The organism is Micromonospora sp. H61 (assembly GCF_018070325.1).
In the GTDB taxonomy this organism is placed as follows: domain Bacteria; phylum Actinomycetota; class Actinomycetes; order Mycobacteriales; family Micromonosporaceae; genus Micromonospora; species Micromonospora salmantinae.
The window spans coordinates 57672-113697 of sequence record NZ_JAGPXY010000006.1; the positions used below are offsets into that span (position 1 = coordinate 57672).

Genomic DNA, 56026 nt, shown 5'->3' on the forward strand with positions numbered 1-56026 from the left:
CGCCATGATGCCGGTGCGCGACGCGCCGCCCAGCAGTTGGTAGAGCGGCATGCCGGCGGCCTTGGCCAAGATGTCCCAGAGCGCGACGTCCACCGCGGCGATGGCCGCCATGGTGACCGGGCCCCGCCGCCAGTACGCCGAGCGGTACAGGAACTGCCAGGTGTCCTCGATCCGGTGCGGGTCCCGTCCCATCAGCAGCGGGGCGACGTGGTCGCGCAGGTACGAGGCGACGGAGAGCTCGCGGCCGTTGAGCGTGGCGTCGCCCAGACCGGTGATGCCCTCATCAGTGGTGATCTTGAGGGTGACGAAGTTCCGGTCGGGGCTGGTCACGATGATGTCTGCTGCGACGATCTTCACGGGGTGCCTTTCGTTCTCGCCGGTCGGGGTCTCACCACTCCGCGTAGGAGCCGTCGGGGTGCCGCCAGGTCGGGCTGCGCCAGGCGTGCCCACGCTTGTCAGCGGTCCGCACTGCGTGTTCGTCGATCTCGATGCCGAGACCGGGCGCTGTCAACCGCTGCACGTACCCGTCGACAAAGGTCAGCGGGGTCTGGTCGAGGCAGTAGTCGAGCACCTCGGCGCCCTGGTTGTAGTGGATGCCGATGCTCTGCTCCTGGATCAGGAAGTTGGGTGTGGCGAAGCCGACCTGGAGGCAGGCGGCGAGGGCGATCGGCCCGAGCGGGCAGTGCGGGGCGAGCTGCACGTCGTACACCTCGGCCAACGTCGCGATCTTGCGAACCTCGGTGATGCCGCCGGCGTGCGCGAGATCCGGCTGGGCCACGGCGATGCCGGCCTGCAACACGGGCAGGAACTCCTGCCGGCTGTAGAGCCGCTCCCCCGTCGAGACCGGGGTGGTGGTGCAGCGGACGACCTCACCGATCAGGTGAGAGTTCTCCGGCACCACCGGTTCTTCCAGGAAGAACGGCCGGTACGGCTCCAGCAGCGGGGCGACCCTCCGGACGTTGGCGAGGGTGAACCGACCGTGGAAGTCGACAGCGACGTCGCGATCGTCGCCGAGGACCTCACGGGCGACTGCCACCCGCTGCACCACCGCGTCGAGGTCGGCGACCGAGGCGAGCGCGCCCATCGGCCCGGACGCGTTCATCTTCACAGCGGTCAGGCCCGCCTCGATCCGGGCGCTGATCTGGTCGCGGATCTCGGCGGGCTCGTCACCACCGATCCAGCCGTAGACCCGGATCCGGTCCCGGACCGGCCCACCGAGGAGCTGGTGCACGGGGGCGCCGTAGTGCTTGCCGGCGATGTCCCAGAGCGCCTGGTCCAGACCGGACACCGCGCTGGCCAGGATCGGGCCGCCCCGGTAGAAGGAACCCTTGGTCAGCACCTGCCAGTGGTCCTCGATACGCAGCGCGTCCCGGCCGGTGAGCAGCTCGCTGAGTTGGTGGACGGCCGTGCGCACGGTCTCGGACCGGCCCTCGCAGGTCGCCTCGCCCCAGCCGACGATGCCGGACTCCGTCTCGATCCGGACGAACAGCCAGCGCGGTGCGACCAGGAACGTCTCCACCTTCGCGATCGTCGTCATGTGCCGGTCAGCCCTTCGTGGCACCGGCGGTGAGGCCGGAGACGACGTACTTCTGCACGAACAGGGCGATCAGCATGATCGGCAGGGTGACCACTGTCGCCGCGGCCATCAGGCCGCCCCAGTCGATGCTGGCGTAGCCGACGAAGTCGAAGATCGCGACCGGGAGCGTCTTGGTGTCGGATCCGGAGAGCACCAGGGCGAACATGAAGTTGTTCCAGGAGAAGATGAAGGAGAGGATGCCGGCGGTCGCGACGCCGGGCACCGACAGCGGCAGGGTGATCCGCCGGAACGCGCCGATGTGGGTCAGCCCGTCGACCAGCGCGGCCTCTTCCAACTCGGTCGGCAGGCCGTCGAAGTAACCCATCATGATGTAGACGATCAGCGGCAGCGACACGAACATGTGGCTCAGGATCAGCACTGTGAAGCCGCCGACCAGCTTCAGGTTCGAGAAGACGTAGTACCAGGGCACCAGGAGCGAGACGCCGGGGATGACCCGGGCCATGAGCACGACGAGCGCGGACTTCTTCATGCTGAACCGGCTCATCGAGTACGCGGCGGGCACCCCGAGCAGGAGCGAGAGCGTGGTGGCCGCGAACGCCACCCAGAGGCTGTTGCCGATGAACTCGAGGTAGTTCGCCTGCTGGAGAACGGTCTCGTAGTTCTTCAGGCTGGGCGAGAAGACGAACGCCTTGGCCGTGTCGTAGATGTCCACGTTGGTCTTGAAAGACGCGGCGATCATCCAGAGCAGCGGCGCCATCAGCGCGAACACCACGACGACGAGAGCCGAGTTGCGGAACACCCGGTACGGCTTGCTTGGCTTCATCGGCCCAGCCCCTTCTTGCGATAGGTGAGGGCCCACATCACCCCGATGATGATCAGGAAGAAGATGATGAGGACTGTCGACGAGACGCCGTAGTCGTTGTAGTCGAAGCTGAGCCCGTACGCGTACACGTTGAGGGTCTCGACCTCGTGGAAGGAACCGCCGCCGCGCCCCTTGGTGGCGTAGAGGATGTCGAACGTCTTCAGCGCGTCGATGCCGCGCAGCAGGATGGCGACGATCACCGTGGGCATCAGCAGCGGGAGGGTCACGTGCCGGAACCGCTGCCAGCTGCTGGCGCCGTCGATCCGAGCCGCCTCCTGGGGTTCGTCGGAGAGCGAGGTCAGCCCGGCGAGCAGGATCAGCACGACCATCGGCGTCCACTGCCAGATGTCGATGAACATCGTCGTCGGCAGGGCCGAGTTCTGGCCGGCCAGCCAGGGCTGTGGGCCGATGCCGATCCAGCCGAGCAGCTGGTTCGCCATCCCGATGTTGGGGTCGAAGATGAGGCGCCACATCATGCCGACCGCCACCGGAGTGGCCACCAGCGGCAGGAGGATCGCGACGCGGACCCACTTCTCACCGCGGAAGGGCCGCCACAGCAGCAGGGCGATCGCCATGCCGAGAATGACCTCGAAGAACAGCACGACGCCGGTGAAGAGGACCGTGCGCCAGACCGCCGGCCAGAACCGGTCGGTGTCGGTGAGCACGTCGAGGTAGTTCTGGAAGCCGATGAACTCGGACTCGGCGCGTACCGAACCCTCGGCGTCGGTCAGGCTCAGGTACCCGGTCCACGCCACCGGAAAGATGATGAGTACGGCGACGAACGCCATGGCGGGTGCCGCGAAGAGCCACTTGCGGTGTTCGTTGGCCCAACGCGACCAGGCCGACGTCGTGTCCACTGACGCCGCGGGGACCTCGGGCGAATCGGTACGGGGGGTGAGAACGGCTGACATTGAGATCTCCGGGTTGGAGGGGTCAGGTCCCGGCGAGACGGCGGAGCCGGTCGGCCCCGCCGCCCGGCGCGTGGGTTACTTCGCCTCGTCGTCGAGGAACTTCTGGAACGCCGCGTTCGCCGCGTCCGCCGAACTGGCGGCGTCCTTGCCGGTGATCGCGTCCACGATCGGCTGGCCGACGATCTCCCGCGCCTGGGCCACCTTGACCACCAGCGGACGGTCGTGCCCGACGCCGTTGGCGGTGCTGACCGTGTTGGCCTCGGCCAGGTCCTTCGGCAGGGTCGCGGTGCTCGCGGGGTTCGCCCAGACCGAGGTACGGGCACCGGGTACGCCGGCCGTCTGCTGCGCCAGCGCCTGCTCCTTGCCGGCGGCCCACTGGATGAACTTCCAGGCGTTGTCCTTGTTCTCCGAGCTGTCGTTCACGCCCAGCGCCCAGGACGGGATGTTGTACGGCTTCGATCCGGCCGGGCCGGCCGGGAAGGGTGCGAAGCCGACGGAGTCGACGACCTTGGACTTGGTCGGGTCGGTGGCGTTCTTGTAGAGCGAGTTGGCCTCGGTGTAGAAGGCGGCCTTGCCCTGCGTGAAGATCGCCATCGCCTCCGACCAGCTCATGTCGGTGCTGATGTTCTCCGGGCCGTGGTCCCTGAGCAGTCCGCCGTAGTAGGCGTACGCCTGCTTGGCCTGCTCGGTGTTGACGGTGGCCTTCCCGCTGGCGTCCACGAAGTCGCCGCCGAAGCTGAAGAGGAAGCTGGAGAACTGGGTGACCGCGGCGGCCTTGCCGGTACGAGCGACGAAGCCGGCGACGCCCGGGTTGTCGGCCTCGATCTTCGCGGCCTGCGCCTTGAGCTCGTCGAGGGTCTTGGGCGGCGCTGTGAAGCCGGACTTCGTCAGCAGGTCCTTGCGGTAGTAGAGGACCTCCTGCTCGGTGATGATCGGCAACCCGACGACCTTGCCCTCATAGGTCGTCGCCTGCACGGGCCCGGCCTGGAAGTCAGCGAACTCGAAGGCGCTGTCGGACTTGACCTTCTCGCTCAGGTCGGCGAGGTACTTGTTCTTGCCGAACAGCTTTCCCTCCTGAAGGGGCCGGTACATCATCACGTCGAGGTCGTCGGACCCGGCGTTCAGCTTGACGTTGTACTGGTCGGAGAGCTGGTCCTCACCGAGCTGGGTGACTTCGACAGTGAGGCCGGACTGCTTCTCGAACTCCGGCAGGACCTTCTTGATGTTCTCTGTCCACACGTGGTTGACCAGTGTCACGCGAACGGTCTTCGAGCCCTCGCCGCCGTCGTCGCCGCCGCAGGCGGTCAGGCTCATGGCGGCGACCACAGCCAGAGAAGTGCCGATTATCGATCGACGTCGCACGCTTGTCTCTCCTTCTGTCGTGGCCGCCGCCCCCGAGAGAGCCGCTACCTCGGCGTTACATCCGCTTAACATCCGGATGCTAGGCCGAAAAAGCTGATTACCTCAAGAGGTAGATCCAAATGATATGATCTTTGAGTGGAACCGTCCTCACCAGAGGTTGCAGCCGCTCCGGCCCGCCCCGCCGACTCCGGGCTGCACGCGCGCGTCCTCGAACACCTCGGCACGGCCATCTGTGGCGGCGAGCTGGCACCCGGATCGGTCCTCAACATCGACGAGCTGGTCGACCGGTACGCCGTGTCCCGCTCGGTCGTCCGCGAGGTGCTACGGGTGCTGGCCTCGATCGGATTCATCGAGGCGCGCCGACGGGTAGGGGTGATGATCCGACCCGCGAGCGCGTGGAACGTCTTCGACCCGCAGGTGATCCGTTGGCGTCTCGCCTCGGCCGGCCGGATCGCCCAGCTCCGCTCGATCACCGAGCTGCGCACCGCCGTCGAGCCGCACGCGGCCTACCTGGCCGCCAGCCGGATCGGCCGTGACGAGGCGAGCGACCTCGTCGGGCTGGCGGCGAAGATGTGGGCCGCCGGCGAGGCCGGCGACGAGGAGCGGTTCCTGCACCTCGACATCGAGTTTCACCGGCGCGTCCTGCTCGCCTCCGGCAACGAGATGTTCGTCCGGCTCCAGGAGCTGGTCGCGGAGGTGCTCACCGGCCGGCACAAGCACCACCTCATGCCGCACCACCCGCACGAGCAGGCTCTCCAGATGCACGCCGACGTCGCCCAGGCGATCCAGCGGCGCGACGGGGAACGGGCCCGGCAGGCGATGGTGCAGCTGATGGAGCAGGCCTTCGACGAGATGAAGTCGCTGTGGGAGCAGACCGCTCTACCCGACCGAAGCACGGATGGCGGTCCGACGACCAGCCGATGAGCGGGCCATGGATCACGTAGCCACAGGAGGGCCGGCTCATGGGGACCGCCGCGGCGACGAGGTGCAGCCCGAGGAGGGCGGTTAGGTGGCCGCGTTAGACGCCAGCGGCCCGTGCCAGTGCGGCGGCGAGGGTGGTGCTCATCACCGCCGCGAGCGTGGCTACCAAGCCGGTACCGGCGAGCCCGCCGAACCGGTGGTTGTGGCTGGGTCGGTCCGATGCCGGGCCGGCGACGATCTCGATGTCCTTCGTGCTGGTCATGTCGTCTCCCTCATCTGGAGCCTGGCGTACGGGATGTGTCGACTGGCGTGTGACGGCACCGGGCGTGAAGACACGCACTCTCGCCGTACGACGGCCGGGGTTGCGCAGCGCGCGGACGCCGGTGCCGCGCAACCAGAACCCGGCATCGCGTCCGAGGACCGGCCCGGGCTCTCCGTCGCGCAGCTCCAGCTGGACCCGCCCACTGGTGACGACACCGAACGCGTCGTACCACTCCGCCGTGACCACCGCAGCACGCGCGCCACCGCGCAGCGTGATCGTCCACACCGGACTACTCCGTGCCGTCCGCCGGCAGGCGCTCCGGCAGCCCGAGCCGCGGGAACTGGTCGTCGTGGAAGGTGAATATCTCGGTGATTCTGCCGCCGGTGACGCGCAGGACGTCGATCGTCAGCGGCAGGTACGCGCCCTCCTGCTTCCGCCAGTGGTAGAAGGCGACGGCGGGCTGACGGTTCACCGAGGTGGGAACCCCGCGCAGGCCCGTCATGCCGTCGAAGCCATCCTCGACCCAACTGTTCACCACCGCGTCTCGGCCGACGTGCAGGCCCGGCGTGGGCGGCATCGAGCAGCGGACGTCGTCGCGCAGCATGCCAGCGAGCACGTCGACGTTCGTGGCCACACTGGCGTCGGTGAAGCGGCGCACCAGCTCGCGCGTGCCGGCGTCCTCCTCGCCGCCGGTCCAGTCCTGCCGCTCGGCGGGCAGGTGCTCCCGCATGCCGGCGCGAGCCCGCTGCAAGGCACTGTTGACCGAGTTGACCGAGTCGCCGAGCAGGTCCGCGACGTCCTTCGCCGGCCAGCCGAGCACGTCCCGCAGGATCAGCACGGCCCGCGGACGCGGCGCGAGATGCTGGACCGCGACCAGGTACGCCAGCTCGATCGTCTCCCGCGCCACGGCGACGGTCTCCGGCTCGTCCGCGTCGCCCGCGGGCAGCTCGTCGAGCAGCCGGTCCGGGTAGGGCTGCAACCACAGCACCTCGCCGCCGGTCGCCGGCTGCGGGCGGCGCTTGGCGAGCAGGTCGAGGCAGGCGTTGGTGGCGATCCGGTACAGCCAGGCCCGGAACGTCGACCGCCCCTCGAACGTCTCCCGCCGCCGCCAGGCACGCAGGAACGTCTCCTGCACGGTGTCCTCGGCGTCCTCGAACGATCCGAGCATCCGGTAGCAGTGCACGTGCAGTTCCCGCCGGTGCCGCTGCGCCAGCCCCGAGAACGCCGGCTCGTCGACCTCGCTCAGACCGCTCACGCCCAGCTCCTCCAGCCGCGTGTCCGCACTCATCGCGTCATCCTTCCGCCTCGTCATGTCCTGTCCTAGGTATGACGGGCGCGGACGCGACAACTCATCACTCGGGTCTGATCGAGGTGGTGAGTGGTGCTGGAATCAGGCTCAGCGGAGCGAGGGGTCCTACTGGGCGGTGCCGCCACCCCGTCGGCCCGCGCCGGCGGAGGGCCGGTGCGCGATGCGGGGCGCCCGCACGGCGGAGGCGTTGCCGGCGCCGGGGCGGTAGTCCCGTGCCGCGCTTGCCACCATCTCGTCGGCATCGCGGCTGAGCGCCTGCCGGATGTGCGGCGGAACGAACTCGGACGTCGCCATCGCCAGTCGGACCTGCACCGCGCGGTCGTCGACCAGGCGGGCCAGGTCCGCCTCGTCCAGTTCGACGGCCCGCACCAGCGCGGCACGGACGTCGACCACCGGGTCCGCTGCGAGCGCGCTGCGCTGCTTGGCGGTGGTCCGCGGGTTGCGGGCAACCCCCTTGCGTACGCGTGCGGTGCGATCGGCCAGCAAGGCGGTGATCACGTCGGGGTCGTGGGTGTGCGTGGCGAGTCGTTCCCGTACCTCGGGTGACACGTCGTCGATCAGCTTGGCGGCCAGTTCCGGCTCCAGCTCACGGCTCTCCGCGAGGAGACCGCGAAGCTCCTTGTCCGAGGTTTCCACCATGACCCGGCGGATGGACTCGTCACAGGCCGGATTGCCGGCGACCGCCCAGCGGACCCACCGATCGGCGTCCTTCACCAGGCGCATGAGGTTGGCGATCGAGGTGGAGGGGTTCCGCGCCACGGCCTCCCGGACCTGACGATCATGGTCGCGGGTGAGCGGTCGCAGGGCCTGCGCTGGTGCGTCGGCCCGGGAGGCGACCGCCTTGCGGACCAGCTCCGATGGGTCGGACGCCAGGTCGATAAGGGTCATTTGTGGCGTTGTGGGGTCTTGGGCGAGGGCGAGCCGAGCGTCAGCGCTGCCACCGATCGGACGGTGGGCGGTGGTGCCGGACCCGCTGTGACTGTCGGCCTCGCCGACGTCCTGCTGTTTCCCCATGGCGCAATCATGTCACGCGCCCCGTTCGGCGGTACCGGCCGCGGGCGGGACCGGGGCGGGCAGGCGCAGGCCGGACATACCGCCGTCCACCGGCAGCGTCGAACCCGTCACCGACCCGGTCGCGGGCGAGGCGAGGTAGACGACGGCGGCGGCCACCTCGTCGGCTGTCACCAGGCGGCCGGTCGGCTGCCGGGACGCCAGCTGCCGCTTCTCGGCCGTCGGGTCGGCCGCGCCGGCGAGCAGGCGGGCCACCCAGGGCGTGTCGACGGTGCCGGGGGCGACACAGTTGACCCGCACGCCCTCAGTCACCAGGTCGGCGGCCATGGCGAGGGTGAGGGCGTGCACGGCACCCTTCGACGCCGAGTACAGGGCGCGTCGGGGCAGGCCGACGGTCGCCGCGATCGAGGAGATGTTGACGATCGCCGCTGACGACGACCGGCGCAGGTACGGCAGGGCGACGGCGCTGGTTCGGGCCACGCCGGAGACGTTGACGTCGAGTACCCGGCTCCACTGCTCGTCGTCGTCCTCCTCCACCGTGCCCACTGCCGAGATGCCGGCGTTGTTCACCAGGATGTCGATGCCGCCGAACGCCTCCGCGACCGAGGCGACGGCCGCGCTGAGGGAGGACCGGTCGGCCACGTCCGCCCGGACGCCGAGTACGCCAGGATCCTCCGGCAGCCCGGCCAGGTCCAGGTCCAGGACACCCACGCGGGCGCCGGCGGCGGCGAACGCCCGCACGCAGGCAAGGCCGATCCCCGATCCACCTCCGGTCACCACCGCCACGAGACCGTCACACCGCATCAGGCGTCCCGGAGCGTGTTGCGCTGCCGACCGAGGCCGTCGATCTCGACCTCCATCACATCGCCGACGGACAGGTACGGGAATCGGCCGGAGAGCGCCACCCCCTGCGGGGTGCCCGTGTTGATGACGTCGCCCGGGTCCAAAACGGTGTACTGGGACAGGTGCCAGACCAGGTACGCCACGTCGAAGATCATGTCCTTGGTGCTGGAGTCCTGGCGGGGCTCGCCGTTGACCCAGGAGCGCAGCCGCAGCGCCTGCGGGTCGCCGATCTCGTCGGCGGTGACCAGCCACGGGCCGAGCGGTTGGAACGTCTCGCAGGACTTGCCCTTCGACCACTGGCCGCCGGAGACCGCGAGTTGGAAGTCCCGCTCGGAGACGTCGTTGGAGAGCACGTACCCGGCGATGTGCCCGAGGGCGTCGGCCGGCGAGGCGAGGTAGCGGGCCGTCCGGCCGATCACCACCGCCAACTCCACCTCCCAGTCGGTCTTCGTCGATCCGCGCGGGATCAGGACCTCGTCGTACGGGCCGACGACGGTGTTGGGCGCCTTGTAGAAGATGATCGGGTCGGTCGGCGGCGCGGCACCCGACTCGGCGGCGTGCGCGGCGTAGTTCTGCCCCACGCAGAGCACCACCCCGGGTCGGGCGATCGGTGCGCCGACCCGCTGACCGGTGACGTCGATCTCGGGCAGGTCGGTGGCCTCGCGGACCCGCCGGATGCCGTCACCGGCGAGGAACTCGCCGTCGATGTCGGCGGTGAGCGACGAGAGGTCGAAGTGCCGCCCATCGACGTACAGCACGGGACGTTCCCGCCCCACGGGCCCGACGCGAATGAGTCTCACGAACCAACCTCCAGCGATGGGTCGCCAAACGCCCAATTTCCTATAGGATGTTGCTTCGCTCGTGTGTACTCGCTCACACCGGCACAGTCAAGGGGTCGCTGAGGAGACGAGATGGCCCAGCAGGAACCTCGCGAGGGTCGACTCCGTCCCGCCCGTCGACTCACCCTCACCGAGGACGTCTACGAGTCGATAAAGACGCTGGTCATGGACCACATCCTTCCGCCCGGCGAGCGCGTCAACATCGACGCGCTGGCCCGGGAGCTGGACGTCTCCCCCACCCCGGTCCGCGAGGCCCTCGCCCGGCTGGAGGCCGACGGCCTGGTCCGTAAACGCCCGCTCTCCGGCTACACCACCACGCCGCTGCTGAGCCGCGCCGAGTTCGACGACCTGTTCGACGTCCGCCAACTGCTGGAGGGCGCCACCGCCGGACGGGCCGCCACGCACGCCTCCGCCGAGGCCCGCCAACGGATCAGCGCCGAGGCGGCGGCAAGCATCGACGTGGAGGCCGGCGACGGCTATCGCCGACACGCCGCCTTCACCGCGCTGGACGCGAAGTTCCACGACCTGATCGCCGAGGTCTCCGGCAGCCCTCTGCTGCGGGACACCGTCACCCGGCTGCACTCACACCTGCACCTGCACCGGCTGTACTTCCCGATCGCCGGGGCACCGGACACCAACACCGAACACCAGCGCATCGCCGCCGCCATCGTCGCCGGCGACGCGGCAGCCGCTACCGAGGCGATGCGCGCCCACCTCAGCGCCGCCCGGGAACGTCACCTGCCCGCCTTCGACCAGCTCCCCACCCCCGGAACACCGCGCGACTCGGCGTGACCCACCCCCACACCTCCGAGGAGCCGCCATGCGCATCGCCCTCTTCATCACCTGCGTCAACGACCTCGCGTTCCCGGCCACCGGCATCGCGGTCACCCGCATCCTGCGGCGACTCGGCCACACCGTCGACTTCCCCGCCGACCAGACCTGCTGCGGGCAGATGCACGCCAACACGGGTTACCGGGCCGAAGCCCTGCCGATGGTGCGCAACTACGTCGACGTCTTCGACTCCTACGACGCCATCGTCGCGCCGTCCGGGTCGTGCACCGCGATGATCCGCGACCAGTACCCGCACCTGCACCCACCCGCCACCTCGGTGGCCGCCCGCACGTACGAGCTGTCCGAGTTGCTCGTCGACGTTCTCGGCGTCACCGACGTCGGCGCCGAGTTCCCGGAGACGGTCACCTACCACCCGACCTGCCACGGCCTGCGCATGTTGCGCCTCGGCGACCGGCCGCTGGCCCTGCTGCGCCAGGTGCGCGGGATCAAGCTGGTCGAGCTGGGCGACGCCGAGGAGTGCTGCGGTTTCGGCGGCACGTTCGCCCTGAAGAACCCGGACGTCTCCACCGCGATGCTCACCGACAAGTGCGCCCGGGTCCGTGACACCGGCGCGCGGGTGCTCGCCGCGGCCGACAACTCCTGCCTGGCGCACATCGGCGGTGGCCTCGACCGCCACCGCTCGGGCGTACGGGCCGTGCACTACGCCGAGATTCTCGCCGAGACGGGAGCCACCTCATGAACCCACCGGTAGCACCCGCCACCGGGACCGGGCGGATCCGCACGCCGCTGCCGTTCCCCACCGCCGCCAAGCCGGCCGTCGCCGACACGCAACTCCGGGCCAACCTGCACCGGGCCACCCGCACCATCCGGGCCAAGCGAGCCCGGGTCGTCGGCGAGGTACCCGACTGGGAGGCCCTGCGCGACGCCGGCTCGGCGATCAAGGCGGATGTCCAACGTCGCCTGCCGGAGCTGCTGGAGCAGTTCGAGGCGTCCGCCACCGCTGCCGGCGCCACAGTGCACTGGGCCCGCGACGCGGCCGAGGCATGCCGGATCGTTGTCGCGTTGACCCGGGCCACCGGGGCCGACGAGGTCGTGAAGGTCAAGTCGATGGCAACCCAGGAGATCGAGCTCAACGAGGCGCTGGAGGCCGCCGGGATCGCCGCGTACGAGACCGACCTGGCGGAACTGATCGTGCAGCTCGGCGACGACACCCCCTCGCACATCCTGGTGCCGGCGATCCACTACAACCGGGCCCAGATCCGGGAGATCTTCCAGCGTCGCATGGCCGACGCGCCGGCCGACCTGAGCGACGAACCCGCCGCGCTGGCCGAGGCGGCCCGCGCCCACCTGCGGCGGCGTTTCCTCTCGGCCCGGGTCGCCGTCTCCGGCGCCAACTTCGCCGTCGCCGACACCGGCACGCTCGTGGTGGTGGAGTCCGAGGGCAACGGCCGCATGTGCCTCACCCTCCCCGAGACGCTGATCAGCGTCGTCGGCGTCGAGAAGCTGCTGCCGACCTTCACCGACCTGGAAGTCTTCCTGCAGCTGCTGCCGCGATCCTCGACCGGCGAGCGGATGAACCCGTACACCTCGATGTGGACCGGGGTCACCCCCGGCGACGGCCCGCAGGACGTGCACGTCGTGCTCGTCGACAATGGCCGGTCCGCGGTGCTCGCCGACCCGGTCGGGCGGCCGGCGTTGTCGTGCATCCGCTGCTCCGCGTGTCTCAACGTCTGCCCGGTGTACGAGCGGGCCGGCGGGCACGCGTACGGCTCGGTGTACCCGGGGCCGATCGGGGCGATCCTGTCGCCGCAGCTGACCGGCGTGGCCGACAACGCCTCGCTGCCGTACGCGTCGACCCTCTGCGGCGCCTGCTACGACGTCTGCCCCGTGAAGATCAACATTCCGGAGATCCTGGTCCACCTCCGCCAGCAGGCACCGCACCCGCCCGTCGAACGGGCCACCATGCGCGTCCTGTCCTGGGTGATGCGCAGCCCTCGACGGTGGGCCGCCGCCCTGCGCCTGGCCCGGGCCGGCGCGGGGCCACTCGGGGCGTACCGTGAGCGGCGCACCGGCGCTCGGACGCTGCGGCGACTGCCCTGGCCCGCCTCGGCGTGGACCCGGTCGCGCGATCTGCCGCTGCCCGCGCCGCAGACCTTCCGGGAATGGTGGGGTAAGCAGTGAGCGCACGTGACGAGATCCTGGCGCGGCTCCGAACGGCCCTGGCCGACAACCCGCCGCCGGTGCAGGTGCCCCGCGGGTACCGCCGGGTCGACGACCGCTCCGACGTGATCGAGACCCTGGTCGATCGCCTGGAGGACTACCGGGCGGTCGTCCACCGTGGCATCGACGCCCTACCCCGGCTGCTCAGCGACGTCGACCGGCTCGCCGTCCCCACCGACGTCCCCGCCGCCTGGCTGGCCGGCTACGCCGGGGAGCTGCACCGCGACGCGCCCCCGCTGTCACCGGCCGCGCTCGACGACCTGGACGCGGTCCTGACCGGCTGCGCCGTCGTGGTCGCCGACACGGGCACCATCATCCTCGACGCCGGCCCGGCGCAGGGTCGACGCGCTCTCACCCTGGTGCCCGACCGGCACATCTGCGTCGTCCGCACCGACCAGGTGGTCGGTCTGCTGCCGGAGGCGCTCACCCGACTGGACCCGCGCGCCCCGCTGACCTGGATCTCCGGCCCGTCCGCCACCAGCGACATCGAGCTCAACCGTGTCGAGGGAGTGCACGGCCCGCGCCGACTGGAGGTCGTCCTGATCGGCCCAGACGACGAAGTCGTCCCAGTCAGCCCAGACGACGAAGTCGTCCCAGTCAGCCCAGACGACGAAGTCGTCCCAGTCAGCCCGGCGGGCGGCTCAGGAGCCTGACGACACCACCTGCTCGTCGCTGCGGGTCTCGCCCGCCGTCGCGCGCAGCGGAACGCCGCGCACGTTGAGCAGCATGACGATGCCCACGCCGACCACCAGGGCGATGTCGGCGACGTTGCCGACGAAGAACCCGGCGTAGTCGATGAAGTCCACCACGTGCCCGCGAGCGAACCCCGGCTCCCGGAAGAGGCGGTCCAGCAGGTGCGTCGTCGCGCCGCCGAGCACCAGGCCCAACGCCACCGCCCAGGCGCGCGAGGTGACCCGCCACGCGACGACCGTCACCGCGACCACCGCCGCCGCCGCGAACACCGCGAACATCCAGGTGTACGCGGAGCCGATCGAGAAGGCGGCGCCCGGGTTGTACAGGAGTCGCAGTTGCAGCAGGTCACCGACAACGGTGATGGTCTGCCCGCCGGAGAGCGCGGACTCGGCCCAGTACTTGGTGAGCTGATCCGCGGCGAGCACCACAGCAGCGATCAACACGACGGCGCGGAACATCCCGGAACCCTAGCCGGTCACTGGTGACCGTCACCACCGACGGACGACTCCTGATCAACCACATGATGCATAACTCTGGTAATTGCAAATGACTGGCAACTGTGCCACCGTGATGATCAACGGTTGCGGCGCCGCGCCCACCCGACAAACGATCCTCCCCACACCACAGGAGCCTTCTGTGACCCGGATGCGTCCGACCTTCCGACGCCTCGTGGCGTCGACCGCGGCGGCGGGGATGCTCGTCCTCGTCGGATGCTCGGCCCCAGCCGATCCCGACGGCTCATCCGGCGGCGCGACGCTTGTCGTCGCCACCTCCGACGAGCCGGACGCGTTGAACCCGGTGCTCAACTACGGCGTCGACGGCGCCTCGCTGATCTTCGACGGCCTCGTCAGCCGGGACGACGACAACCGCCTCGTCGCCGGTCTGGCCACGGCGTTGCCGGAGCTGTCCCCCGATGGACGCACGGTGACCGCGAAGCTCCGCGACGGCGTGCAGTTCCACGACGGCACCGCGCTGACCGCCCAGGACGTCGTCTTCACGTACCAGGCCGTGCTGGATCCGACTGTCGACTCGACGCTCCGCTCCGACCTGGACATGGTGGAGTCGGTGACCGCACCCGACGCGGCCACTGTGGTGTTCCGGCTGCGCTACCCGTACGCGCCGTTCGTGCAGCGGCTCACCCTCGGCATCGTGCCGGCCAAACTGCTCAGCGGGCAGGACATCAACACCGCCGGGTTCAACCGCAAGCCGATCGGGACCGGGCCGTACCGGATCGACTCCTGGACGCCGGGCGACCGCCTGGTGCTCACCGCCAACGAGCGCTACTTCGGTGGGCGGCCGAAGAACAACCGGGTAGTGGTCGCGTTCGTCGCCGACGACAACGTCCGCGCCCAGCGGATGCGCGCCGGCGAGTTCGACGCCGCCGAGTTGCCGCCGAAGCTGGCCTCCGGTTTCGACGCCGACACCACGTTCCGGGTGCAGCGGGTGCCGACCGCCGACTACCGGGGCGTGATGCTGCCGACGGGCAACCCGGTCCTCGCCGACCCGGCGGTCCGCCGGGCGCTCAACCTGGCCGTCGACCGGGCCGCGATGGTGACCGGGCTCCTCGGTGGCGCCGGCGAACCGGCGTTCGGCCCGATTCCGCCGACCTCCGAGTTCGCCGACCCGTCGATCATCGGCAAGCCGACCGCCGACCCGAGAGCGGCCGAAGGGCTGCTCGACGCGGCCGGCTGGACCCAGGGTCCCGGCGGGGTACGCGTCAAGGACGGCCGACCGGCCCGGTTCACGCTGATGTACCCGGCGAGCGACACGCTGCGCAAGGACCTGGCCCTCGCCGTCACCGCCGACGCGAAGAAGGTCGGCATCGAGGTCACTCCGGCGGGGCTGACCTGGGACGCCATCGACCCGCGGATGAAGTCCGACGCCCTGCTGATGGGCTACGGCACCCCGTACGACCCGGACTTCGTCTCGTACAAGCTGTTCGGCTCGCGGTTCGCGGGGCAGGGCTACTTCAACCCCGGCTCGTACCGCTCCGAGGTGACCGACCGGGCCCTGCAGGAGGGCCGCGACCAGATCGACCCCGCCCTCCGCAAGGCCGCGTACGCGCAGTTCCAGAAGCAGTTGGCCGCCGACGTACCGTGGTTGTTCCTCACCTACCTGCGGCACACCTACGTGCTGAAGTCCTCGGTTCAGGGCGTGGTGCCGCGGGTCGAGGCGCACGAGCACGGCGTGGCGAACAGCCTCTGGTGGAACATCGACACCTGGACGCGGTCGTGACCCGCTCCGGTCGACTGGCCGGGGCCGGTGCGGTGGTCCGGCGGCGGCTCCTCGTCGCCGTGCCGGTGCTCGCCGCTACCAGCGTCGGAATGTTCGCCCTCGGTGCCGCCTCGCCGGTCGACCCCGCGAAGCAGTACGCGGGTGCGGCGGCCTTCACCGCCAGCGAAGAGAACCTGGCCCAACTGCGCGCCAACTGGGGCGTCGACGACCCCCTGCCGGTGCAGTACCTGCGCTGGATCAGCAACCTGGTCCAGGGCGACCTGGGTTGGTCGACCAGCCGCCACGAGCCGGTCGCCTCGGTGCTCGCCGCCCGGGCCGGTTGGACGCTGCTCCTGATCGGTGTGTCCCTCGCCCTGGTCCTGGTCGCGAGCCTCCTGCTGGGCGCGCTGGCGGCGTACCGGCGGGGTGGGTTGTTCGACCGCGCGTTGCGGGCGGCCGCGTACGCGGTGCAGTCGATGCCGGTCTTCTGGCTGGGCCTGGCCGCGATCGCCGTGTTCGCGCTGGCCCTGGGCTGGTTGCCGGCGGGCGGGCTCACCGACGTCACAGCGACCAGCACGTCCTGGCCCGATGTGGCGCACCACCTGATCCTGCCGGTCGCGGTGTTGGCCGTGTCGCAGGCGCCGTGGTTCGTGCTGTTCGTCCGGGACGCGGTAGCGGAGAGCATGCGCGACGACCACGTGCTCGCGGCGCGGGCACGCGGGTTGCCCGGTCGGACGGTGCTGTTCGGGCACGCGCTGCGGACCGCGCTGCTGCCGTTCCTCACCCTGGTCGGCACCCACCTGCCCGAGCTGGTCGGCGGGGCGGTGCTGGTCGAGACGGTCTTCTCGCTGCCGGGCCTCGGCGCCGTCACTGTCGCCGCCGCACTGGGCAGCGACTTCCCGCTGCTGGCGGCCATCACTCTGGTCACCACAGCTGTGGTGCTGGCCGCGAACCTCGCGACCGACCTCGCCTACGCCGCCGCCGACCCGAGGGTACGACTCGATGGCTGACCTCGCTGCCCGACCGCCGCTGCTCCAGGTCGCCCGGTCGCGGCTGCGGCTGCGGCCCGGTCGGGCCGGTGCCGTCACGGCCGGCCTGGTCCTGCTCGTGGCCATCGCCGGCTCGCTGCTCGCTCCGCTGGTCTGGCCGCTGGACCAGAGCGCTGTCGCGCTGGACCAGACCCGGTTGGCACCGTCCTGGAGCCACCTCGCCGGCACCGACGACCTGGGCCGCGACGTGGCGCACCGCGCCGTCTACGGGCTGCGGGTCTCGCTGCTCGTGGGCGCTGTCGCCGCGCTCGTCGCCACCGTCCTCGGCGGCGTGGTCGGTGGGATCGCCGGCACGCTCGGCGGCCGGGTGGACCGGATCCTGATGCGGATCGTGGACACCATCGCCGCGATGCCGCACCTGCTGCTGGGCATCTTCATCGTCGCCATGCTGCGTCCCAGCCTCGGTGCCGTGATCGCCTCCGTCGGGCTCACCCACTGGCTCTCCACCGCCCGCATCGTCCGATCCGAGCTGTTGAGCCTTCGGACCCGACCGTTCATCGACGCCGCCATCAGCGGCGGAGCCGGCCGGCTCCGGGTCCTCACCCGGCACCTGCTGCCGCACGTCCTGCCCCGGCTGGCTTTGGCGACCACCCTGATGATCCCGCACGCGGTGTGGCACGAGACCGCCCTGTCGTTCCTCGGTCTGGGTCTGCCGCCGCACCTCGCCTCGCTGGGCAACATGATCAACGACGGGCAGGGGTCGCTGTTGACCGGCGCCTGGTGGGCCAGCCTGGCACCGGGCGGGGTCATCGTCGTCGTCACCCTCGCCATCGCGGTCCTCGCCGCCCGCTGGCGCGACCGCCTCGATCCCCGGGTCCGAGCGGAGCTGCACCTGTGACCACCACCGAATCCGTTTCCGCTTCGGTGCCTTCCCGCACCGTGGTGACTCGGCCGCTGCTCGCCGTGGACGGCCTCGGCGTCGAGTTCCGGCTCCGCGACGCGCGCGTGCGTGCCGTCAGCGAACTCAGCCTCACCGTCCGGGCCGGCGAACTGCTGGCCGTCGTGGGCGAGTCCGGCTGCGGCAAGTCCGTCCTGGCCCACGCCCTGCTCGGCCTCCTGCCGGGCAACGCCACGACCACCGGTCACGCCGTGCTGCACCACCCCGGCGCCGACCCGGTCGACCTGGTCACCTGCGGCCAACGCCAGCTGGCCCGCAGGGTACGCGGGCGCCGCGTCGGGTTGGTCCCGCAGAGCCCGGCCACCGCCCTGAACCCGGTCCGCACCGGACGGCGACTGCTCGCCGAGACGCTGCGGGCGCACGGCCGCGACCGCGCCGACGCCGACCAACTCGCTGTCGATGTCGGGCTCGACCCGGCGGACCTGGACCGTTACCCGCACGAGCTGTCCGGTGGCATGGCACAGCGTCTGGTCACCGCGCTCGCGCTGGCGCCCGACCCGTCGCTGCTCATCGCCGACGAGCCCACCACCGGCCTGGACCGGCCGCTGGTGGACCACACCCTCGACCTGCTGCGCCGTCGCTGCGAGAACGGCGCGGCCGTCGTGCTCATCACGCATGACCTGGCCGCCGCACGCCGGGTCGCCGACACCGTCGCCGTGATGTACGCCAGTCGCATCGTGGAACACCGCGACACCGACCAGCTCTTCACCGCGCCGGCCCACCCGTACGCCTCGGCGCTGCTCGACGCCCTGCCGGACCGGGCCTTCCGGCCGGTGCCGGGCGACCCGCCCATGCTCACCGCGCTGCCCCCCGGGTGCGCATTCGCGCCCCGCTGCCCACGCCGCACCGACACCTGCGCGGACCGACCACTGTCGACCCCGCTCACCGGTGGCGGCACTGTGGCCTGCCACCACCCGATCCCCACCGGAGCCACCACGTGACCAGCGCGCAACACCTGCTCGCCGACGAGGTGAGCGTCGGGTACGGCCGCCAGGTCGTCCTCGACGGCGTCACACTGCGGATCGGCCGCGGAGAGACGGTCGGGCTGCGCGGGCCGTCCGGCTGCGGAAAGTCGACACTGGTCCGGGTCCTGGCCCTGCTGCACCGCCCCGATCAGGGCCGGGTCAGCATCGACGGCACCGCTGTCGACGCCGTCCGGTATGCCGTTCCGGTCGCCCTGCGGACCCGCGTCGCCGCCCTCTTCCAGAGCCCGCGCGCCGCCGCCGATTCTCGACTGAGCCTCATCGATCTGATCGCCGAACCGCTACGCGCCACCCGGACGCCCGAGTCGGCGGTCCGGGAACGGGTGGCCGAACTCGCCGACCTCGTCGGCCTCACCGCGGATCTGCGCAGCCGGCGCCCCCACGCGGTGTCCGACGGGCAACTGCAACGCGCCTGCCTGGCCCGGGCCCTCGTACACCGCCCCGACTACCTGCTCTGCGACGAGGCCACCGCGATGCTCGACGCCTCGACCCAGGCGCACGTCGCCGCCGTCATCCGCGACTACCAGCGGACCCAGCGCGCCGGTGTCCTGGTCATCACCCACGACCAGACCCTGCTGGACCGCTGGAGCGACCGGATCGTCGACCTGGCCGCCACAGCGGGGGCACGCGCCTGACCCTCGGGCGCTCCTCGACCGCAGTGTCCCTCTCCTGGACAGTGACCGGATCTCCGCGCAGTCGCGGCAGGAACTAACCTCTATCGTCTACAGCCTGCGGGCGGACGGACTCACCGGCACAGGGACGGGCAGATGACCGACGACCACGACGCCGCCGGAGCGATGAACTTCATCTTCGAAGCCGGCGTCCTCAAACGCGCCGCCCGCACCGGCTGGTGGTTCGCCGGCGTCAAGCAACCCGAATCCATCGCCGAGCACTCCTTCCGAACAGCGCTCATCGGAATGATGCTCGCCGCCATGGAGGGCGCCGACCCAGCCCGAGTGTCAATGCTCTGCGCCCTGCACGACACCCAGGAAACCCGAATCACCGACATCCCACACATCGCCAAGCGCTACCTCACCGCCGTACCCAACACCGCCGTCACCGCCGACCAGGTCGCCGACTGTCCCCCAGCCGTCGCCGACGTCATCACCGCCGCAGTCGCCGAGTACGAAGCTGGCGAGACACTCGAAGCTGTCGTCGCCCGTGACGCCGACAAACTGGAGTGCCTCGTCCAAGCCGTCGAGTACCGCCACCAGGGCATCGACAACGTGCAGCGCTGGATCGACAGCTCACGAGCGGCTCTGAAGACCGCCAGCGCCCACCGCCTTGCCGACGCCGCCCTCAGCGGACAACCCCTGGCCTGGCTCACTCCCCCGCCGCAGGAGTAAGCGTCATCACTTGGCGTTGTATTGATCTCGGCGATGGGCGTAGTCGATCAAACTGGAGGAGACGCCCTGTGACCTGGGCTTGAAGAGGTCATAGACGGTCATCGGTGGTCACTGCTAGTTCACCTCAGACAGCCTGGAGACGGCCTGATCTTGACGCCATCTCCAAGGGCTCCGCTCTCCGCCGAGGGATGCAGAGGCGAGCTGCCGGCTCTTGCCACCTCGATGCCTGACGTGTCGCTCACAAGTCCTGCACGTTATCCGGTTGCTCAAGCGCGTTACCGTGTCCCGTGATCGTATGGCTCAACGGCACCCACGGCGTGGGCAAGACGACGACCAGCGCGCTCGTGCAGCATCTGATACCGGATTCACGGGTGTTCGACGCCGAGAAGGTCGGCGAGACACTCATGGACATCACACCCGGGCTACCCGCCACGGACAACTTCCAGCACTGGCCGCCATGGCGGCAACTCGTCGTCGAGACCGCCCGCCGCGTGCTCGACTACACCGGCGGCACTCTGGTGATGCCCATGACCGTCCTGGTCGAGCAGTACTGGCGCGAAATCAGCACAGGCCTTGCCCAACATGCCATCCCGGTAAGGCACTTCGTTCTCCACGCTGACGAAGACACCCTCCGCGGGCGTATCGAGGGGGAACACCCCGTCCACTCCCCGTTCCGCCTCAAGTACCTCAAGCCCTACGCCGAGGCGGCCCGCACGTGGCTACATGCCGAGGCCGAGGTCGTCGACACTACGAACCTGACTCCCGCCCAGGCCGCCGTGCAGATCGTCCGAGCTACCACGGAAGGCTCAGATGTCTAACCTGAGGAATGCGGTTGAGTCAGGGCGGACGAGCTTAGCGCCTGCTGGCGGTGGAGCGGCAGACGACCGAGTCAAATGGCGGGGCGGGCCACTGCTGGCCGATGTTGACCGCCGCATCGGGCGCGGATCGGGCACGCGCTCGTGAGTCGGAGGCTTGAACCCCTAATGAATGCCTTGCTCTCCCGCCTGAGACCTACCAGCCGTGGGTCCAACGCGAGATGTACGGCCAGGGCTGGAGCGTCTACGGACTCGTTGCCTTCGGGGAGCGGATCGAGGAGGCGCTCGAGGCATGCCCGAACACTGCCTCCGCGCTGACGAAGGTCCCTCACCTGACGACCGCTGGGTTCTCTCGGATGACTCCTGGCACCCAAATCAAGCCCCATCAGGGATGGGTCACCACCGTTTACGCGCGCATCTCGGACTCGTCGTGCCGCAGGACTGCGCGCTGCGAGTGGGCGACGAGACTCGACAGTGGCGCGAGGGCGAAACCCTCGTCTTCGACGACACCGTCACGCATGAGGCGTGGAACTACGGCACCCTTGACCGCGTTGTGCTCCTGGTCGACTTCGTCCGTCCCGGCTGCGAGGACAGGCCGCAGGATGAACTGCCGGCCTCAGTGGCCGGCTTCGTACGACGCGGCGGATGAGCCAGACCACACAAGAGCACTCCAAGGCCCGTCTCATCCTCCCGTCCCGAGAACCCCGCCAACCGCCGGCAGCGCCCCGAGGCATCACGCTCAATGCAGCGCGGTACGTGGCAAGTCCGGATGTCGGATCATGACGGTGCCAGGCATCATCATCGTGTGAACGCCCGCCGAACCGTCGTCTTGGTGGATGACCTACGTTCGTTTGTGGATGGCCGTATCGCCGAGGTGGCCCGCACCAGCGACGCCGGAGTTGAACTCCTCGGTCGGTACCGAGGCCGGCGCTTGGATGAACTGTGGCTGGACCATGACCTCGGCGGGGATGACACGATCTGGCCGGTCGTGGAGGTCCTGGAACGGGCGGCCTTCGACAAACGCCCCTTTGACGTCGGCGTCATCAACATCCACTCCGCCAATCCGGCCGGCGCCGCGAAGGTCGCCCTGGTCCTAAGACGCTGGGGGTATTACGTCCGTGTCGCGTCGTGCTCAACCGAGGTCGGCTATCTCGACGGCCACGCAGTGAACTGACCGGCTCAAAACGCGCCGCCAGCTGGTTGCCGCACTCGGACGGCGGCAGAAGAGGAAGCCGACGGCGCATCGATCCCATCAAAATTGGCCGTCCTCCGACTTTGCCTGACGGCGTGCGCGAGGCGGTAGGGACCAGCAGCCGCCGTCGGGCCGGTGACCAACAGTTGGCATGATGGGCTGGTGACCGAGCCGGTGTTTCGATACCATCCTGATCCCTTGGCCACGGGCTCGGCGGTGCCGATTCAGCACGAATGCAGCGTCTGCGGTCAACTTCGGCAAATTCGCTACCGGGGACCGGTCTACGGCAGACAACCCGAGAGTCTTTGCCTGCACTGTATCTACTCCGGAGCGGCTTCCAGCGCACTCGGCGTCGTCGCCGCCACGGATGGCAGCGACATCCTGGAGATGCCCGCTAACCTTAGCGACGCCGTCGACGTACCTGACGACGTGCCGCATCACGTCATCGAGGAGATCACTCGCCGGACCCCCGGCTTCACCGGTTGGCAGCAACAGTCATGGCTCTACCACTGCGGCGATGGCGCGGCCTTTCTCGGCCCAGTTGGCTACCGCGATCTCGAACCTCATCCGGACGCCCTGAACATGCTTCGCGCGGGCCACCGGCAACGCGGCTGGTCACCCGAGGAGACCGAAGAGTTCCTGCACCGGCTCGACCGTAACGGTGAGCCCACCGCGTATCTGTTCCAATGCCTGCATTGCGGAACTCACCTCTCGTCCTGGGACATCGGTTAACCGCGCCTTCACGCCGAGACGCAGACGCACTCCTCGGCAGATCCGGTCGCCACGCCGTCACGCCAGGATGGCAAGCCTGGCGAGCAGGCCGTCGATGACACCCCCGCTCATCGGCAGGGCCGGGTGTTCGCTGCGCGGACTGCTCGTGACGAACTGTGACGCCCGATCGGCGGCATGAGTGGATGTCTATTGACTTTGGCGGCCACCGGTCAGATGGATGTGACGTAACCAGGGACTGAAGGCGGCGACGTGGCCCGAGGCGCCGTGGTGCGCTTTCGATGGCGTGAACCGGCCTTCGCTGACTGCGGCGTCGTAGGCGCCCCCGATGGCGTACTCGGCCAGGATTCCAGACACTTGGCGCTCGGCAGCCCAAGCGAGTCCAGCGTCCAGGTTGTCGAACACTCCGGAGGCATATCGGGCGGAGTCACCGTGGAAGATCCAGACGGTTGACCTGAGCGGGCTCCGCTGATCAGAAGTATGGCCTGCGCCGCTGGCCCTCCGGCGTAATGGAGAACGAATCGGGAAACTTGCCCGATCGATGGCGTACGGCCAGAAGCGCCGGTTCGGGGTGTACGCCCCGCAGCCCCGTCTCGGCTGCAGAGTTCGCGAAGGCATTCCACCTATGGATGCAGATGAGGTCGCGGTCACGATCGGCCGTGGTGTAGGCAAGCGTCTTGGGGTAAAACGGGTTAGTTCCCCCGATCCAGAGCGACGGTGGCCCGAACGTCTCAATGACTTCGCGCAGCACCCGATCCCGCGACAGCCAGCTGCTAACGTCCGCGTGGAGCTGCTCATACTCTGCCTCGGACAGCGCCCGTTCCAGCTCAAGCCAACCGAGGCGATGCGCGATCTCGGCGTAGACGGACGCCGTGGCATCACGCACGGCCCCTGCCGGCAGAATGTTGCTGTAGGCGCCCCCGACACGGACGTGACCACCAACTGACGACGCGGACTCTGGGGGCGTGACGTCGCCCAGGCGCCTTGGGGCTCCGTATCGGCACGTTTCACCGAGCAGTGCGAGGCCGACGTTTGGCCAACGCGAGCGGGGGCGCCGAGGCGCAGCGCGCACGGTCGGCGGCAGAGGAGGATGACGGAAACGGCTTGCCGATAGGCGGCGCCAATGCCACGCTCCGCCCCGATGACTACACGGAGCGAGCTTCGGGCATTGCACGACCAGCGGGTGCGGGGCACCATCGCCTCGCGTCTGCCGAACAACTGGAAGCCGTCGTGGGATGGCCCTGTCCTGCAGATAGCCACCCGCGCGCGAGGATTTGCCTTCGTGCAGGATCTCGACGGCCTCAGCGTCGACTACCGCCGCGCCGGCCACACATTGGCCGACGCCGCTTCCGGCATCGCCAACCTCCACAACATCATCCTCACCGGCTGACCATCGGCCCGGTCCCGGGCAACACCTTGAACCTGTGTGCTCTGTCTGCGGCATGAGAGTCCGCGGCGTGGATGCGCCGCGGATGATTGCTTGCTGCCCCTAGCCGATCTCGGGAAGACTGACCTCATGACAAGTCAAGTCAATGCTGATGGGCATGATTATTTTGCATTGCGGACGTTCCGTCAGGATGGGTCATCGGTGTCGACGCCGGTCTGGCTGGCGTCAGCCGGAGGGAACCTGTACGCGTACACACCCGGCCGCTCCTGGAAAGTGAGGCGGATCCGGCGGAACTCGAAAGTCGAGGTGGCGCCGTCCAACTTTGCCGGTGAACCTCACGACCAGTGGCGACCGGGCCACGCGCGGGTACTCCCCGCGTCGGAGTTGCGCATCGCCAAGCGCGCGATGACCGCAAAGTACGGAAACAAATTCCGTTGGTTCACGATCGTGACGCTGGTCGGTCGCCTCCGCAAGCACGGCGGGCGGGCTGTCGGACTCGAGATTAGCCTCGACTCGGTGTAGCACCCCCGCCAGGCGACATAGAACGTTGTCGACCGCTGTGGAGAATTGCGGAGCACTCCGGTGTGAAGCAGGACGCCGCACCGACTCTGACCTACGGCAATGTGGAGCCGCAGGCAGGGGTGGGTGCGAGCGGCGTCCCCACCCGAAGGGTGAGGCTGCTGAGCGATCAGGTGGCTCGGCCTGTCGGGGCCGCCGGTCGCGGCTTTCGCCGAGGCCCCATTCGCCGGCCATGTCGTTGTACGTCATTGTTCACTGCTGCGGGGTGTCGGCGGGGTTCAGTGAGAAGTAGTCCTCCTCTTCCTGCAGGAGGTGCAACCGGAGCACGGCGTCCAGCCCGTACAGGACCGCGAGAAGGTCGGGCAGCTCGTCGGGGCGCAGCCGGCCGTCCGGGTGCTGGGCCAGGTGGCCGCCGATGCGGTCCACCAGACGGCTGATTTCTACGTGCCCCCGGCTCATGGTGGAGGTCGCCTCGTCGCTGCCCAGAGGATCGGCCAGCGCGGGGTAGAGCCGCTGCTCCTCGGCCGCCTCGTGTGGCAGCACCTCGTCGACCAGCCGGCGGTGCACCCCACGTAACGCCGGTACGCATTCCGGCGCGTCGGGGCGGGTCGCTACCAGGTCGGCGGTGTCCCGCAGCCGGGCCAGCACGTCCCGCACCCCGGCGTGCTGGCCGGCGTACCGGTCGAGCAGTTCCCGGGTCTCCGGTGAGACCTTGCGGCGGCGCAGGCCGCCGCGGAGGGCTCGCAGCGCGTTGACGATCACCAGCACGTCGATGCCCTCCTGGAGGAACGCGCCGGCGACCGGGGGTAGCCCGCCGGCGGCGGCGGCGACCATCGCAACCACCGCGAGACCCATGCCGACGGTGGCGCTCTGTACCGCGATGCGACGTGCGTACCGGGCGATCTCGACGGCGTCGGCGAGCCGATCCAGCCGGTCGACGGTGAGCACCGCGTCGGCCACGTCGGCGGAGGCGGTGGCCCCGGTTGCGCCCATCGCCACGCCGACGTGCGCCTCTGCCAGGGCCGGGGCGTCGTTGACGCCGTCGCCGACCATCACGGTGATCGCCCGAGCGGACTCCTCCCTAACCCGGTCGATCTTCTCCTGCGGCGAGCACTGGGCGATCACGTCGTCCACGCCGACGCTCTGCGCCACCTGCCGGGCGGTACGCGGCCGGTCGCCGGTGACCATGATCAGCCGGCTGAGGCCGGCCTCCCGAAGCCGCCGCACGGTGCGCCGAGCGTCGGGGCGTACCGGGTCCTCGAGAAGAATCGCGCCGAGCGGGCCGCGGTCATCGCTGACCCAGACGGTGGAGTGGCCGGCCAGTTCGGCGCGCTCACGTACCCGCTGCGCCCATTCGGGCGCCTCACCGGCGAGCTGGCCCACCCGCACCAAGCGCCCGTTCACCCGTCCGGTCACCCCGCGCCCCGGCTCCTCGGTGACATCCGTCGGCTCAACCAGCCGCAGCCCCCGCTCGTTGGCCTGCCGGACGAGGGCGGCGGCCAGCACGTGCGTGGAGAGCTGCTCGACGGAGGCGGCCAGGCGCAGCACGTCGTCCCGGTCGCCGCCCGGCGCGACCACCGTCTCGGTCGCGCGGGGGCGGCCTGCGGTGAGTGTGCCCGTCTTGTCCATCAGTACGGTGCGGGCCCGGCCCAGCAGCTCCAGCGACCCGCCGTCGCGGACCAGTACCCCGCGCCGGGCCACCCGGGACAGTCCAGAGACGATCGCGATCGGGGTGGCCAGCAGCAGCGGGCATGGGGTGGCTACCACCAGCACCGCCACCGCCCGCAGGAACTGGCCGGTGAGCAGCCAGGCGGTTCCGGCCAGCAGCAGGGTGAACGGCACGAACGCGGCAGCGTACCGGTCGGCGAGCCGGACCATCGGCGCCTTGTGCGCGGTGGCCTCTTCGGCCAGCCGGACGATTCCGGCGTATGTGCTCTCCGCCGCGTTCTTCGTCGCCCGCAGCCCGAACCCGGCGTCGGCGTTGACTACGCCGCTGGCGACCTGCTCGCCCGCGGCGCGGGTGACCAGCTGCGACTCGCCGGTCACCACCGACTCGTCCAGCGTCGCAGCCTTTTCGACCGTCCCGTCCACCGGCACCACGTCGCCGGGGCCAACCACCAGCTGGTCCCCCGTCGCAACCTGGTCCAGCGGCACCACCTCGATCGCGCCGTCCGGAGTGCGCCGCCGGGCCTGTCGAGGGGCCCTTTCCAGCAGGGCGCGCAGGTCACGGCTGGCCCGGCGCTGTGCGTAGCCTTCCAGCGCCTGCCCGGTGCCGACCATCACGGCGATCACCGCGCCAGCCAGGTACTCGCGGACCAGCAGCGTGCCGACCAGCGCCAGCACCGCGATGACGTCCACCCCGAACTGCCGGCGCCACAGCTGCCGTAGCGTCGCCCACGTGACCGGCACCAGCGCAACGAGGGTCACCGCCGCCCAGACCAGCTGGGCCGCCGTCCGCAACCCTGCCACCCACAGCCCGCCGCCCAGCAGGGCGGCCAGGGTGATCAGGGTCAGCGGCGCCCACTCCCGCCAGTCCACCCGCCGCCCCCGCACCGGCTGTTCCGGCACGCACTCGTCCGGTTCCGCTCCCACCTGCGGATCGTCTCAGCGCACCGGTCCCTGCAAGCGGGAACCGGCGTGATCCGTTGCGGGCCGGACGACCCCGAGGCGGGGAATCCGTATGCCGGCTGACCGGCATCCCGGAGGACGGAGCGGCAACACCGCCCGGAACAGGTCCGGAGTGGGGCACGATGTGGAAAACGAAAGGTCGTGACGATGAGCCACGAGACGCCGGCCAGGGACCGCCCGCTGACCACCGCACTCACGCAGGCCGCCGCGGCGGCCGGTCTCGCCCCGTCGGTGCACAACAGCCAGCCGTGGCGCTGGACGGTCCTCCCCGACGCGCTGGAGCTGCGGATGGTGCACGAGCCGCAACTCGCCGCAACCGATCCGGAGAATCGGCTGGTGACGTTGAGCTGCGGCCTGGCGCTGCACCACGCGCGCGTGGCGCTGGCCGCCGAGGGTTGGGCCGCAGAGGTGGAGCGGCTACCCGACCCGGGCCAGCCTGAGCTGCTCGCCCGATTCAGCCGGTTCGAGCAGACCGAGGCGGACGCGGACGCGACCCGCCTCGTGCCGTGCATGCGGACTCGGCAGACCGACCGGCGGCCGGTCAGTGACGAGCCGGTGCCCAACGGCACACTCGACGAGATCGTCAAGTCGACCGGCGCGCAGGGCGCCCGACTCCAACTGCTCGACTCCGACCAGGTGATGGAGTTGGCGGCCGCGGCGGCCCACGCTGCGGTGGTGGCGGCGGAGGAGCCGGAGCTGCGGGAGGAGCTCGCGTACTGGACCAGCCGGGCCGCCGCCGGCGCCGGATTGCCCCCCGAGGTGCTGCCCGAGCAGCCCCCGCAGACCACCGTGCCGGTACGGGACTTCGGCAAATCCGGAACCCTGCCGATCAGCCCCGGACACGACCGTGCGGCCGCCTATGCCATCCTCTGGAACATCGACGACGAGCCGGACAGCTGGCTGCGCGCCGGAGAGGGGCTCTCCGCCGCCTGGCTGACCGCCACCCGGCTCGGCGTCTCGATGGTGCCGCTCAGCGGCGTGGTCGAGACCGACGGCACCCGGCAGACACTGCGCCAGATGCTGGCCGGGCTCGGCTTTCCGTATCTGGCGATGCGGCTGGGGATCGCCGACCGGGCGCACGCCGCGCCACCCCACACTCCGCGCCTGCCCACTGAGCAGGTCGTCGACACCTCCGCGGTGGACTCCGGCACCAGGTAGCGTGCCCGTCCCCGGACGCTCACCGGGGGGGCCAAGCCCAGGAAACGAGCGTCTCGCGGAAGCCACCACGGGATGCGCGTGACAAAACCATGCCGGCCGGGCATGACCCACGACAGCCGATCGACCAACTCCTCAAAGACGTGAGGACAAGCCTCGATGGGCTGTCGTGGGCTGTGCCAAGGTGGCTTGCTGATCGACAACAGCGGCGCTTTGCGGGCCGCGCTCCGCGCTGTGCGGATGAGCTCTGCCTGGGATTGACAGCCACCACCAGACCGATGCCGACCTGTCACTGCGACGACCAGCGACCCGGGACCAGGAGCCACGAGCAACGCTGCAAGCAGCGAGCCCTGACCACTTCGGTGTCCACGAACGGCTCGGCTCAACCGGCGACGTCCACGACGACCTTGCCCTCGGCGGTGCCGTCGGCGACCAGCCGATGGGCGTCCATTACCGTGTCGAGCGTGAACCTGCGCTCGTCCAGTCGGGGGCGCAGCGCGCCGGCATCGGCCAGCGCCGCGATCTCGCGCAGGATGTCGCCGTGGTGTTCCCGGCCCCGCCCGGTGAGCATCGGCAGCAGGGTGAACACGCCGGAGTAGGTCGCACCCCGGAACGACAGCGGGGCGAGCGAGTGTGAGCCCCAGCCCAGTGCGCTGACGACGTGCCCGTGGTAGGTGCGTACCGCCGCGAACGAGGCGTCGAGCGTCGCGCCGCCGACGTTGTCGACGACGATGTCGAATCCCTCGCCGCCGGTGTACCTCTCGACGTACTCCTCGACCTTGCTCGCTGTGTAGTCGATCGGCACGGCACCCAGACTCTCGATCACCCGCAGGCTCGCCGGCCCGCCCGTGGCGTACGCCTCGGCGCCTCGCGCCTGGGCAAGTTGCACACCCACGTACCCGACACCTCCGGCGCCTCCGTGCACCAGGACCTTCTGCCCGGCGCGGACTCCGGCCCGGTCGACCAGCCCCTCCCAGGAGGTGACCGCCGCCAGGGGCAACGCGGCGGCCTCCCGCATCGAGAGGCTCCTCGGCTTGTGGGCCAGCAGTCGAGCGTCCACGGCGGCGTACTCGGCCAGCGAGCCCTGTAGGTCGCCGACGCCCCCGCACAGCCCGTGCACCTCGTCTCCCGGCTCGAAGCCGGCCACGTCCGCGCCGACCGCCGCGACGACGCCGGCAAGGTCCAGGCCGAGCACCGCGGGCAGCTCGACACGCGCGTGCGCGGCCTTACCTGCCTGGATCTTCGTGTCGAGCGGGTTGACCCCGCTGGCGACGATCCGCACCAGCACCTGCCCGCGCTCGGGGGCGGGTTGATCGATCTCCTCGACCGTCAGCGGAGCGTCGAACTCCCGCAACAACGCGGCGCGCATAACCATCCACACTCTCCGTGATCGAGGCTTCACGTGGACGCTATCCGACCGGATCGGCGGCGGGGCGGGTTCCTCGGACCGCGCCGGCGCCGCGACGGGCGGACCGAGTGTGGGTCAGTCGTCTTCGGCACCATCGAGTAGCGCGCGTCGCAACGCCAGTCGGTGCTTCCGGCGGATCTTCGCCTCCCGGTACCGTCGGCGGTCCCCGTCGGTCTCCGGTAGCAGCGGCGGCACGGTACGAGGCTGGCCGTCGTCGTCGATGGCGACCATGACCAGGTGGGCGGTTGCCACGTCGGTGGGAGGCACCGCCCGGTCCCACCGGTCGGCGGTCACCTTGACGGCCACCTCCATCGAGCTGCGGCCGGCCCAGGTGATCCGGGCGTCGACGTGCACGACGTCGCCGACCCGCACCGCGCGGAGGAACGCCGTCTCGTCGATGGCGGCGGTCACCGCCGGCCCGTCGGAGTGTCGGGCGGCGACCACACCGGCGACGGAGTCGATGAGGTTGAGGATCCGGCCGCCGTGCACCGTACCTATCAGGTTGGTGTGGTGCTGGTCGGGAAACCACACCGCCGGGTCGCGGACACACACTGGCGAGGACCTGGCCGTGCACCACACGCACGGCCCGTCACCCGCTCAGCCCACCCGCGAGGCCGACGGCAGCGCACACGGTTGTGTACGCGGCGCCGGCAGGTCTTCGGACTCGCGGGCCTGACCGGTCGCGCCGGTCCCCTACTGGCCGTCGCTTCCCAGGCCGTTGGCCCAGTGCTGATGACGGCGGTCGTTCCCACTCACCGCTGCGGGGCAGCCCCGGATTTCCACCGGGTTCCCTCTTACGACGCCCAGCCGGTCACGACGGGGCGAACCAGCGCCGTCGGCAGCATAGCTGGCCAGGGGATCTGTCCACCGAGGGCGTCCTGCCGCGGCGGCGGACGGCCTCATCGTCAACTTTTGTCGTCCGAGGAAGAAGATCGCCACCTATTGAAAAAAGTCTCGCGAGGGTGAGGATATCCAGATGCGTCGTCTCCCCCAGACTTGCGGGCGGGTGGTCTCGGGCCTCCTCGCGTTCCTCCTCGCCTCGGCTGTCGCCCTCCTCGCGTCCGCCCAGCCCGCCGCGGCGCACGGGACCCTCGCCACGTCCACACCGGCGAGCGGCGCCACCGTGCGCGAGCCGTTGACGGAGGTGCGGCTGTACTTCACCGAGAAGGCCGCCGCCAACGCGTTCTTCACTATCACCGCCCCGGGCGGCGCCCGTGTCGACAACGGCTGGTCGCAGGGGGAGCCGAAGCCGCTGGAGAAGCCGGTGCGGGAGTACTTCCTGGTCAACGGGCAGTTCGAGCCACGGGAGTACACGACGGGGTTCCCCGCGGTGGTGTCCGTCGCCCACCTGCCCGCAAAGGGCCAGTACTCGGTGAGCTACCTGTCGGTCGCCTCGGACGGCGACACCGTGCGGGGCACCCTGACCTTCCGCTACGACGGGCGGGTGACGGCAGCGCCGAAGGGGTGGAGCCCGCCATCGACCCAACCGGACCCGGCGCTGGTGGCCGCCACCGAGCAGCACAACACGTCCGGGCAGGCCTCGGCGGTGCCGACCACCGCGGACGATCCGTCGACCCCGCCGGCTGCGGCGGCCCCGTCGACCGGGTCGACCGAGGAGAGCGGTCCCGGGGCACCGGCCTGGGCCGGCTGGGCGGCGGCGGACGCGGCGGTCGGGGCGGTGGCCGGGTTCGTCGGCTGGCGTCGCCGATCCGCCGGCACACCCACCGGCCGGGGCCGTACCTCGGCGGCGACCTCCGGTCGACGCGGCGGTGGCGCCCGTGCCACGAACAGGGCCGGCACTGGCAAGACCGTCGGCGGCAAGGCTGCCGGGGACAAGACCGTCGGCGGCAAGGTCGGCGGGGGCAGGGCCGGCGCGGCGACGGGCGTCGTCGCGCGTACCGCGAGCGACAGGCAGCGGCCCGCCACCGTGCCGGCGGCGCGCAAGGGCGACACGGTCGTCACGGCCCGCACGGGCGTCACCGTCGAGCCGACGCCTACCGATCAGGTGACCGAGGCCCTCGCCAACGCGGACGGCGAACCGACGGTCGACCCCGGGCCACGGCCCGACACGGACCTCGCCGCCGCGACGCCTGGGTCCCGGCTGAGCAACACCCACCTGGCGCTGTTCGTCGGCGGGCTGGTGGTGGCCCTGTTGGCCGGGTTCGGGCTGGCCCGTATCGGCACCGCCGACGAGAGTCCGGCGACCGGCAACGCACGACCGTCGGCCGGTGGACCGTCCGACTCGGGGCAGGTGGGCTCCGCGACCGACGGGCACCAACACCCGGCTGGTACGGGGCCGCACACGCATCGGGGTGACGACGCGCCGGGCGCGACGCTGGCGACCGGGACGACGGTCAGCGCCGGTGGGTACACCCTGCAGCCGCTGGAGCGGTCCCAACCCCCTGGTGTACGCGCCGACTACCGGTTCCGCATCGTCGGGACCGACCGGCAGCCGGCAACGACCTTCCCGGTCGTCCACGACAAGCCGTTGCACATGATCGTGGTGGGCCGCGACCTGTCCGGCTACCAGCATTTGCACCCGACGATGGCACCCGACGGCACCTGGAGCGTCCCCCTGACGCTGGCCCGGCCCGGCGGCTACCGCGTCTACGCCGACTTCTCCGTCACCGCGGCCGACGGCAGGCAGCAGCCTCTCGTGCTGGGCGTCGACCACACGGTGCCCGGCGCGCACACCCCGACCGCACTGCCGCCGGCACAGGCGCAGGCGACAGCTGGTCCGTACGCGGTGTCGATGACCGGCACCCCGACGGTGGGGGTGACGGCGCCGATGCACTTCCAGGTCAGCGCCGACCCGACCGTACCGGCGCAGTTGGAGCGGTACCTGGGCGCGTACGGGCACCTGGTAGTGGTTCGTGAGGGCGACCTCGGCTACGTGCACGTCCACCCCGAGCAGGAGTTGGTCGACGGGACCGTCAAGTTCTGGCTGACCGCGCCGAGTTCAGGCCGGTACCGGGCCTTCTTCGACTTCCAGGTCGCCGGCAAGGTGCACACCGGGGAGTTCACGATCAACGTTCCCTGACTCCGGAACTTTCTCCGAGCTGCGGCCGACCAACCTCCCAGCAGCAACCATCGGAGGAAGAACACATGCGCACCACCAGCCCAAACGCTTCACGCCGCCATTCGGCCGCCATCTTCGCCGCCGCGATCCTGACGGTGGGCGTCGCCGGTTGCGGCTCGTCCGACTCTCCGTCGACAGCGCAGGCGGGCCCGCCCGCGTCGACCTCGGCCAACCCGGACGCTGGTGTGCTCGGCATTCGTGACCCGTGGGTGAAGGCGGCCGACAAGGGCATGACGGCGGCCTTCGGGACCCTGGTCAACGACGGCGACACCGATGTCACGGTGACGAGTGCCACGACCTCCCTGTCGCCGATGGAGTTGCACGAGATGGCCATGAAGGACGGCAAGATGGTCATGCGGCAAAAGCAGGGCGGCATCGTGATCAAGGCCAAGAGCACGCACGCCCTGGAGCCCGGGGGCGACCACCTCATGCTGATGAACCTCACCAAGCCCGTTCAGGCCGGCGACGAGTTGACCTTCACCCTGACCTTCGCCGACGGCAAGAACCAGCAGTTCCGCGCCATGGCCAAGCCGTTCACCGGCGCGCAGGAGAGCTACGCCCCCGGGCACGGCGAGCCGATGCCCAGCATGAGCGCCACGCCGGAGATGAGCATGAGCCCGGCATCGTGACGCGGACACCACAGGTCCGGCCGGTGAGCAGGCGCGGCCTGCTCACCGGCGGAGCACTGGCCGCCGGCGGAGCCCTGGCCGGTGGTGCCGCGATCGCCGGCACCCGCGCGGGGAGGACCGGGCCGCCGACGGCGACCGCCGCCGACACGACGCCCGTGGCGACCGTCGGAGGGCTGGTCGAGCCGTTCCACGGCGCCCGGCAGGCCGGGGTGGCCACCGAACCGCAGGCGCACGCGTCGTTCGTGGCACTCACAGTGCGGGCCGGCGTCGACCGGGCCGCGCTGGGCCGGATGTTGCGGTTGCTCACCGACGACGCCGCCCGGCTCACCCAGGGCCGACCCGCGCTGGCCGACACCGAGGCCGAACTCGGGCTGCTGCCGGCACGGTTGACAGTGACCTTCGGCTTCGGGCCGGGCCTGTACCGGGCGGCCGGCGTCGACGACCGCCGGCCGGCATCGGTCACCGACCTGCCGTCGTTCCGCATCGACCGGCTTCAGCCGGCCTGGTCCGGCGGCGACCTGCTGCTGCAGATCTGCGCGGACGACGCGATCTCCGTCGCCCACGCCCAGCGGGTCCTGGTCAAGGACAGCCGACCGTTCGCCACAGTGCGGTGGGCCCAGCAGGGCTTCCGGCGCAGCCCCGGTGTCGAGCCGGGCGGCCACACCCAACGCAACCTCTTCGGTCAGCTCGACGGCACCGCCAACCCCCGACCCGGCGCGCCCATGGACACCGCCCTCTGGGTCCCGGACGGCCCGGCATGGCTGCGCGACAGCACCACAGTGGTACTCCGGCGGATCAGCATGAACATGGAAACGTGGGACCTGCTCGGCCGGACCGACCGCGAACTCGCCGTCGGGCGACGGCTCGACACCGGCGCCCCGCTCACCGGCACCGCCGAACACGACGAACCCGACTTCGCCGCCACCGACGCCGACGGCCTCACCGTCATCCCCGACTTCTCGCACCTGACCCGCGCCCACGTCACCGACGACCGGCTGAAGATCCTGCGCCGGCCCTACAACTACGACGGGGTGCCGACGGCGGAGGGCCACGCGGACAGCGGCCTGATCTTCGCCTCGTACCAGGCCGACATCGCCCGACAGTTCCTGCCCATCCAGCGCCGGCTGGCCGATCGGGACCTGCTCAACGAGTGGACCACGCCGATCGGGTCCGCCGTCTTCGCCATCCCGCCCGGATGTCAACCGGGCGGGTGGATCGGCGAGCAGGTGCTCGGATGAGCACGTCAACCGTCATGACCGTACCGTCGTCCCGCCCCACCGCCGTCCGGCTCGGCGCGGCGGTGCTCGCCGCCCTCGTGGCGGTACTCATCCCGGCCAGCCCGGCCTGGGCGCACAACTCGCTCAAGACGGCCACGCCCGCTCGAGACGCGACAGTCCCGAGCGCACCGACCGAGGTCACGCTCGAATTCATGCAGCGACTCGACCCGGCGTTCACCACCATCGTGCTCACCGACGCCGCCAAGCGGAAGCTTCCCACCGGCGAACCGGTGGTCACCGGAGCAAAGAGCACCGTCCAGGTGACCGACACCCTGCCGAACGGGACGTACACGGTCGCCTACCGGGTCGTCTCCGTCGACGGGCACCCGGTGCAGGGTTCCTATCCGTTCACTGTGGCCGATCCGACGTCCAGCGCCGCGCCGGTTGCCGACGTGAGCGCGTCAGCGCCCGCCCCGTCCGCCGCTGCCACCAAGTCCGGCGGCGGTCCGAGCGCCGGCCTACTCGTCGCGGCTGCCGCGCTGGCCCTCCTCGTCCTGCTGACGGCCGGGCTGCTGTGGCGGCGGGCGGCCCGGCGCTGATCCGACCCGCCCGCGTGCGGTCGGCTCGCCCCATCACCTCACCGCACCTCGACCGGGCCGCCGACCGGGCCGACGCCACCGGCGCGGAGGACGACCTCTCCCGCTACAACGCGTTTCTCGCCGCGGCCGGACGGACCGACAGCGATTCGCGCCGCACGGTCCGGCCGGACCAGCCCTGACACCGGGAATCCGATTTTCGGGAACCACCGGCGTCTCTCCCCCGACTACCGGTCAGGGCCGACGCGACACCTCACCGGGCGACCAGACCAGTACGGGAAACACCTTCGTGCTTCCCGACTCTTCCGATCGGATCACCATGTCTCTCACCGAACTGTCCGGCACGCCGACGCCGGAGCCCGCCACTACCACCGAGAAACCGGCCCGACCCGCCCGGCGCGCGTCACCGTTCGGCGCGCTGCTGCTGCGGCTGCACTTCTACGCCGGCATCCTCGTCGCCCCGTTCCTGGTGGTCGCCGCACTGACTGGCCTGGCCTTCACCACCACCCCGCAACTCGACGCCGTCCTCTACGGCGACCAGCTGACCGTCGCCCAGGTGGGTGACCGTCAGCTCCCGCTGGCCGAGCAGATCGGGGCCGCGCGCAACGCGCACCCCGCCGGCAGCATCACCACAGTGCAACCCGGCGACGGCGACCGGACCACAAAGGTGGTGTTCTCCCTGCCCGAACTCGGCGAGAACCAGCACACCGTCTACATCAACCCGTACACCGGCGAGTCCCAGGGGCAGCTCACCACCTGGTTCGGGTCCACGCCGGCCACCACCTGGCTGGACGACCTGCACCGCCACCTGCACCTGGGCACCGTGGGCGAGCACTACTCCGAGCTGGCCGCGAGCTGGCTGTGGGTGATGGCGCTCGGCGGGGTCATCCTCTGGTGGCGTCGACGCGGCGCCGCCCGAGCCGCCGCTCGGCACCTGCTCGTGCCGGACCTGTCCACCGGTAAGGGTGTCCGCCGTACCCGGGGATGGCACGCCACCACCGGCATCTGGCTCACCGTCGGACTGCTCTTCCTCTCGATCACCGGCCTGACCTGGTCCCGCTACGCCGGCGCGAACTTCACCGCCGGCCTCGACGCGCTGAACGCCCGCACCCCGGAGATCTCCACCAGCCTCACCGCCGGTCCCCCCGCCCCTGCCGAGACCGGCGGGGGCCACGAGCACGGCGCCGCCGGGCCGGGCGGCGTCGTCGAGTCGGCGGCCTTCGATCGGGTCCTGACGGTCGCTCGCGGCGCGGGCCTCTCCGGGCCGGTCGAGATCAGCCCCGCGCCGGAGCCGGGCTCCGCCTGGACCGTCACGCAGGTCGACAACACCTGGCCGGTCAAGAAGGACCGCATCGCCGTCGACCCGGCCTCCGACACGGTCACCGCCCGCAGCGACTTCGCCGACTGGCCCCTGCTGGCCAAACTGAGCGGCCTCGGCATCCAGGCCCACATGGGGATCCTCTTCGGCCTGGTCAACCAGATCCTGCTCGCCGCGCTCGCCCTCGGCCTGCTCTGCGTCATCTTCTGGGGCTACCGCATGTGGTGGCAACGCCGGCCCACCCGCGCCGACCGCCGTGCCATCGCCGGCGCCCCGCCAGCCCGCGGCGGCGTACGCGGTCTGCCGCTCTGGGCGCTGCTGATCGGCGTACCGGTGACCGTGGCGATCGGCTGGACGCTGCCCCTGTTCGGGCTCACCCTGCTCGCTTTCCTCGTCATCGACGTGGTGGTGGGTGCGCTGTCTCGACGCCGGCGACCTGCCGTGGCTCCCACCTCCCCGGCCCCTGCGGGGAGCTGATCCAACGGACCGGCCGTCCGTGCTTGAACGGACGGCCGGACGCTTCGCTCAGATCACTACCTGTTTGGTGTTCGGCAGGCTGTCGACGATCGACTTCTGCACGTTGATCGTGTCGGCGATGATCTCGTGGGGCGTGTTGGCCATCCACTGCATCACCGAGATGTCCTCGAACCGGGGATGGCGGAACATCTCCAGGAACACCAGTGGCTCGTCGCCGGTGTTCTCGATGTAGTGGCCGTACGCGAACGGGACGTAACCCACGTCGCCGGCCTGGAAGTCGAACGTCCGGGCCGCGGCCTGGGATGCGAAGACGCCCATCCGCCCGGTGCCGGAGATGTAGTACTGCCACTCGTCGGTGGTGGGATGCCAGTGCAATTCGCGCATCCCTCCCGGCTCGACCTCGACCAGGGCCGCGGCGGTGGTGACGGAGGCGGCGAAGTTGGTCGAGTCGGTGATCCGGACCGTCCCGCCGCGGAATCGCTGCGGGGTCTGCGCGAGCATCCGGTGCTTGAAGCTTCGGGGGATGTCACCGGTCGGGCTGACCACCCGATCCTGCTGCAGGGGCGGTGGGACGTCGCCCTGGAAGATGTACTTCTCCCGCTCGGGCAGATTCTCCATCTGTTCCAGCGTCCAGCCGAAGTTCTTGGCCAGCACGTGTCGAGGGGTGTGGGCGAAGAAGTCGCTGAGCAGGAAGGTGTTGTTCTCCGAGAACGCCCCGTCGTCGAAGACCAGCAGGAACTGTGCGCCGTCTTCCAACGCCTGGATGTTGTGCGGCACGCCCTGCGGAAAGAACCACAGATCGCCGGCCTTCACGTCCTCGATGAAATTGCGGCCCTCGTGGTCGACGGCGCTGATCCGGCAGCTACCGCTGAGCATGTACGCCCACTCCGACTGCTGGTGCCAGTGGATCTCCCGGTACGCGCCCGGCTCGAGACCGAACTGGACGCCGGACAACTGACTGGCGATCGGGAGGTCCCGGTTGGTTACCTCGCGGGTCCAGCCGCCCTTCTCCACCCGGGTGTGCGCCTGCGAGAACGAGAACTTGAGGTTGGGCACCAGCCGGCTGTCGGTCGTCGGTGGAACCAGGAGGTCCGGGTTCTGCCGCTCGAGCTCGACGTTGCGGCCCGCGAAGGGCGGGGCGCCCTGGCCGCCGCGCCGAGGCTCGGGATCGCTGTTCGCCATGATCGCTGTCTCCTCACTCGGGTTGGATCGGACGGGGCGCGGGAACCGACCCGCCCCGCAGCCGTAGCCGGGACGAGATCCCCAGCAGGGCGCGCAGTCCGGGCCAGCCGTACTGGACCGTGATCGCGACCGGGATCGCCGCGGCGGTCGCCATCAGCACCAGGCGGGTCCACGCCGGAGCGTGACCACCCGCCCCGGTGCCGGCGTAGAGGACGAACATCAGCAGTACGACCCGGAGCCGATGCAGACCGGGAAGTTCGGTGAGCTGGGCCATGATTCGATGATCGGCGCCGAACGTCGCCCGTCGCATCACGTGATCGCGCCATTACCGCAGGTCAAATCCCGGACGGCGGGGGCCATTCGGCGCAATCCCACCGGTTCGTCGATCCGCTCGCCCGTACCTGGCGGCATGGCTAGGCTCGGTCGCAGGACGGCCTTTCGACGCGCCTGGTAACAACCGGGGAGAACGCCATTGTCCGAATCACCCTTCAACGCCGGAACGCTCCCGGCCGACGACATCGCCACCGATGCCGAGCAACGACGGCACCGGCTGTTCGCCACGGCGGACCAGCTCCGGCTGGCCGGACGCGGGATGGAGGCGCTGCACGTCCTGGCCGCGGAGATCGCCACGAGTCGCAGCGGCGAGCGCCACCGCGCCCACCTGCTCGGGCGAGTGGCGCAGATCGTGGCACTGGAGCAGCCGACCATCGCCCTCGCCGGTCTGCGGGAGGCGTTGAACCTCCGACTGGACGCCCGCAGCCGCGGCACCCTGCTCGCCCTGACCGCCACGATCGCGGCCCGCACGGGGCATCCGGACACCGATGCCCTACTGCGCGACGCGGGCACCGCGCACGCCGCGTCGGGTGACCAGGCGTCCGCTCGCCAGCTCGCGCTCGGCCGGGCCGCCCGCTCGCTCGCGCACGGTGATCTGCCCGGCGCCCAGGCCGTGCTGGCGGCCCTCGACCCGGACTCCTGGACGGCACGCGCCGACGCCCCGTCCATCCGGGCGGAACGGATCCTCGTGCAGCTCGGTCTGGGCCGCCACCAGGACGCGCGGGCCGCGACCCGCCAGGCGCCCGAGGCGACCGACGCCTCACTCACCGGGCTGACCGCGTTGGACTGCCTGCGCATGGTGGCAGTGGGAGAGCTGCCCGAGGCCGCCGCGCTGGCCGTCACGACGCTCAGCTCCGACTCTGCGGACCTCAGCAGGGAGGTGCGTGCCCTGTTGGTAGCGGTGATCGGCGAGGTCCGCTACCGACGGGGCGAACACGACGACGCCCGTGCCATCCTGCGCGCCTGCCTCGCCGAGGACCGCTGGCCCGACCGTACGATGTGGACGTTCGCGTTCTGTGTGGCGGTGCGCGACCCCGCCCTCAGCGCGCCGGCCGGCCTGCTCACCACTGTCGTCGCCGACCTGCACCGGTCGGTCCGGTCACTTCTGCCCGTGCCGCACTTCGGCCCCCGACTGGTACGCGCGGCGGTGGCGGCCGACGACACCCGGGCCGCCCGGCGGGTCACCGAACTGGTCGAGCTGGTCTCCACTCGTACCCCGGTGCCGCTGTGGCACGCGCTGGCCGACCAGAGCCGAGGGTTGCGCGACGGCGACCCGGACGCCCTCCGGTCGGCGGTGGACCGGCTGCGCACCACCGCCGCGCGGCCGGCGCTGGCCGACGCGTTGCTCGACCTCGCGAACAGCCCTCGGGCGCGATCCGGGGAGGCGCGCGATGCCGCGCACGAGGCTGCTGCCCTCTACGCCCGGATCGGCGCTCCTGGGGACCAGGCGATCGCGGACCGGCGCTGCGCCGATCTCGCCGCCACCCCGCGCCACCGGCCGCCGGTCGACGAGTCGCCAAGCCGGGGCATCGGCGCGCTCACCCCCGCCGAGGAGCGGGTGGCCGAGATGCTCGCCGCCGGCGTCACGAAGAAGGAGGCGGCCAGGAGCCTCTTCGTCTCCTTCCACACCGTGGACACCCAACTCCGCTCCATATACCACAAGCTGGGCATTCACAATCGGATGCAGTTGGTGCGGGCCTGGGAACGGACCAGACGATAATCAGCCGATGACAGCGCCAGCCGACCTGACCCCGCTCGCCGAGGCCGTGGAGTGCGAATTCATGCACTCCTACGAGTCGCAGGCGCCCGGGCCCACGTACACCGATCTCGGGATCGCGACCACCCGCATCGACGGCGGTGTCGCCCTCGCCATGCGCAACGATCCCTCCGGCGGGTACTGGAACAAGGCCCTCGGCTTCGGCACCACCGAGCCGTTCACAGTGCAGACCCTGGATCGCGTGCTCGACTTCTACCGGGAGCACGGCGTCGACCAGGCAGTCCTCCAGCTCGTTCCGTCGGTGCTGCCGGCGGGCTTCGACGAGGTCGCTGCCGCGCGCGGGCTCGAGCCGGGAAGCACCTGGGTCAAGCTCGCCGCCCGACCCGGCGACGTCGCCGCGGCGCAGACCCGTCTGCACGTCGCGCCGGTGCCGGCCGCCGAGGCGCGACGCTGGGCCGACGTGCTGCTCACCGGGTTCGGCATGCCGACCGGTGGGCTCACCGACATGCTGGCCGCGACGGTCGGCCAGCCGGCGTGGCGACCGTACGCCGCCTGGGACGACGGCGAACTGGTCGCGGGCGGCAACCTGTTCCTGCACGGCGAGGCCGCGTCGCTCAACGCCGCCGCGACGGCCACAGGGCACCGCGGGCTCGGGGCGCAGTCGGCGCTGATCGCCGCCCGCGCCCGAGCCGCGGCCGAGGCGGGATGTCGGTGGCTGTTCGCCGAGACCGGCAAGCCCGCGCCCGGTCAGCAGAACCCGTCGCTGAACAACATGCGCCGGGCCGGGCTGGTGCCGCTCTACGAACGCCGCAACTGGGTCTGGCGAGCAGCTTCCTGACCCCGCCCGCCGCTGTCACTTCTCGCTGTCGAGCAGCGCCATCATGGCGGTCGCGTACCGCTGGCCGGAGGCGGCGCCGGCCGGCACGGCACGCTCGATCTCGTCCAGCGCGTCCTGGTCGAGCACCAGGTCGACAGCGGCCAGCGACTCGGTCAGCCGGTCGCGTCGCCGCGCCCCGACCAACGGCACGATCTGTTCGCCCTGTGCCGCCACCCAGGCGATCGCCACCTGGCTGGTGGTCGCCCCCAGCCGCTGCGCGACCCGGCCGAGCGCGTCCACCAGGCGCAGGTTGGCGGCCAGGTGCTCGCCCTGGAACCGTGGGCTGTTGGCCCGGAAGTCCGTGCCGGTCAGCGCACGGTCCGCCGACCAGTGGCCGCTGAGCAGACCTCGGGACAGCACCCCGTAGGCGGTCAACCCGATGCCCAGCTCCCGCAGCGCCGGCAGGATGGTGGCCTCCGGGCCCCGGGAGAGCAGCGAGTACTCGATCTGCACGTCACTGATCGGCGCCACCGCCGCGGCCCTGCGGATGCTGTCCGCGCCCACCTCGGAGAGCCCGATGTGCCGGATGTAGCCGGCCTGCTGCATCTCCAGCAGCGCGCCCACTGTCTCCTCGACCGGCACCTGCGGGTTCAGCCGTGACGGCCGGTAGATGTCGAGGTAGTCGGTGCCCAACCGTCGCAGCGAGTACGCGAGCCGGTCCTTCACCGCCGCCGCCGACACGTCGTACGGTGCCGCCTGGAAGCCGCCGTCGGGTGTCCGGCGTGCGCCGAACTTCACGCTGAGCACCACCTCGTCCCGGCGGCGCTCCCGCAGCACGCGGCCGATCAGCATCTCGTTGTGACCTGACCCGTAGAAGTCCGCGGTGTCGATCAGGTTCACACCGGCGTCGATAGCCGCGTGCAGCGTCGCGACGCTCTCCGCCTCGTCGGCCGGCCCGTACAGGTCGGACATGCCCATCGCGCCGAGCCCGATGATCGACACCTCCGGCCCGGAGGCACCCAACCGTCGCCGTCGTAGACCCGCCATGTCCCTCGTCTCCTCCGGTCGTCGTCGCGGTGCGTCGCGGTGTGCGGGCACCGCTGTGTACGCTGTGTCCATATAACCAGCAAGTAGACAGCGTGTCCATATAACCGGGAGGACCAGTGGCCGAACTCACGCCGGATGCCCAGACGCCAGCACGCCGTGGTCGCGGCCGCCGCCCCACCGATCAGGTACGCGCGGAGATCCTCACGGCCGCCGGTGAACTCCTGCTCGCCGAGGGCATGGCCGGCTTCACCATCGAGAAGGTCGCGGCCCACGCCGGAGCCAGCCGGATGACCATCTACAAGTGGTGGCCCTCCAAGGGAGCGCTCGCCCTGGACGGCTACTTCACAGTCGTCGCGCCCACCCTGGCCTTCGCCGACACCGCCGACATCGTCGCCGACCTGACCAACCAACTCGTCGCCTTCGTCCACCTGGTGCGGGACACCACCGCCGGGCGGGTCATCAGCCAACTCATCGGGCAGGCGCAGACCGACCCGGAACTGGCCGCCGCCTACCGCGAGCGCTACTCCGCACCCCGTCGGGCCCTCGCCGTCGAAACCCTCACCCGGGCCATGGCCCGGGGGCAGCTACGCGCCGACATCGACCCCGAATCCGTCGTCGACCAACTCTGGGGCGCCTGCTACCACCGGCTTCTCATCGCCGACCTGCCGCTCACCGAGGACTTCGCCCGCACCCTGGTCGACAACCTCATCCGCGGACTGCGCTGACCGGCTCACTCGGGCGGCTTGGCCCCCGACTGCTCGCTGACCATGTACGCCGCGTACCAGTCGGGCCAGTTGTCGTCATGCTCGCCCGTACGTTTCTCGTGCTCGCCGTGCGCGGCGGCCGCGCGCCGAAGCGCGCTCGCCAGGTCGCTCGTGGAGCCGAACGACGTGAGGCCGCCCTCGATGCGTCCGGGAAGCCTGGTCGTGATCTCCTGCATCAGCCAGGTGTTGCCGTCCGGGTCGCGCAGCGTGGCGCGCGAGAAGTAGCTGCGTCGCTGCGGGTCCGGCCCGTCGACCGGGCCGTCCGGGCTGACGTGGAAGACGTCGCCGACCTCGACACCGGCGGCGGCGAGGGTGTCGTGGGCCGCCTCGATGTCGGACACGATCAGGTACGCCGTGGCCGAGCCGGGTGCCGCCGACGTGAGCCCGGGGCCGAACTGCACGGAACACGCGGAGCCGTGCGGCGTCAACTGGACGATGCCGGGCGGGGTCTGGTCGAGCCGCCACCCGAGCCGTTCGTAGAACGCCTTCGCCCGGTCGACGTCCGAGACCGGGATGACGACCACCTCAAGTTTGACGTCCAGGCTCTCGATGCGCGACGTCGCACTCGCGTCGCCCTGGGCAACCTTCGGGCTCATCGCCGCCCCCTTCCTGATCATCACGCTACTGCTTGCGCCCCTGTTCGGCGGCGGCTTTCCGGCATCAGCCCGGAGCCATCCTGGTGGCCCTGCGCACCCCAACAGGGCGATCATCGGCCGGCAGCCGCGGACCTTCGCCGAGTTCGTTCGCGATCACCGGGAGCACTTCGCCGGCGTCTGATCCGTCGACAACTCGGCGCGGTGCCCTCCGGCGCGACTCCGCCGGAGGGCCCCGCCGTGCGTGCCCGGCCGGCGCCCCTACAGCTCGGGGTGGCCGAAGAGTCCCGGCAGACCGCCGCTGTGCAGAAAGACGACCCGGTCGCCGTGCGGGAAGCTGCCAGCCAGCAGCGCCGCCATCGCCCGACCGGTGTACGTCGGGTCCAGGAAGACCCCCTCCGTACGCGCGGTCACCTCCAGCGCCGCCCGGACGGCGCCGGTCAGCGTGCGGTACCCCGCACCCACCTGAGTGCCGTCGATCCGCAGCGCGTCCGGTTCGACCTCGCCGCCGAGCAGCCGCGCAGGTGTGCCGGAGCTTGCGGATCTTGTTGCCGCCACCGCCGAGGCCGGTGAGATCGTCACGCTTGAACCAGAGCTCGGCCAGCCCCAGCCGGGCGGCGAGCCGGGGCGCGGCCTCCAACGGCGTCGGCCAGGTACCGAGGGGAACGGGTGTGATCATCCGTGCAGCTAAACACTCCCCGGCCACGCGCGCAGCTTCCTGGCTCTGAGGGCTCTTCCGCCGCTATGCCCGGCGTGCTGCTGCCCGGGGCAGCGGACCGACGTCCGAGTGGCGACCGGGACGCAGCGCGGCGTGCCGCTGCCCGGGACCCGCTCCGTCGCGGGCGGCGAGCGCGTCGGCCACCGCCCCGGTGGCGAACGCGTAGATGGACTTGTGCAACACGTCGATGGCGAGTTCGGGGCGGGGCCAGGTCGGTGGGGGCGCCCCCACGCCGGTGGCGTTCTCCAGGATCTGGTCGTTGGTCAGGCGCACCGCCGTGAACATCGTCGAGGCCCAGGCGCCGCGCAGCCCGGCCTGCGCCATGACGCTGCGCAGCACGCCGACCAGCGCGCCCTGGCCGTAGTGCATCGCCAGGTTCTGCCACCGCGGCTGCTGCCCGGAGGATTCCGGCAGGCCGGTCAACCTGGCCAGAACCCGGGCCGGCACGTAGGAGTCGGGCCGACCGGTCACCCGCTGTTCGATCTTCTCGGCGGCCGTCATCACCGCAGCCCCGGCCAGGCCCGCCACCAGCCCCTGCCCCACCGCTCGCTTCAGCATGGTTCAGCCCTACCCACCGCTCAGGCACCCACACCCGCGACTCGTCACCGGACTTCGCGCCGGACGACTGCCCGGTTGCCACCACCCGGCGTGGCTGCGGCGCCGGTCAGGTCCGGGCGAGACTCACCCTTGAGACTTTCCCACCGCCTGGGCGACCAGGGCCTCCGCGACCTCGCGCACCTTCCGGTTGGTGTCCTGGGAGATCTTCGACAGCAGCGCGAACGCCTCCTCCGACGAACACCGCCGGCCCCCTATGATGATCCCTTTGGCCTGCTCGATCACCGCCCGACTCCGCATCGCCTCCTGCATCTGCGCGGCCACCGTGGCGGCGTTCTCATACAGGTGCGCGTTGGCCAGTGCCACCGCCGCGTACGCGGCGAAGCCCTCCGCGCTGGCGATCGAGGACGGATCGAACGCGTCCGCCGCATCGCTGTAGACGTTGAGCGCACCGACAACCGAGCCTTGGATGGGAAGCCCGATGGAGAGGGAACTCTGCACGCCGGCGGCGCGCGCCCTCTCCGCCCATGCCGGCCAGCGCTCCTCGGTCTCCATGTCCGGCACGGAGATGGTGTCACCGCTGGCGGAGGCATCCAGGCAGGGGCCCCGGTGCTGCTCGTACTGCCACTCGTCCAACTGACGGGCCAGCTCGCCGGTGAATGCCCCGGTCCAACCGACCCGACCCCGCACCAGGGTGACAGTCACTTCCCTCGTCCCGGGAATGCTCCCCTTGGCGAGTTCAGCGACCCGGAGCAGCATGTCGTCAAGGCTGACCTCGTCGAGTCTGACCCGGCCCAGCTCGGCCAACGCGTCGGCGGGATCCATCCTCGGCTGCGTCATCGCAGGGTCGTACCCCTTGAATCACCCACTCACACCATGCCGAAGGTCGGACGCCTCCGCCACGCCGGCTGACCCCCGGTAGCGTCGACGGTCATGGCCACCAACGTCGACGTGCGTCGGGCACTCGCCAGCCTCGCCGATCCACGTCGAGCCGAGGCGTCGAGCCGGTTCCTCCGGATGGTCCCCGGTGGGTACGGCGAGGGCGACCGGGCCCTCGGTGTCTCAGTGCCCGACCAGCGCACTGTGGCCGCCCGGTTCTGGCTCGACCTCTCGCTGGCCGAGACGACGCAGTTGCTCACCGGCGGCGCCCACGAGGAACGGTTGACCGCGCTGCTCATCCTGGTGCGGAAGTTCGTCAAGGGCGACGAGCCGGAACGGGGTCGGATCTTCGACATCGTCCTGGCCAACACCGACCGCATCAACAACTGGGACCTGGTGGACTCGTCCGCGCCGTACATCGTCGGCCCCTGGCTGCTCGACAGGGACCGGAGCGTCCTGGACCGGTTGGCCGCGTCGAGCCTCGTGTGGGAGCGGCGCATCGCCATCATGGCGACCTTCGCCTTCATCAAGGCCGGTGACTTCGAGTGGACCTTCCGACTCGGCGACCGGCTCCTGCACGACCCGCACGACCTCGTTCGCAAGGCGGTGGGCTGGATGTTGCGCGAGGTGGGCAACCGGGACAGAGCGGCGGAGGAGGAGTTCCTCGCCCGCCGCTACCGGGTCATGCCACGGGTCATGCTGCGGTACGCGATCGAGAAGTTCGAACCGCAGCGTCGCCGCGACTACCTGTCCGGCGCCGTCTAGTCGACCGGCTCAGCCGGTGGGATGGGGAAGTTCCGGTTGAAGACGTTGTCCGGGTCGTAGCTGGCCTTGACGGCGCGCAGCCGGCCGAGCGTGGGCTCGGGCCAGGCATCCAGCAGTCGAGCCGGATCGGTGTCGCTCTCGAAGCTGAGATACAGGCCGTCGAGGTGCGGGTACAGCTCGGCCCACAGTTTGTCGAGTTGGGGCCGGCGGTCCGGGACGGTGGCGGCGAGTACCGAGAAGTTCTGCTCCCGGTGCGGGTAGGCGGTCGCGTCGCGGGCGACGTCGTTGACCGCCCCGCCGACGGACCGGACCTGCATGATCATCACGTCGCCGGAATGGAGCATGTGCTCCATGAGGTCGGCCGCCTGCGGTGTGACGTGGTGCAACAGGCCGCTGCGGGTGTCCCTCAGCCCCTGCCCCCGATGCTGGTTGCCCGGCGGTACGACGATCGCCGGGTACGGCACGAGCTGCGCCTGCTGGTCGAGGATCGGCCCGATCTCCAGGAACGGGCTGAGGGCGGACTGCGCCGCCTCGACGTCGTCACCGGCGTAGACGAGGGTGACCTGGGCGGCCGGGGGGTTGCCACGGCGGCCGGGGAAGAGGGAGAGGAAGCTCGTCAACTCCCGTGGCGCGTCCTCGACGAGTTGGCCCCACCGGTGCAGCAGTCGGGCGGTGTCTGTCGCGTCCGCGACGAGTTGGGCGTAGACGACCTTGTCGACCTCGTACGCCTCCAGCTCCAGCGCGGTGACCACACCGAAGTTCCCACCGGCGCCCCGGACGGCCCAGAACAGGTCGGGGTGATGCTCGTCGTCGACGCGGAGCAGACGGCCATCCGCGGTGACGATCTCGGCGGCGACGACGTGGTCGATGGTCAGGCCGTGCTTGCGCGCCAGGTACCCGACGCCGGCGGTGGTGGCGAGACCACCGACGCCCACGTCTCCGTAGTCGCCCGAGCTCATGGCCAGACCGTACGGAGCGAGCGCCTGGGCCACCTCGCCCCAGCGTGCACCCGGCTCCAGTCGCACCCGACGGGTCGCCCGGTCGAGCACCTCGACCCTGTTCATCCTCGACATGTCGATGACGACTCCCCCGTCGTTCGTCGACCGGCCGCTGATGCCGTGCCCGCCGCTGCGCACCGACAGCGGAACATCCTGCGTCCGGGCGTACGACACGGCGTCGACCACCTCGGCGGCGTTGCGCGGACGGATCACCAGGGCCGGCGAGCCGTGCCAGCTGTAGGTGTGGCGTACCCGTTCGTACTCCTGGTCACCGGGCTCGACGGACCTGGTGGCCAGCGACGGCGGCAGCGCGTCGTAGTCGAGGCCGGGGTGCCGCTCGGCCAGCGCGACGGTCGTGCGGACCGGCCCGGTGCCGACCTCACCCCCGATGCGCTCCTTGGCGACCGCCTCCCGCAGCGCGGGCGCGATCTCCTGCCCGAGGGTCTGGATGAGACGTGGGTCGTCGCGCCCGATCAGGAAGGTGCTGAACCCCTCCTCCACGACCAGCGGAAGGAGTTGGTCGACCCACTGCTCGACGGGCCCCTGGAGGAAGCCGCGGCTGCGCGACGAGACGTCGACAGTGAACAGGTTGAGCAGCCGCCGGATCTCCCGGGGGTCGCGGCCCGCGGCGATGGCCGCCTCGTCGATGAGCCGGTTGGCGGTCACCCGGTCCGGAGATCGCAGGTATTCCAGCGTCGGCAGCCAGCCGTTGGCCTTCTGACCGGTCAGGGCCAGCATCTTCGGCTGGTACGCGCCGAGCCAGATGTCGATGTCATGTGCCGGCTTCGGGCCGCGCTGCATGCCGGGTACGGGGTAGTACTCCCCGTCCAGCCGCAGCGGCCCAGTGGCGGTGTCGTCCCAGACGCCGCGAAGGACGTCGATAGCCTCCCGCAGGGCCGCGACTCCCTGCCCCGCTGTCAGCCGACGTGCGCCCATGCCCTCGATCCCGTCCCAGAACGCGCCGGCGCCCAGGCCCAGTTCGAAACGGCCGTGCGACAACCGGTCCAGGCTCGCCGCGGCCCGGGCCAGCACTGCCGGCGGGCGCAGCGGCAGGCTGAGGACGTTCCCGGAGATCCGGAGCCGCTCCGTGCGGGCGGCGACCCAGCTCAGCAGCGTCCAGGTGTCGAGGAACTCCGCGTTGTACGGGTGGTCCTGGAAGGTGACCAGGTCCAGCCCCGCCGCCTCGGTCAACTCGGCCAGCGCCACCACCTGATCCGGGTCGTGCACGCTGGGTATCAGGAACGACCCAAACCGGAGTTCGTGCCCGTAATCCGACATTGCTTCACCATCCACGCGATCGTTTGATCAACCCACGATGTTCTACATCTATCGTTTGTCAGGCAACCTATCTTAGCTGCCAATCATTCCGGGGCTGCCGCGATGTCGGATCATGATCAACGCACCGGCCACTAGCATCGGGACATGTCCGTGACCGACCCGTGCGAGCTGCCGGCCGACCGCGAGCGCGGCTCGAACTTCGGTTGGTCGCTGGGCATGGTGCTGCGCCGCTGGCACGAGCGCGTCGAGGAGTTACTGAAGGACCTGCCGCACGGCAGTCGGGGCTACCACATCCTGGCCGTCGTCGTGCACGAAGATGTGCCCACGCAGGGCGCCCTGGCCGATCGCCTGGCCATCGACCGCAGCGTACTGACCTACGTCATCGACGACCTGGCGAACGCCGGTCTCATCGAGCGCAGACCCGACCCCCAGGACCGGCGGGCCCGACGCGTCGTGGGCACCGAACGCGGACGCCAGACGCTCGCCGAGGCCGAACGGCGGGTCGCCCACGCCGAGGACCACGTGCTGGGCGGGTTACCCGAGGAGCAGCGCGAGGTCTTTCGCGACCTCGCCGCCCGGGCCGCCGAAGCGATCCACGCCGCCGCACCCGCCACGGACCCCTGCGTGGCCGTGCAGAGCGTCCTTCCGCCAGCCGACCAGTCCGGCTGACCGTCCTTACCGCGCGGCGGCGTAGCCACCAGGAACGACCCACAGTGGTGCCGACCGCCGCCGCACGACAGTGTCAGCGCTTGCGGCCCACCCCGCCGAAGGCGTCGATGTCGGCCGGCGTGTCGACCGCGTCGTCCGGCCGCCACTGCGGGCACGGCACGACGCCGGGCTCGACCAGCTCCAGGCCGTCGAAGAAGCCGGCGATCTCGTCGGGAGAGCGCAGGGTGTACGGAGTAGCGCCGCTGTCGTTGTAGTCGTCCTGCGCCTGCTGCATCTCGGCGCTGATCAGGCTCGTGCCGTCGTTCAGCGAGAGGTAACTGCCGCTCGGCAGCGCCGCCACCAACTGCCGGGTGATCGAGCGGGCGGCCTCGTAGTCGGGCACGTGGCCCATAACGCCGCTGAGGATGAGACCGATCGGCTGCGCGAAGTCGAGCGTCTTGCCGGCCTCGGCGATGATCGCGGCCGGGTCGTGCAGATCACCGTCGATGTAGGCCGTCCTGCCCTCGGCCGTGCCCACCAGCAACGCGCGAGCGTGCACCAGCACCAGCGGGTCGCTGTCGACGTAGACGATCCGCGCGTCCGGGACGATCCGTTGGGCCACCTCGTGCGTGTTGTTGGCGGTCGGCAGCCCGGTGCCGACGTCGAGGAACTGACGGATGCCCGCGTCGGCGGTGAGGAACATGATCGAGCGGACCAGGAACTGCCGAGAGGCCCGGGCCACGTCGACGACGCCGGGGAAGACCTGGCGATACTGGTCCCCGGCCTCGCGGTCGACGGCGAAGTTGTCCTTGCCACCGAGCCAGTAGTTCCAGATCCGCGCCGAATGCGGCACCGACGTGTCGATCTTCTGCTGCACGTCGGCCTCACCGGCCTCGTGCCGGCCGGTCGTCGGCGATTCCATGCTCACGACGAATCCCCCATGTCGAACGCGTACGCGACGTCGTCGCGGGCGGCCCGGTCGAGGAAGTGGCCACCCGTGATCGTGCCACGGTATAGAAGGCCGAGGATTCGCACCACACCCGGCCACTCCACAGGAGACCCACACTGCTTGACGCGCCCCGTTCGGCGTACCCACTGTCCGGCCGGTCCCTCCCGCGAGGGAGCGACGTCCCCTGTCAGCGGGGTCCGCCCACCAGGGGACGCCGGCAGGATCGGTTCATGACGACATCGACACGGATCGTCGGGCGGGGCGTCCATGGCCTGACGTACGCAGTGCTCGGCTGGGCCGTGGCATACGGGGGCGTGCGTCTGGCCTGGACGGTCGGCGAGGCTCCGGAGTTCGGGCGGCTCGGGCTGGACCTGCTCGGCTTCACCGGCTGGTGGTCGGTGGCGTTGTGCGCGGCCGCGGGCGGGGTGGCGGTTGCCCTGGACAGGGTGGCGACCTGGCGGCCGACGCTTGCGGGACTCGCCTGGACGGTCGCCGCAGCGCTGGTCGCGGCAGCCGCGATCCTGCTGCCGGAGCTGGTGGGCTTCCTGCTGTTCACCGTCGGCCCGTTCTTCGACCCGCTGGCGTTCGTCAGTCGGCTGACCTGTGCCACCGGAGCGGCACTGCTCGCTCTGGCCACCGCGCGCTATCAGCGGCGCACCCGGGGCGACTGCCCAGCCTGCTGCCGGACGGTCCGACCGGGTACGCGGCGCTCGGCACCCACGCAGTGGGCGCGCTGGGCGGCGTGGGCCACTGTGGGCGGTCTCGTGACCCGCTTCGCGGCCCAGTTCGCGGTGGGGTTCGACCGCGTCGACCAGAGCGCCTCCCTGCTCGGGTTGGAGATCGGCCTGGTGCTGGCAGGAGTGCTGTTGCCACTGGCGCTGGTGTACCACTGGGGTGAGGTCTGGCCGGGGTGGGTGCCGCTGCTCGCCGGGCGCACCATTCCTCGTCTGCTGCTGCTGGTGCCCGGCTTCGGGCTCGGCGCGGGCATCGTGGCCTACTTCGGCATGGGGATGGTGCAGGTGACGTCGGGCTCGCACAGCGAGTTCTCCGACGCGTTCCTGTGGGTGGCGATGTCGGCGTACCTCGTCATGGGGGTGGGCCTGGTGATCGCGTCCACCGACTACCACCTGCGCACTCGCAGGCAGTGCGGCGCCTGCGGCCGGTGACGGCACCACTGCGCCCAGGCCGATTGCATTGACAGGATTCGTTATACGAATTAGCTTTCTGAGTCACCACCTGGGAGCGCTCCCAATTTTTCCGCCGCTCACACCGTCGCTGAATCTCACCGCAGACGAGCCCTCCCGAGGCGTGGAAGCCACCACCACTTCAGGAGGAGTTTCATGAGAAGAAGCAGAGTGACAAACGCCGCCCTGGTGTCGGCCGGCGCCGTCCTGCTGGCGTCGGCGGCGGTCGCCGTGGCGATGCCGGCGGGGGCCGCAGCCGCCGGCTGTTCGGTGAACTACAGCGTGTCGTCGCAGTGGCAGGGCGGCTTCGGCGCCAACGTCACCATCACCAACCTCGGTGACGCGCTGACGAGTTGGACGTTGACCTGGAACTACAACGCCGGTCAGACCGTCACGCAGGCCTGGAACACGACGTTGACGCAGAGCGGCACCGCCGTCACCGCCAAGAACGTCAGCTACAACGGGGCCATCCCGACCAACGGGACCGTCTCGTTCGGTTTCAACGGCTCGTGGACCGGCAGCAACCCCGATCCGACCATCTTCGCGTTGAACGGCGTGGGCTGCACCGGTGGCACCGAGCCAACCCCGCCACCGACGGACCCGCCGCCCACCACCACCCCGCCGCCGACCGGGCCGGCGGACATCACTGTGAACAGCGCGACCAAATACCAGACTGTCGACGGGTTCGGGGCCGCGCAGTCCATCTGGGGTAGCGCCTGGTCGACGACGGACACCCAGACGCTGGTCGGGATGGGTGCCAACCAGCTGGGGCTCTCCATCGTGCGGACCGGCCTGTCGCCGGAATCCAACGAGTGGGCGACGCACGTGAACTCGTTGAAGACCGCGAAGTCGTACGGGTCCAACGTGAAGATCCTCGCCTCGCCCTGGACCGCGCCGGCAGCGTGGAAGACCAACAACAGCCGGGTCAACGGCGGCAAACTGAGGACCGACTACTACGACGACTACGCCAACCATCTGAACAGCTACGTGCAGTACATGCGTGGCCAGGGCGTACCCGTCGATGTCACGTCGGTGCAGAACGAGCCGGACTGGCACCCGGACTACGACTCGATGGACTGGAGCGGCACCGAGCTGCGCACCTTCGTCCGCGACCAGGGCACCAAGGTGCAGAACACCAAGCTGATGGTGGCCGAGGCGGTCAACATGAACTACGGCTACACCGATCCGACCCTCAACGACGCGACCGCCCGCAACAACATCGGCTACGTCGGCGGGCACCTGTACGGCACCGAGGAGTCGGGCCGACTGCGGCCGTACTCCCTGGCGGAGCAGCACAACAAGCCGGTGTGGATGACCGAGTGGAACCTGCACGCCGCCGACGGTGGCGGCTCCAACATCTGGGGCAACCCCGCCAACGCGGCGGTCTGGAACGAGACCCTCGACGACATCATGCGCACCGTGCACAAGTCGATGGAGGCCAACTGGAACGCCTACATCTGGTGGTACGGCAAGCGCTACTACTCCTTCATCGGTGACGGCGAGTCGGCGTTCGGCACCGTCGCGGGCGCTCCGCTCAAGCGCGGGTACGCCTTCTCGCAGTACGCGAAGTACGTCCGCCCCGGCTACCAGCGGGTTGCCCTGACGAAGAGCTCGAAGGCCTCGCCGCTGGAGGTGACCGCCTACCAGGGGGACGGGAAGATCACCCTGGTGATCCTCAACCGCTCGAACAGCGCGGTCAACAACGCCGTGATCCAGGCCCCGCAGAACGTCAGCCGGGCCGAGCACTATCTCACCTCACAGAACGCCAACGCGGCCAGCCAGCCGACCAGCGTGAACGGCGGCCAGGCCACCATCAACGTCGGCGCCCGCAGCATCTCCACGCTCGTCTTCACCCTCTGAACACCTCGTTCGCCCCGAGCACCATCGACGTCGCGGGGGTCCCGGTCACACGCCTGGGGCTCCCGCCCGTCGGCGGGCGGCCGCTCCAGGTCGTCGGCTGTTCAGGTAGCGGTCGGCGGCGCCGTGCTCTGTCGCACCACGAGCTTGGGAACGACCAGCGGCAGACGCTGCGGCACCGTGTCGTCGATGGCCTGGGTGACGGCCGTGATGGCCCGCCGACCGACCGCGTCGAAATCCTGCTGAATCGTCGTCAACGGCGGGATCAGGAAGGGCGCCTCGGGCACGTCGTCGAATCCGACGACGGAGACGTCGTGTGGCACCCGCCGGCCACGCTCGTGCAACGCGCGCAGTACACCGATGGCCATCTGGTCGTTGGCGGCGAACACCGCAGTGGTTGCGCGCATCGCACCGATCCGCAGCCCGGCGGCGTAGCCGCTGTGCGCCCTCCAGTCCCCCTCGACCGGCTCCGGCGGGCGTAGGCCCGCGGCACTCATCGCCCGACGCCACCCTTCGAGGCGAGCGCGGGCCTCCGCCCAGTTGAGCGGGCCGCTCACATGCACGATCTCTCGATGCCCGAGGTCGAGGAGGTGCTCGGTGGCCATCCGGGCGCCGAGCACCTGGTCGACACCGACTGTCACGCTGGCCCTGGACAGGTCGCCCTCCACGACGACGAAGGGGACACCCGAGCGCGTCATCCGCACCACCTCGAGGGCCTCGTCGTTGCCGGCGATCATCACGACGCCCTCCACGCCGACGCGCATGAGGTGTTCGGTGGCGTCGCTGAGCGCCCGTACCGTCACCTCGGAGAGGCTCACCGAGGTGGCGAAGTAGCCGGCCGCGCGGGCGGCGTCCTCGACGCTGCGATGGATGCTCGTCGGACCGAACAGCGTCCTGGCCGTGCCGATGATGCCGATCATCCCGGACCGTCCGCGCACCAGCGCACGGGCGGCCGTGTTGGGGCGGTAGTCGAGTCGTCGGATGGCCTCGAGGACCCGCTCCCGCGTCTCGCGCCTGATGCTGGGTGCCCCGTTGATGACCCGGGACACCGTCTGGTGTGACACGCCCGCCAGGCGAGCGACGTCGGCCATGACCGGGGGCCGGTCGGCCGCTGTCACAGCGGCCTTTGCGTGAACTCGCACTGGCGGGCCGTCCGTTCTTCCATGGAATCAGTTCCTCGTGGGCCTCGTCCGATCGTGGCCGTCAGTGTGAGTGACGGGGCACCGCGCTGCCGCTGCCCCCGACGAGGAAGTCGAGGTCCGCGCCGCTGTCTGCCTGTAGGACGTGCTCGCTGTAGAGCCGTACCCAACCCCGGTCGGCCACCGGCTGCGGAGGCTGCCAGGCGGTGCGGCGTCGGGCGAGTTCGGCGTCGTCGACCAGGAGGTCCAGCCGGCGCGTCGTAACGTCGACGGAGACCAGGTCGCCGGTGCGTACCAACGCGAGCGGGCCACCCACTGACGCTTCCGGTGCCACGTGCAGGATGCAGGTGCCGTAGCCGGTGCCGCTCATCCGAGCGTCGGAGATCCGCACCATGTCCGTGATGCCGTCGGCGAGCAACCGTCGTGGCATGGGCACGTTGCCCACCTCCGGGAAGCCGGGGTAGCCCCGCGGCCCGGCGTTGCGCACGACGATCACCGTGTCGGGGGTGACCTCGAGGTCCGGGTCGTCGGCGGCGACGACGTACTCCTCGATCCGGTCGAAGACGAGCGCCGGGCCGGTGTGCGTGAGGAGGTGGGCGGAGGCGGCGGAGACCTTCAACACCGCCCCGGACGGCGCGAGCGAGCCGCGCAGCACCACCGTGCCCGAGCCGGCGGGCTGGAACGGCTCCTCCAGGGTGGCGATGACATCCCGGTTCCAGCACTGGGCGCCGTCGACGTTCTCCGCCACGCTCCTGCCGCTGACAGTGATGTGGTCCATGTGCAGCAGCGGGGCGAGCTCCTTCATCACCACCGGAAGGCCGCCGGCGTAGGCGAAGTCCTCCATCAGGTACGTCCCGGACGGCATGAGGTTGACGAGCATGGGCACGTCGGCGGTGAGGGTGTCGAAGTCCTCCAGCGACAGGGGGACGCCGAGGCGTCCGGCGATCGCGAGCAGGTGTACGACGGCATTGGTGGAGCCGCCGATGGCGGCGTTCACCCGGACGGCGTTCTCGAACGCCTGCCTGGTGAGCACCGAGGACAACCGTTGGTCCTGTTCGACCATGGCGACGATCCGGCGTCCGGCGGCGTGCGCGAGCGCGTACCGCCGGGAGTCGACAGCCGGCACGGCGGCCGCCCCCGGCAGCTGCACGCCCAGCGCCTCGGTCACACAGGCCATCGTGGACGCGGTACCCATTGTCATGCAGTGGCCTCGGCTGCGGGACATGCCGACCTCAGCCTCGGAGCAGTCGGCCGCGGTCATCCGGCCGGCCCGCATCTCCTCGGTGAAGCGCCAGACGACGGTGCCGGAGCCGATGTCCTGGCCGCGGAACTTGCCGTTGAGCATGGGGCCGCCGGTCAGCATCAGGGTCGGCAGGTCGACGCTCGCCGCTCCCATCAGCAG

56 protein-coding genes, 2 pseudogenes and 1 riboswitch (2 of these 59 only partly in view) are annotated in these 56026 nt (G+C 70.5%); of the genes and pseudogenes, 32 read left to right on the forward strand and 26 right to left on the reverse strand.

Annotated elements, in window-relative coordinates; all coding sequences use genetic code 11:
• The 5 genes from manD to KBX08_RS05505 all read right to left on the reverse strand — a co-directional run.
• Positions 1-357, reverse strand: partial view of a D-mannonate dehydratase ManD gene (gene manD / locus KBX08_RS05485; protein ID WP_210781456.1) — the start only. The gene continues 873 nt to the left of window position 1, outside the view; 357 of the gene's 1230 nt are visible here — the first part of the coding sequence; its start codon is at positions 355-357; the stop codon falls past the left edge of the window.
• 31 nt (positions 358-388) lie between these two features.
• A complete protein-coding gene (dgoD, locus tag KBX08_RS05490; RefSeq protein ID WP_210781457.1) occupies positions 389-1537 on the reverse strand; it encodes a galactonate dehydratase in 1149 nt (382 codons plus the stop codon).
• A gap of 7 nt (positions 1538-1544) precedes the next feature.
• Positions 1545-2360, reverse strand: a complete 816-nt coding sequence (locus KBX08_RS05495) for a carbohydrate ABC transporter permease (protein WP_210781458.1) — start codon at positions 2358-2360, stop codon at positions 1545-1547.
• On the reverse strand, positions 2357-3310 hold the full coding sequence (locus KBX08_RS05500; RefSeq protein ID WP_210781459.1) for a carbohydrate ABC transporter permease: 954 nt from the start codon (positions 3308-3310) through the stop codon (positions 2357-2359). Before KBX08_RS05500 ends, KBX08_RS05495 begins: the two co-directional genes overlap by 4 nt.
• Before the next feature lie 75 nt (positions 3311-3385).
• Complete coding sequence (locus tag KBX08_RS05505) at positions 3386-4624, reverse strand: sugar ABC transporter substrate-binding protein (RefSeq protein WP_247668925.1); 1239 nt, start codon at positions 4622-4624, stop codon at positions 3386-3388.
• Positions 4625-4807: 183 nt separating this feature from the next.
• Here KBX08_RS05505 and KBX08_RS05510 point away from each other — a divergent pair, with 183 nt between their 5' ends.
• Positions 4808-5596, forward strand: coding sequence for a FadR/GntR family transcriptional regulator (locus KBX08_RS05510; protein WP_210781460.1), 789 nt, complete (start codon positions 4808-4810; stop codon positions 5594-5596).
• Between the two features lie 94 nt (positions 5597-5690).
• Here the strand turns inward: KBX08_RS05510 and KBX08_RS05515 are convergent, their stop codons facing one another.
• From KBX08_RS05515 to KBX08_RS05535, 5 genes are all read right to left on the reverse strand, one after another.
• Positions 5691-6140 (reverse strand): hypothetical protein, encoded by a 450-nt coding sequence (locus tag KBX08_RS05515; RefSeq protein ID WP_247668926.1) that lies wholly within the window; start codon positions 6138-6140, stop codon positions 5691-5693.
• A gap of 4 nt (positions 6141-6144) precedes the next feature.
• A complete protein-coding gene (locus tag KBX08_RS05520) occupies positions 6145-7143 on the reverse strand; it encodes an RNA polymerase subunit sigma-70 (RefSeq protein ID WP_210781461.1) in 999 nt (332 codons plus the stop codon).
• A 126-nt stretch (positions 7144-7269) separates the two neighbouring features.
• Positions 7270-8178, reverse strand: coding sequence for a hypothetical protein (locus KBX08_RS05525; protein ID WP_210781462.1), 909 nt, complete (start codon positions 8176-8178; stop codon positions 7270-7272).
• Between the two features lie 12 nt (positions 8179-8190).
• On the reverse strand, positions 8191-8952 hold the full coding sequence (locus KBX08_RS05530) for an SDR family oxidoreductase (protein WP_307850453.1): 762 nt from the start codon (positions 8950-8952) through the stop codon (positions 8191-8193).
• 26 nt (positions 8953-8978) lie between these two features.
• Positions 8979-9818, reverse strand: coding sequence for a fumarylacetoacetate hydrolase family protein (locus KBX08_RS05535; RefSeq protein WP_210781464.1), 840 nt, complete (start codon positions 9816-9818; stop codon positions 8979-8981).
• Between the two features lie 111 nt (positions 9819-9929).
• Between KBX08_RS05535 and KBX08_RS05540 the strand changes: the two genes are divergently transcribed.
• From KBX08_RS05540 to KBX08_RS05555, 4 genes are read left to right on the forward strand one after another with little or no spacing between them, the layout of a single operon-like run.
• The gene (locus KBX08_RS05540) at positions 9930-10649 is read left to right on the forward strand and encodes a GntR family transcriptional regulator (RefSeq protein WP_210781465.1); all 720 of its coding nucleotides are present in this window, start codon (positions 9930-9932) and stop codon (positions 10647-10649) included.
• A gap of 28 nt (positions 10650-10677) precedes the next feature.
• Positions 10678-11388, forward strand: a complete 711-nt coding sequence (locus KBX08_RS05545; protein ID WP_210781466.1) for a (Fe-S)-binding protein — start codon at positions 10678-10680, stop codon at positions 11386-11388.
• Entirely contained in the window at positions 11385-12830 is a 1446-nt protein-coding gene (locus KBX08_RS05550) for a lactate utilization protein B (protein ID WP_210781467.1), read from the forward strand. Before KBX08_RS05545 ends, KBX08_RS05550 begins: the two co-directional genes overlap by 4 nt.
• Positions 12827-13522, forward strand: coding sequence for an LUD domain-containing protein (locus tag KBX08_RS05555; RefSeq protein ID WP_210781468.1), 696 nt, complete (start codon positions 12827-12829; stop codon positions 13520-13522). Before KBX08_RS05550 ends, KBX08_RS05555 begins: the two co-directional genes overlap by 4 nt.
• Here KBX08_RS05555 and KBX08_RS05560 read toward each other — a convergent pair.
• Positions 13511-14020, reverse strand: a complete 510-nt coding sequence (locus KBX08_RS05560; protein ID WP_247668928.1) for a signal peptidase II — start codon at positions 14018-14020, stop codon at positions 13511-13513. The two genes, KBX08_RS05555 and KBX08_RS05560, sit on opposite strands and share 12 nt — an antisense overlap.
• Before the next feature lie 187 nt (positions 14021-14207).
• On the opposite strand from KBX08_RS05560, the gene KBX08_RS33615 reads away from it, so the two are divergent.
• The 11 genes and pseudogenes from KBX08_RS33615 (at position 14208) to KBX08_RS05605 (ending at position 22791) form a co-directional block, all read left to right on the forward strand.
• Positions 14208-15797, forward strand: coding sequence for an ABC transporter substrate-binding protein (locus tag KBX08_RS33615; RefSeq protein ID WP_247668942.1), 1590 nt, complete (start codon positions 14208-14210; stop codon positions 15795-15797).
• Positions 15767-16786: an ABC transporter permease gene (locus KBX08_RS05565; protein WP_307850454.1), complete on the forward strand. Its 1020-nt coding sequence runs from the start codon at positions 15767-15769 to the stop codon at positions 16784-16786. Before KBX08_RS33615 ends, KBX08_RS05565 begins: the two co-directional genes overlap by 31 nt.
• Positions 16779-17663, forward strand: coding sequence for an ABC transporter permease (locus KBX08_RS05570; protein ID WP_210781470.1), 885 nt, complete (start codon positions 16779-16781; stop codon positions 17661-17663). The genes KBX08_RS05565 and KBX08_RS05570 overlap by 8 nt, the downstream gene beginning before the upstream one ends.
• Positions 17660-18664, forward strand: coding sequence for an ABC transporter ATP-binding protein (locus tag KBX08_RS05575; RefSeq protein ID WP_307850455.1), 1005 nt, complete (start codon positions 17660-17662; stop codon positions 18662-18664). The genes KBX08_RS05570 and KBX08_RS05575 overlap by 4 nt, the downstream gene beginning before the upstream one ends.
• Positions 18661-19341 (forward strand): ATP-binding cassette domain-containing protein, encoded by a 681-nt coding sequence (locus KBX08_RS05580; RefSeq protein WP_307850456.1) that lies wholly within the window; start codon positions 18661-18663, stop codon positions 19339-19341. The genes KBX08_RS05575 and KBX08_RS05580 overlap by 4 nt, the downstream gene beginning before the upstream one ends.
• Before the next feature lie 4 nt (positions 19342-19345).
• Positions 19346-19477: pseudogene (locus KBX08_RS34610) on the forward strand (transcriptional regulator); the annotation flags it as partial.
• Entirely contained in the window at positions 19474-20052 is a 579-nt protein-coding gene (locus KBX08_RS05585; RefSeq protein WP_210781471.1) for an HD family hydrolase, read from the forward strand. The pseudogene KBX08_RS34610 and the gene KBX08_RS05585, both read left to right, overlap by 4 nt.
• 287 nt (positions 20053-20339) lie before the next feature.
• A complete protein-coding gene (locus tag KBX08_RS05590) occupies positions 20340-20870 on the forward strand; it encodes an AAA family ATPase (RefSeq protein WP_210781472.1) in 531 nt (176 codons plus the stop codon).
• Between the two features lie 218 nt (positions 20871-21088).
• Positions 21089-21516: pseudogene (locus KBX08_RS05595) on the forward strand (aspartyl/asparaginyl beta-hydroxylase domain-containing protein).
• Between the two features lie 156 nt (positions 21517-21672).
• Entirely contained in the window at positions 21673-22041 is a 369-nt protein-coding gene (locus KBX08_RS05600; RefSeq protein ID WP_210781473.1) for a cyclic-phosphate processing receiver domain-containing protein, read from the forward strand.
• A gap of 180 nt (positions 22042-22221) precedes the next feature.
• Complete coding sequence (locus tag KBX08_RS05605) at positions 22222-22791, forward strand: CbrC family protein (RefSeq protein ID WP_238689958.1); 570 nt, start codon at positions 22222-22224, stop codon at positions 22789-22791.
• A gap of 469 nt (positions 22792-23260) precedes the next feature.
• Here KBX08_RS05605 and KBX08_RS05610 read toward each other — a convergent pair whose 3' ends face one another.
• Positions 23261-23674, reverse strand: a complete 414-nt coding sequence (locus KBX08_RS05610; RefSeq protein WP_210781475.1) for a hypothetical protein — start codon at positions 23672-23674, stop codon at positions 23261-23263.
• A gap of 255 nt (positions 23675-23929) precedes the next feature.
• On the opposite strand from KBX08_RS05610, the gene KBX08_RS33620 reads away from it, so the two are divergent.
• Complete coding sequence (locus tag KBX08_RS33620) at positions 23930-24178, forward strand: hypothetical protein (protein WP_247668930.1); 249 nt, start codon at positions 23930-23932, stop codon at positions 24176-24178.
• 126 nt (positions 24179-24304) lie between these two features.
• Positions 24305-24697 (forward strand): PPOX class F420-dependent oxidoreductase, encoded by a 393-nt coding sequence (locus tag KBX08_RS05620; RefSeq protein ID WP_210781476.1) that lies wholly within the window; start codon positions 24305-24307, stop codon positions 24695-24697.
• Between the two features lie 249 nt (positions 24698-24946).
• On the opposite strand, the gene KBX08_RS05625 is transcribed toward KBX08_RS05620, so the two are convergent.
• Complete coding sequence (locus tag KBX08_RS05625) at positions 24947-27286, reverse strand: heavy metal translocating P-type ATPase (RefSeq protein ID WP_210781477.1); 2340 nt, start codon at positions 27284-27286, stop codon at positions 24947-24949.
• A 183-nt stretch (positions 27287-27469) separates the two neighbouring features.
• Here KBX08_RS05625 and KBX08_RS05630 point away from each other — a divergent pair, with 183 nt between their 5' ends.
• On the forward strand, positions 27470-28480 hold the full coding sequence (locus tag KBX08_RS05630) for a nitroreductase family protein (RefSeq protein WP_210781478.1): 1011 nt from the start codon (positions 27470-27472) through the stop codon (positions 28478-28480).
• A gap of 379 nt (positions 28481-28859) precedes the next feature.
• On the opposite strand, the gene KBX08_RS05635 is transcribed toward KBX08_RS05630, so the two are convergent.
• Together KBX08_RS05635 and KBX08_RS05640 are read right to left on the reverse strand one after the other, a co-directional pair.
• Entirely contained in the window at positions 28860-29852 is a 993-nt protein-coding gene (locus tag KBX08_RS05635; RefSeq protein WP_210781479.1) for a zinc-dependent alcohol dehydrogenase family protein, read from the reverse strand.
• A gap of 108 nt (positions 29853-29960) precedes the next feature.
• The gene (locus KBX08_RS05640) at positions 29961-30437 is read right to left on the reverse strand and encodes an acyl-CoA thioesterase (protein ID WP_307850457.1); all 477 of its coding nucleotides are present in this window, start codon (positions 30435-30437) and stop codon (positions 29961-29963) included.
• Between the two features lie 79 nt (positions 30438-30516).
• A riboswitch (cobalamin riboswitch) is annotated at positions 30517-30731 on the reverse strand.
• Between the two features lie 130 nt (positions 30732-30861).
• Here KBX08_RS05640 and KBX08_RS05645 point away from each other — a divergent pair.
• The 6 genes from KBX08_RS05645 to KBX08_RS05670 all read left to right on the forward strand — a co-directional run bounded on the left by KBX08_RS05645 (position 30862) and on the right by KBX08_RS05670 (position 37201).
• Positions 30862-32925, forward strand: a complete 2064-nt coding sequence (locus tag KBX08_RS05645) for a copper resistance protein CopC (protein WP_210781480.1) — start codon at positions 30862-30864, stop codon at positions 32923-32925.
• A gap of 65 nt (positions 32926-32990) precedes the next feature.
• Complete coding sequence (locus KBX08_RS05650; RefSeq protein WP_210781481.1) at positions 32991-33593, forward strand: copper chaperone PCu(A)C; 603 nt, start codon at positions 32991-32993, stop codon at positions 33591-33593.
• Between the two features lie 23 nt (positions 33594-33616).
• Positions 33617-34831, forward strand: coding sequence for a Dyp-type peroxidase (locus tag KBX08_RS05655; RefSeq protein WP_210781482.1), 1215 nt, complete (start codon positions 33617-33619; stop codon positions 34829-34831).
• Positions 34828-35409 (forward strand): copper resistance CopC family protein, encoded by a 582-nt coding sequence (locus KBX08_RS05660; protein ID WP_247668931.1) that lies wholly within the window; start codon positions 34828-34830, stop codon positions 35407-35409. Before KBX08_RS05655 ends, KBX08_RS05660 begins: the two co-directional genes overlap by 4 nt.
• 14 nt (positions 35410-35423) lie before the next feature.
• Positions 35424-35588 carry a hypothetical protein gene (locus KBX08_RS05665; RefSeq protein ID WP_210781551.1) on the forward strand — a complete coding sequence of 55 codons (165 nt, stop codon included), beginning with the start codon at positions 35424-35426 and terminating at the stop codon, positions 35586-35588.
• Positions 35589-35725: 137 nt separating this feature from the next.
• A complete protein-coding gene (locus KBX08_RS05670; protein WP_210781483.1) occupies positions 35726-37201 on the forward strand; it encodes a PepSY domain-containing protein in 1476 nt (491 codons plus the stop codon).
• A gap of 48 nt (positions 37202-37249) precedes the next feature.
• Here KBX08_RS05670 and KBX08_RS05675 read toward each other — a convergent pair whose 3' ends face one another.
• Together KBX08_RS05675 and KBX08_RS05680 are read right to left on the reverse strand one after the other, a co-directional pair.
• Entirely contained in the window at positions 37250-38383 is a 1134-nt protein-coding gene (locus KBX08_RS05675) for an oxalate decarboxylase family bicupin (protein ID WP_210781484.1), read from the reverse strand.
• 13 nt (positions 38384-38396) lie between these two features.
• A complete protein-coding gene (locus KBX08_RS05680) occupies positions 38397-38657 on the reverse strand; it encodes a hypothetical protein (RefSeq protein WP_210781485.1) in 261 nt (86 codons plus the stop codon).
• Positions 38658-38855: 198 nt separating this feature from the next.
• Between KBX08_RS05680 and KBX08_RS05685 the strand changes: the two genes are divergently transcribed.
• Complete coding sequence (locus tag KBX08_RS05685) at positions 38856-40436, forward strand: helix-turn-helix transcriptional regulator (RefSeq protein WP_210781486.1); 1581 nt, start codon at positions 38856-38858, stop codon at positions 40434-40436.
• Between the two features lie 7 nt (positions 40437-40443).
• Positions 40444-41271: a GNAT family N-acetyltransferase gene (locus tag KBX08_RS05690; RefSeq protein WP_210781487.1), complete on the forward strand. Its 828-nt coding sequence runs from the start codon at positions 40444-40446 to the stop codon at positions 41269-41271.
• Between the two features lie 15 nt (positions 41272-41286).
• Here the strand turns inward: KBX08_RS05690 and KBX08_RS05695 are convergent, their stop codons facing one another.
• The gene (locus KBX08_RS05695) at positions 41287-42297 is read right to left on the reverse strand and encodes an aldo/keto reductase (RefSeq protein ID WP_238689947.1); all 1011 of its coding nucleotides are present in this window, start codon (positions 42295-42297) and stop codon (positions 41287-41289) included.
• A gap of 116 nt (positions 42298-42413) precedes the next feature.
• On the opposite strand from KBX08_RS05695, the gene KBX08_RS34615 reads away from it, so the two are divergent.
• The gene (locus KBX08_RS34615) at positions 42414-43022 is read left to right on the forward strand and encodes a TetR/AcrR family transcriptional regulator (RefSeq protein WP_307850458.1); all 609 of its coding nucleotides are present in this window, start codon (positions 42414-42416) and stop codon (positions 43020-43022) included.
• Positions 43023-43027: 5 nt separating this feature from the next.
• Here the strand turns inward: KBX08_RS34615 and KBX08_RS05705 are convergent, their stop codons facing one another.
• The 4 genes from KBX08_RS05705 to KBX08_RS05720 all read right to left on the reverse strand — a co-directional run bounded on the left by KBX08_RS05705 (position 43028) and on the right by KBX08_RS05720 (position 45767).
• The gene (locus tag KBX08_RS05705; RefSeq protein ID WP_210781488.1) at positions 43028-43657 is read right to left on the reverse strand and encodes a VOC family protein; all 630 of its coding nucleotides are present in this window, start codon (positions 43655-43657) and stop codon (positions 43028-43030) included.
• 258 nt (positions 43658-43915) lie between these two features.
• The gene (locus tag KBX08_RS05710; RefSeq protein WP_210781489.1) at positions 43916-44236 is read right to left on the reverse strand and encodes a hypothetical protein; all 321 of its coding nucleotides are present in this window, start codon (positions 44234-44236) and stop codon (positions 43916-43918) included.
• 160 nt (positions 44237-44396) lie between these two features.
• Complete coding sequence (locus KBX08_RS05715; protein WP_210781490.1) at positions 44397-44930, reverse strand: hypothetical protein; 534 nt, start codon at positions 44928-44930, stop codon at positions 44397-44399.
• A gap of 123 nt (positions 44931-45053) precedes the next feature.
• Complete coding sequence (locus tag KBX08_RS05720; protein WP_210781491.1) at positions 45054-45767, reverse strand: GAF and ANTAR domain-containing protein; 714 nt, start codon at positions 45765-45767, stop codon at positions 45054-45056.
• A gap of 93 nt (positions 45768-45860) precedes the next feature.
• Here KBX08_RS05720 and KBX08_RS05725 point away from each other — a divergent pair, with 93 nt between their 5' ends.
• Complete coding sequence (locus KBX08_RS05725) at positions 45861-46571, forward strand: DNA alkylation repair protein (protein WP_210781492.1); 711 nt, start codon at positions 45861-45863, stop codon at positions 46569-46571.
• On the opposite strand, the gene KBX08_RS05730 is transcribed toward KBX08_RS05725, so the two are convergent.
• The gene (locus tag KBX08_RS05730) at positions 46568-48847 is read right to left on the reverse strand and encodes an LLM class flavin-dependent oxidoreductase (protein WP_210781493.1); all 2280 of its coding nucleotides are present in this window, start codon (positions 48845-48847) and stop codon (positions 46568-46570) included. The two genes, KBX08_RS05725 and KBX08_RS05730, sit on opposite strands and share 4 nt — an antisense overlap.
• A 144-nt stretch (positions 48848-48991) precedes the next feature.
• On the opposite strand from KBX08_RS05730, the gene KBX08_RS05735 reads away from it, so the two are divergent.
• Positions 48992-49516, forward strand: a complete 525-nt coding sequence (locus KBX08_RS05735) for a MarR family winged helix-turn-helix transcriptional regulator (protein ID WP_210781494.1) — start codon at positions 48992-48994, stop codon at positions 49514-49516.
• A 73-nt stretch (positions 49517-49589) separates the two neighbouring features.
• On the opposite strand, the gene KBX08_RS05740 is transcribed toward KBX08_RS05735, so the two are convergent.
• On the reverse strand, positions 49590-50417 hold the full coding sequence (locus tag KBX08_RS05740) for an SAM-dependent methyltransferase (protein ID WP_210781545.1): 828 nt from the start codon (positions 50415-50417) through the stop codon (positions 49590-49592).
• 257 nt (positions 50418-50674) lie between these two features.
• Between KBX08_RS05740 and KBX08_RS05745 the strand changes: the two genes are divergently transcribed.
• Both KBX08_RS05745 and KBX08_RS05750 read left to right on the forward strand, forming a co-directional pair.
• Complete coding sequence (locus tag KBX08_RS05745; RefSeq protein WP_210781495.1) at positions 50675-51610, forward strand: hypothetical protein; 936 nt, start codon at positions 50675-50677, stop codon at positions 51608-51610.
• A 174-nt stretch (positions 51611-51784) separates the two neighbouring features.
• Positions 51785-53488, forward strand: a complete 1704-nt coding sequence (locus tag KBX08_RS05750) for a cellulose binding domain-containing protein (RefSeq protein WP_210781496.1) — start codon at positions 51785-51787, stop codon at positions 53486-53488.
• Positions 53489-53589: 101 nt separating this feature from the next.
• Here KBX08_RS05750 and KBX08_RS05755 read toward each other — a convergent pair whose 3' ends face one another.
• Both KBX08_RS05755 and KBX08_RS05760 read right to left on the reverse strand, forming a co-directional pair.
• Entirely contained in the window at positions 53590-54576 is a 987-nt protein-coding gene (locus KBX08_RS05755; protein ID WP_210781547.1) for a LacI family DNA-binding transcriptional regulator, read from the reverse strand.
• A 112-nt stretch (positions 54577-54688) separates the two neighbouring features.
• Positions 54689-56026, reverse strand: partial view of an IlvD/Edd family dehydratase gene (locus KBX08_RS05760; RefSeq protein ID WP_210781497.1) — the 3' portion only. It continues 390 nt past the right edge of the window; only the last 1338 of its 1728 coding nucleotides appear in the window; its start codon lies beyond the right edge, outside the window — the gene reads right to left on this strand; it ends in the stop codon at positions 54689-54691.

Bases quoted from the DNA above. Each gene is read 5' to 3' on its own strand.
- KBX08_RS05630 (WP_210781478.1), top strand. From the start codon at position 27,470: ATGAGCCACGAGACGCCGGCCAGGGACCGCCCGCTGACCACCGCACTC.
- KBX08_RS05495 (WP_210781458.1), bottom strand. From the start codon at position 2,360: ATGAAGCCAAGCAAGCCGTACCGGGTGTTCCGCAACTCGGCTCTCGTC.
- KBX08_RS05540 (WP_210781465.1), top strand. From the start codon at position 9,930: ATGGCCCAGCAGGAACCTCGCGAGGGTCGACTCCGTCCCGCCCGTCGA.
- KBX08_RS05735 (WP_210781494.1), top strand. From the start codon at position 48,992: ATGTCCGTGACCGACCCGTGCGAGCTGCCGGCCGACCGCGAGCGCGGC.
- KBX08_RS05680 (WP_210781485.1), bottom strand. From the start codon at position 38,657: ATGGCCCAGCTCACCGAACTTCCCGGTCTGCATCGGCTCCGGGTCGTA.
- KBX08_RS05755 (WP_210781547.1), bottom strand. From the start codon at position 54,576: ATGGCCGACGTCGCTCGCCTGGCGGGCGTGTCACACCAGACGGTGTCC.
- KBX08_RS05505 (WP_247668925.1), bottom strand. From the start codon at position 4,624: ATGAGCCTGACCGCCTGCGGCGGCGACGACGGCGGCGAGGGCTCGAAG.
- KBX08_RS05730 (WP_210781493.1), bottom strand. From the start codon at position 48,847: ATGTCGGATTACGGGCACGAACTCCGGTTTGGGTCGTTCCTGATACCC.
- KBX08_RS05725 (WP_210781492.1), top strand. From the start codon at position 45,861: ATGGCCACCAACGTCGACGTGCGTCGGGCACTCGCCAGCCTCGCCGAT.
- KBX08_RS05635 (WP_210781479.1), bottom strand. From the start codon at position 29,852: ATGGTTATGCGCGCCGCGTTGTTGCGGGAGTTCGACGCTCCGCTGACG.
- KBX08_RS33620 (WP_247668930.1), top strand. From the start codon at position 23,930: ATGACTACACGGAGCGAGCTTCGGGCATTGCACGACCAGCGGGTGCGG.
- KBX08_RS05750 (WP_210781496.1), top strand. From the start codon at position 51,785: ATGAGAAGAAGCAGAGTGACAAACGCCGCCCTGGTGTCGGCCGGCGCC.
- KBX08_RS05705 (WP_210781488.1), bottom strand. From the start codon at position 43,657: ATGAGCCCGAAGGTTGCCCAGGGCGACGCGAGTGCGACGTCGCGCATC.
- KBX08_RS05690 (WP_210781487.1), top strand. From the start codon at position 40,444: ATGACAGCGCCAGCCGACCTGACCCCGCTCGCCGAGGCCGTGGAGTGC.
- KBX08_RS05650 (WP_210781481.1), top strand. From the start codon at position 32,991: ATGCGCACCACCAGCCCAAACGCTTCACGCCGCCATTCGGCCGCCATC.
- KBX08_RS05740 (WP_210781545.1), bottom strand. From the start codon at position 50,417: ATGGAATCGCCGACGACCGGCCGGCACGAGGCCGGTGAGGCCGACGTG.
- KBX08_RS05645 (WP_210781480.1), top strand. From the start codon at position 30,862: ATGCGTCGTCTCCCCCAGACTTGCGGGCGGGTGGTCTCGGGCCTCCTC.
- KBX08_RS05545 (WP_210781466.1), top strand. From the start codon at position 10,678: ATGCGCATCGCCCTCTTCATCACCTGCGTCAACGACCTCGCGTTCCCG.
- KBX08_RS05715 (WP_210781490.1), bottom strand. From the start codon at position 44,930: ATGCTGAAGCGAGCGGTGGGGCAGGGGCTGGTGGCGGGCCTGGCCGGG.
- KBX08_RS05695 (WP_238689947.1), bottom strand. From the start codon at position 42,297: ATGGCGGGTCTACGACGGCGACGGTTGGGTGCCTCCGGGCCGGAGGTG.
- KBX08_RS05500 (WP_210781459.1), bottom strand. From the start codon at position 3,310: ATGTCAGCCGTTCTCACCCCCCGTACCGATTCGCCCGAGGTCCCCGCG.
- KBX08_RS33615 (WP_247668942.1), top strand. From the start codon at position 14,208: ATGCGTCCGACCTTCCGACGCCTCGTGGCGTCGACCGCGGCGGCGGGG.
- KBX08_RS05525 (WP_210781462.1), bottom strand. From the start codon at position 8,178: ATGGGGAAACAGCAGGACGTCGGCGAGGCCGACAGTCACAGCGGGTCC.
- KBX08_RS05585 (WP_210781471.1), top strand. From the start codon at position 19,474: ATGACCGACGACCACGACGCCGCCGGAGCGATGAACTTCATCTTCGAA.
- KBX08_RS05720 (WP_210781491.1), bottom strand. From the start codon at position 45,767: ATGACGCAGCCGAGGATGGATCCCGCCGACGCGTTGGCCGAGCTGGGC.
- KBX08_RS05745 (WP_210781495.1), top strand. From the start codon at position 50,675: ATGACGACATCGACACGGATCGTCGGGCGGGGCGTCCATGGCCTGACG.
- KBX08_RS05670 (WP_210781483.1), top strand. From the start codon at position 35,726: ATGTCTCTCACCGAACTGTCCGGCACGCCGACGCCGGAGCCCGCCACT.
- dgoD (WP_210781457.1), bottom strand. From the start codon at position 1,537: ATGACGACGATCGCGAAGGTGGAGACGTTCCTGGTCGCACCGCGCTGG.
- KBX08_RS05520 (WP_210781461.1), bottom strand. From the start codon at position 7,143: ATGAGTGCGGACACGCGGCTGGAGGAGCTGGGCGTGAGCGGTCTGAGC.
- KBX08_RS05660 (WP_247668931.1), top strand. From the start codon at position 34,828: ATGAGCACGTCAACCGTCATGACCGTACCGTCGTCCCGCCCCACCGCC.
- KBX08_RS05570 (WP_210781470.1), top strand. From the start codon at position 16,779: ATGGCTGACCTCGCTGCCCGACCGCCGCTGCTCCAGGTCGCCCGGTCG.
- KBX08_RS05550 (WP_210781467.1), top strand. From the start codon at position 11,385: ATGAACCCACCGGTAGCACCCGCCACCGGGACCGGGCGGATCCGCACG.
- KBX08_RS05675 (WP_210781484.1), bottom strand. From the start codon at position 38,383: ATGGCGAACAGCGATCCCGAGCCTCGGCGCGGCGGCCAGGGCGCCCCG.
- KBX08_RS05620 (WP_210781476.1), top strand. From the start codon at position 24,305: ATGACAAGTCAAGTCAATGCTGATGGGCATGATTATTTTGCATTGCGG.
- KBX08_RS05560 (WP_247668928.1), bottom strand. From the start codon at position 14,020: ATGTTCCGCGCCGTCGTGTTGATCGCTGCTGTGGTGCTCGCCGCGGAT.